Source organism: Cryobacterium sp. N22 (genome assembly GCF_002929555.1).
Taxonomy (GTDB): domain Bacteria; phylum Actinomycetota; class Actinomycetes; order Actinomycetales; family Microbacteriaceae; genus Cryobacterium.
This window is the reverse complement of the sequence record NZ_PJJP01000026.1, coordinates 1-54,775: the sequence shown is the minus strand read 5'-3', so window position 1 is coordinate 54,775 and position 54,775 is coordinate 1. Positions and strand designations below refer to the sequence as shown.

The window sequence follows — 54,775 nt, the reverse complement described above, 5'->3', positions numbered from 1 at the left end:
CCGACCCGAGCCACCGCTCGCAGGTCGTCGCCACGATCGACTTCGACGACGCAATCGACGCCGCGGCCATCGCCAAGATCCTGCGCGCCAACGGAATCGTCGACACCGAGCCGTACCGCAAGCTCGGTCGCAACCAGCTGCGCGTCGCCACCTTCACGGCCATTGACCCGGCGGATGTGCGGAAGCTCGTCTCGTCGATCGAGTACGTAGTAGCCAACCTGGGATAGTCGCCCATGCGTTTCTGGCTGAAAGACAGCGAAAGACGGCCCGACCCGCTGCCCGCCCGCGCGAATGCGCGGAAAGCGGTGGCAGCGGGTTCGGCCGGCTGGCTAGTGCTGCTGGTGCTGGCCGTCGTCTTCCGAGCTGAATTGAACGACGCCGGCCTGGGCTGGTGGCTGTGGTGCGCCGTCATCGGTCTGGGCCTGGGCCTCTGCGGACTCGGCTTCGTGCTGTTCAGACGCCATTAGCGCCTCGTCCACGTCGATTCCATCGAGGACGTCGACGCCGTTGTCGACGGCGTCGTCGGACTCGGCGCTCTGGTCGGCGTCGTCGTCGTCATCATCGCTGTCGTCGTCGTCATCGCTGTCGTCGGCATCTTCGTCGTCATCATCGTCGTCGCTGTCGTCGTCGCTGTCGTCGTCGGACCCGCCGAACCCGGCGGCAGCCAGCTCCTCGGCAACCTTGGAGTCAGCGAGCCGGTCGCTCCACGGCACCCATTCCGGGGCGAGCAGGGAATCGTCGCCGGGCATGAGCTCGGTTTCCAGCACCTGCGGCGCGGAGTCGCCGTCGACGCGGGACAGGCTGACCGTCCAGCGCCAACCCGGGTAACCGGTCATCAGGCAGTCGAAGAGCAGCGACAACACGTGCTCACCCTCGACGATGTAGCCGAGCGGTTCACCGATCGTGTCGGCCGGGGTGATCAGTTCCAGAGCGGTCCTGGCCTGGTCGACAGCGGCCACGAGCACCTCATCGGCCTCGAAGACCTCTTCGTCGGCCTCGTCGTCGGCCACGTCGTCGGCATCCTCAGCGGGCGCGGCCCCAGCCGCATCCGCCCGGCCGTCGGCGTCGGCCGTGGTCGAGTCGACAGCGGACTCGGTGGCCGCGGACTCGTCGACCGGCTCGGTCACCGGGGCGTCGGTCTCGGCGACAGGCGGGGCCTTGGGCGGGGTCGGATCGAAGGGATTAAGCATCCAGTTCCTCGGCGACCTTGCGCAGCACTGCCGCGATCTTCTTGCTGTGCGCGGAGTCGGGGTACCGCCCGCGGCGGAGGCTCGACCCGATGCCGTCGAGCAACTTCACCAGGTCCTCGACGATGATGGCCATGTCGTCGGCAGGCTTGCGGCTCAGCTTGGCCAGGCTCGGCGGAGCCTCGATCACGCGCACGGACAGCGCCTGGGCGCCCCGCTTGCCGTCGGCGATGCCGAACTCGAGCTTCATCCCGGCCTTCACCGTCACTCCGGCGGGCACTGCAGACGCGTGCAGGAAGACTTCGTGGCCTTCATCGGACGTGATGAAGCCAAAACCCTTCTCCTCGTCGTAGAACTTGACTTTGCCGGTGGGCATCTGAACCTCGCTGTGATTTTGAGGCGCGCAGAATGCGCGCCGCTTCCCTCAGCATATTCCGTTGTAGCTGACTATGCCCCGTATCCTTAGGTCTGTGACCACTCAAACTCCACACGACCCCGGCCGGCTCGAGAAGATCCTGGCCTACATGGTTGCGGGCGTCGTCGGGCTGTCCATCCTGGCCTTCCTCGCCGTGATCCTCGGCACCGCGGCCGGGGCCGGCGACAACGACGGGTTCAGTCACGGCGTCTGGCCCGCCGTGCTCACCCTGCCCCTGTTCGGTCTTCCCCTCGGCTTCCTGTTGATCATCGCGTTGATGATCGTCAGCGGAGTCCGCCGTGCTCGCGAGGCTCGACAGAAGCAGGAGTAACCCACATGCTGACGCTCGCCTCACGCCTCCGTGCACTGAACGACGCAGCACTGCGCCGCACGATCACGCTCCGGTCGATCTCCCCGCACGGCATCCACGACTTCTTCGACCTCGCCGAAGCGCTCCTCGAGCCCGCAGCCATCCAGTCGACGCTCGCGCACCTGGACCGCAGCACCCTCGCCGTTCTGGCCGTGGCCAGCGAACTGGGCGTTGCCCCGGTGGGTGACCTGGTCGAACGGCTGGCCGACCTCGGGCACGACACCCTGAACGCCGACGACATCTCCGCTCGCGTCGATCGCCTCGACGAGCTGATGCTCCTGGTGCGCACCGACGACACCGTGCGGCCGTATGCCGCCGTCGTCGAACGGCTGCGAGCCTGGCCGGAGGAGGGCCTGCCCAGCGCCGCCGACCTGTCCGGTGTGCCCGCCCCCACCCCGCTGGCCCCGCTCTCGGCCACCGACAGCCGCTTCACCGAGCGGCTGGCCGCCGAACGGGCCGTCACCGCCGTCTCCTCGATCGCCGAACTCCTCACCGAACTCGGCCAGGAGCCGGCCCGCGAACTCAGCCGAGGCGGCCTCGGCCTGCCGGACACCAAACGCCTCTCCGTCGCCATGCGGGTCGACCTGGACGCCGTCGCCCCACTCGTGGGCATCGCCGCCCGTGCCGACCTGGTCACCCTGGGCTCCGGTTACTGGTCGGAGTCCGCCGAGGGAGCGGCCTGGCTGCTCGAGAGCGCACCGGCGCGCTGGGGCGCACTGGCCGCATCCTGGCTCGGTGCCCTGCCCGCCGACGTGAGGCAGATCGTCGCCGAACGGCCCGGCGTGGCCTGGGGTGATGCCCTGCACAGGTTCGTGGCCTGGCTGTACCCGGCCGGCGGCACCTGGATGGACGACCGCATCGCCGCCTTCGCCCATGAGGGCGAGCTGATCGGCATCACCGCTCGCCAGTCCACCAGCCCGGCCGGCGCCGCCGTGCTCCGCGGCGACATCGACGCCGCCATCGCCATCATCGCCGCGTCGCTGCCCGCCGAGGTGGGTACCGTCCACCTGCAGCACGACCTCTCCATCGTGGCGCCCGGCCCGTTGTCGGCCTCGATCGACGCCCGGCTGCGCACCTTCGCGGATGTCGAGAGCCGCGAGCTGGCGTCCAGCTACCGGTTGAGCGGTGCGTCGGTCAACCGCGCCCTCGCCGCCGGCGACGACGCGGAGTCCATCCTGCACTTCCTGGCCACGATTTCGCTCACCGGCGTCCCCCAGCCGGTGGACTACCTCATCCGTGACGCCGCCAACCGGTACGGGACGGTGCGGGTGGGCCGCATCGACCCCGAGAACCCGGCCGGGCACAGTTATGTCGCGTCCACGGACGCCGCGGTTCTCGGAGCCATCGCCGTGGACCAGACGCTCACGGCGCTCGCGCTGACACCGGTCTCCCCCACCCGCCTCAGCAGCCCCCAGCCCGCCGACACCGTGTTCTGGGCGCTCACCGACGCCCGGTACCCCGTCGCCGCCGAGAACGCGGCCGGCGAGGTGGTGCATCCGCGGCGGCATCCCGTCGTCCGCCCGACTCGCGTGGTCGTACCGGACCCCACGGTCGCGCTTGTCGAGGAGCTGCGCGCCACCGACGGCGGCGAGGCGAAGGCCGCGCACGCCTGGCTGGCCCGGCAACTGGATTCCGCCATCAAGCACCGGCAGACGGTGCTGGTGAGCGTGCAGATGCCCGGCGGCGCCGTGGTGGACTACCTCCTCGAACCGGCCAGCGTCGGCGGCGGCCGGTTCCGCGCCCGGGACCGTCGGGCCGATATCGAACGCACGCTGCCGCTCTCCAGCGTCGTCAGCATCGTCCCCGCTCCCTGACCCGGCGGCCGGGGCCGGTCGGGTGCACCCCCGGACGCGGGTGGGCACGGCCGCAGCCCACGGGCGTAGCATTGTTGCTTATGTCCGATGGCCCGCTGATCGTCCAAAGTGACCGCACGGTTCTGCTCGAAGTCGCGCACCCTCTGGCCGAGGATGCCCGGCACGACCTGGCCGTCTTCGCCGAACTGGAACGCGCGCCGGAACACATCCACACCTACCGCATCACCCGGCTCGGCCTTTGGAACGCCCGTGCCGCCGGGCACGACGCGGCTAACATGCTGGCCACGCTGGAGAAATACTCCAAGTTCGCGATTCCGCAGACCGTCACCGTCGACCTCGAAGAAACCGTAGGCCGCTACGGCCGCCTGGTCATCGACCGTGACGCCGAGGGCCAGCTGGTGCTGCGCAGTCTTGACGCCCCGGTGCTGACCGAGGTGGCCGGCGCCCGGCGCATCGCCCCGCTGCTGATCGGCCAGCCCACCCCGGACTCGTTCCTGGTGGCGCCGTGGGCCCGTGGGCAGCTCAAGCAGGAACTGGTCAAGCTCGGCTGGCCCGCTGAGGATCTCGCCGGCTACACGCCGGGCACCCCGCACGACATCGCGCTGCTCGAAGACGGCTGGGCGCTGCGTGACTACCAGCACAAGGCCGTGTCGAACTTCTTCGAGGCCGGCTCCGGTGTCGTGGTGCTGCCCTGCGGCGCCGGCAAGACCCTCGTGGGCGCCGGCGCGATGGCCACCGCCAAGACCAACACCCTGATCCTGGTCACCAACACCGTCTCCGCGCGGCAGTGGCGCGACGAGTTGCAGAAGCGCACCACCCTCACGGCGGAGGAGATCGGCGAGTACTCCGGCCAGGTCAAGGAGGTCAAACCCGTCACCATCGCGACGTACCAGATCCTCACGGCCAAGCGGAAGGGCGAGTACGCGCACCTCGAGCTGCTCGACGCGATGGACTGGGGCCTGGTGATCTACGACGAGGTGCACCTGCTGCCCGCCCCGGTGTTCAAGCTCACCGCCGAGTTGCAGGCCCGCCGTCGGCTCGGCCTGACCGCCACCCTGGTGCGCGAAGACGGCCGCGAGGGCGACGTGTTCAGCCTGATCGGCCCCAAGCGGTTCGACGCCCCGTGGAAGGAGATCGAGGCCCAGGGCTTCATCTCCCCCGCCGCCTGCTTCGAGGTGCGCATCGACCTGCCCCACGACGAGCGGCTCAGGTACGCCGCCGCGCCCGACGACGAGCGTTACCGGATGGCCGCCACCGCGCCCGCGAAGCTGGACATCGTGAAGGAGCTGGTGGGGATGCATCCCGGCGAACGCATCCTCGTGATCGGCCAGTACCTCGACCAGATCGACGAGCTCGCCGAGGCCCTGCAGGCGCCCAAGCTCACCGGGGCCACCCCGGTGGACGAACGCGAACGGCTGTACCAGGCGTTCAGGGTGGGCGAGGAGAACCTGCTCGTGGTGTCGAAGGTGGCCAACTTCTCCATCGACCTGCCCGAAGCCTCCGTCGCCATCCAGGTGTCGGGGTCGTACGGGTCCCGGCAGGAGGAGGCCCAGCGCCTCGGCCGGCTGCTGCGCCCGAAGGAGTCCGGCCTCACCGCGAGTTTTTACACCCTCGTGGCCCGCGACACCGTCGACCAGGACTTCGCCCAGAACCGCCAGCGCTTCCTGGCCGAGCAGGGCTACGCCTACACGATCCTCGACGCACACTCCCTCACCCGCCCCGCCGTGGCCGCGAACTGAGAGAAAAGCCCCAGAACGCACGAGTTTTCGGGGCTTAGCTCACAGTTCGCGGGCTCGGAGGTAGCGCAGGAGGAGGGTGTCGCCGGCGGGGAGGGCGTGGGCGAGGTGCATCCGGCGCGGCGCCGCCTCCGGCGCGCCGGCGATGCGCGGTGCCCGGCCGGACTCGAGCAGCGGGGCCAGGGTGAGGCAGAGTTCGTCCACGGCGTCCGCGGTCAGCAGCGAGCCGAACAGGCTGGGGCCGCCCTCGCAGAGCATCTGCGGATAGCCCCGCGCGGTGAGGGTGCGCACCAGCAGCGCGTGGTCGACGGATGCCTCCCCGCAGACCAGCACGTCGGCCACTTCGGCGAGCTCCGCGCGCCGTTCCGCGGGGGCCTGGGCGTGGGTGATCACGATCGGCCGGGTGGCCGCCTCGGTGAACACCGGGTGTGCCGGGTCCAGGTCGAGCCGGCCGGACACGATCGCCACCGGCGGGTGTTCGGGCAGCGAGTGGGCGACCCGCCAGGACACCGCCTCGTCGGTGAACCGGATCCCGCCGTAGCCCTCGGCGCGCACGGTGCCCGCACCAACGAGGATCACGTCGGTGAGCATCCGAAGGGTGTCGAACACCAGTCTGTCGGCGTCGTCGCCGAGCCCGCCGCTCAGGCCGTCGTGGGTGGCCGCACCGTCCAGGCTGCTGATGAAGTTCACTCGCAGGTGCGGGGTCGTGCGGTCCGGCACCGTGTAGCGGGCCAGCACGTCATCGGGATCGAGGGTGGCGGCGTTCATCAGGAGAGGTTGTGGCGCAGATAGGCCGGTTCGCGCCAGCCGAGAATCGCCTCGGTCATTCGCACGGCGTCCACCGCTGCCGAGACGTTGTGCACCCGCACGATGCGGGCGCCCTGCAGGATGCAGTAGACGGCGGCGGCGAGGGTGCCCTCCACCCGGCTGTCGCGGTCACGGTTGAGGGTCTCGCCGATGAAGTCCTTGTTCGAGACCGCCACCAGCGTGGGCAGGCCGAGCGAGGTGATCTCCGCCAGCCGGCGGGTCAGCTCGAGGGAGTGCCTGGTGTTCTTGTTCAGGTCGTGCCCGGGATCGATCACCAGCCGGTCGGCCGGCATCCCGTGGTCGAGGGCGCGTTGCACCCTGGCCTGCAGGAAGTCGGCCACCTCGGCGACGACGTCGTCGTACTGCGGCGCCGGGTACGGCGTGCGGGGCCGGGCCAGGCTGTGCGTGATCACCAGGGTGGCGTCGCTGTCCGCGACGACCTCGGCCATCCGGGGGTCGTGCACGCCAGTGGTGTCGTTGATCACGTGCGCGCCGGCGTTGATGCTGGCCCTGGCCACGTCGGGGTCGAAGGTGTCGACGGAGATCACGACGCCGGAGCCCTGCAGAGCGGCGACGACGGGCACCACCCTGTCGATCTCCTCCGCGACCGGAACGGCCGGTCCCGGGGCGAACTTGGCCCCGCCGATGTCGACCCAGTCGGCACCGTCGTCGATGGCCTGGCGCGCGGCGGCCACGGCCGAATCGAGCGCGAAGGTGGCCCCGCGATCGTAGAACGAGTCCGGCGTGCGGTTGATCACCGCCATCACCGCCACCTCGCGGGCGAAGTCGAAGTCGCGTCCGTTGATGCGGCGCAGGGGCACGTCCAGTCGGGGCAGGATGACCCCGGTTGCGCCGGTCGAGCTGACCATCTGACTCCTCGTGCTGCTGGGCCGCGGTGCGACGCGACGGATGTGTGTTCAGGCGGTGCCCGGTGACGGGTCGAGCAGGTCTTCCAAGGCTATGCGCTTATCCGCGAGACGGGGCAGGTCCACCCTGACATCCCGCCCGTCAGAACCGCACCGAAGCGCTGTCACCGGGTCGCCTGCGCACATACCGCCGACTCACAGGAAAGCACCAGCTAACGCGCAGATACTGGGTGCATGACTGACGGCCCCCGCATCCTTATCGTTGACGACGAACCCAACATCCGGGATCTCCTCACCACCAGCCTCCGCTTCGCCGGCTTCGCCGTGCGCGCCGTGGGAAACGGTGCCCAGGCGATTTCCGCCGTGCTCGAGGAAGAGCCCGACCTCATCATCCTCGACGTGATGCTGCCCGACATGAACGGCTTCGGCGTCACCAAGCGCCTGCGTTCGGCCGGGTACACCGCACCGATTCTCTTCCTCACGGCCAAGGACGACACCGAAGACAAGATCACCGGTCTCACCGTCGGCGGCGACGACTACGTCACCAAGCCGTTCAGCCTCGACGAGATCGTGGCCCGCATCAAGGCCATCCTGCGCCGAACCATGCACGCCGACGAAGACGCGGTCATCCGCGCCGGTGAGCTCACCATGGACCAGGACACCCACGAGGTCCTCGTCGGCGACCAGCCCATTGAGCTCAGCCCCACCGAGTTCAAGCTGCTGCGCTACCTGATGCTCAACCCGAACCGGGTGCTCTCCAAGGCGCAGATCCTCGACCACGTCTGGGAGTATGACTTCAACGGCGATGCGGGCATCGTGGAGTCCTATATCTCCTACCTGCGCCGCAAGGTGGACATGCACTCCAGCGAGCCGCTGATCCAGACCAAGCGCGGCTTCGGCTACATGCTCAAGGCCGCCAAGGCGTAGACCCAGTTTCCCTTCCTTAGACTGGAACCATGCATGTGGCCCTGATGGACCGTTGGAGCCGGATTTCGCTCCGCTCCAAGATCACCGGTGTGACCGTGCTGATGCTCACCCTCGGCCTGCTCGTTTCCGGGGTGGGCACCATGGTCATCCTGCGCAACTACGTCGTGCAACAGGTGGATTCCAGCCTGCAGACCGAGGCGCAGACCACCCTGATGGACTACCGGAACTCGATGGCGAACGGCAACGCCGCCGGGGTGGACTCCGACTACTTCGTGGCGCTCTACGACCAGAACGGTGTTCTGAAGGACCGCACCTGGCGGGACCGGCCGCACTCCAGCCTGCCCGCGGTGACCATGGCGCTGGACCTGCCCAGCGTGATCGCCATGAACGGCGCCGTGCAGAAGCTCTCCGACGCGGATGGCAATACCGAATTCCACGCGGTCGCTGTGCCGTTCGTGATCAACTCCACCGGCACCTACGGCACCCTGCTGATGGCCGTGTCGCTGCAGTCGGCGCAGAACACCGTCAACACCTACCTCAGCATCTTCCTCGGCTTCGGGGTGGGTGTGGTGCTGGTCGGTGCCATGCTCACCCGTCTGCTCGTCACCACGACCTTCGCACCGCTGCGTGAGGCCGAGCGCACGGCCGCGGCCATCGCCGACGGTGACTTCAGCCAACGGCTGGGCGGCGCCACGCCCAACACAGAGGTCGGCCGGCTCAACCGGTCCCTCAACACCATGCTCAGCCGCATCGACCGGGCCTTCAAGGACCGGGCCCGCACGATCGACCAGATGCGCCGCTTCGTCGGCGACGCCAGCCACGAGCTGCGCACCCCGCTGGTCTCGGTGCGCGGCTACGCCGAGCTCTACCGGATGGGCGCATTGCAGACCCCCGAAGACGTGGCCCAGGCCATGGAGCGCATCGAGAAGGAAGCGATCCGGATGGGTGGGCTCGTCGAGGACCTGCTCGAGCTCGCCAGGTTGGATGAGACCAAACCGCTCGCGCTCACCCGGGTGGACCTGCTGCCCCTGGCCCAGGACGCCGCGCTCGACGCCATGGCCTCCTCCCCCGGCCGGCACGTCACGGTGCTGACGAGTCACCCCGCCGAGTTCGACGCCGAGACCCCGGCGTCGTCCATCGACCTGGCGCATTCCACCGGCGAGGTCGCCCCGGCCCCGCTGACGCCGCCGCCGAGCGCGGCCGCCGAGCCGACACCGGCCAAGCCCACGGCCGCCAAAACCGCCGCGGCCAAGGGCGAACAATCCGGCACGGGCACCATCTCGTTCGCCGGCGCCACCCTCGCCCGCCTCCGCACCCGCCGGCCCAAGCGCACGGATGCGGCCGCTCCCGCCGCCGAGACGCCCGCGATCGACGAGGCTCCGCCGGAGCTGGACGCGGTGATCATGGCCGAAGAGAACAAGGTGCGCCAGGTCATCACCAACCTGATGGGCAACGCCCTGCGGTTCAGCCCGGCTGACAGCCCGGTGGAACTCGAGGTCTCCGTCGACCGCCGCAACCAGCGGGCCTCGATCTCGATCATCGACCACGGCGAAGGCATCCCCCCGCAGATCCGCGACAAAATCTTCCAGCGTTTCTGGCGGGCCGACACCTCCCGCGCCAGGGAAACCGGCGGCAGCGGCCTCGGCCTGGCGATCGTGGCCTCCATCGTGGCCAGCCACAACGGCTCGATCGAGGTCGTCGAGACTCCCGGCGGCGGAGCCACCTTCCGCGTCTGGTTCCCGCTGGCCGAGTCACCGGCCGCCCCACAGTCGCTCACGTCGCCCACCCTGGCCTGACCGGCGCCACCCGGCCGTCCCGCTCCTCCCCAGCCCGGTGGGCGCCGGGTTGTCCCCCCGTGCGCTGAGCGGGCCGCCTGCGGAATCCCGCACGTCGTAGCGTCGCCCGTGGGCGTCACCCCGACGTCGCACACGAGCGGACGGAGCCTTTTTGATGACCCAGTTCCAGGTCGACAGCGATGCACTGATCACCACCACCGGCGCGGCACGCGCCACCATGGCCCGCATCCAGGCCGAGGTGGCGGCGTTGCTCGAGCAGCTCACCGGGCTGGAGGGCTCCTGGACCGGGCAGGCGTCGGCCCAGTTCCAGGGGGCCGTCGCGGCGTGGCGCAGCACCCAGCTGCACGTCGAGCAGAGCGCCGATGCGCTCAACCAGGCGCTCGGACAGGCCGGCCAGCAGTACGCCGAGGTGGAGCAGGCCAACGCCCGGCTGTTCAACAGGTAGCCGACGCAAAAGGCTGGGCGCCTCCCGAAGGAGACGCCCAGCCTGAGGTGGTGCGGTGGTGCTGGAGTGGCGGGACTTAGAAGTCCATGCCGCCCGAGGGGTCGCCGGCCGGAGCCGAGTTCTTCTCGGGCTTGTCGGCGACAACGGCCTCGGTGGTGAGGAACAGGCCCGCGATCGACGATGCGTTCAGCAGCGCGGAGCGGGTGACCTTCACCGGGTCATTGATGCCGGCAGCGATCATGTCGACGTACTCGCCGGTTGCGGCGTTGAGGCCGAATCCGACGGGCAGGTTGCGCACCTTGTCGGCGACAACGCCAGGCTCCATGCCGGCGTTGAGCGCGATCTGCTTGAGCGGAGCGTCGATGGCAACACGCACGATGTTCGCGCCGGTTGCCTCGTCGCCGACGAGGTCAAGGATTGCCTTGCTCTCGAATGCGGTCTTGCCAGCCTGGATGAGCGCAACGCCACCACCGGCGACGATGCCCTCTTCGACGGCTGCCTTCGCGTTGCGAACGGCGTCCTCGATACGGTGCTTGCGCTCCTTGAGCTCAACCTCCGTCGCGGCGCCGGCCTTGATGACGGCAACGCCACCGGCGAGCTTCGCCAGGCGTTCCTGCAGCTTCTCGCGGTCGTAGTCCGAGTCGGTGTTCTCGATCTCGTTGCGGATCTGCTGAACGCGACCGGCGATGGCCTCGGCGTCGCCGGCACCCTCGACGATGGTGGTCTCGTCCTTGGTGATGACGACCTTGCGGGCGTTACCGAGCAGGTCGAGGGTGACGTTCTCGAGCTTGAGGCCGACCTCCTCGGAGATGACCTGGCCACCGGTGAGGATGGCGATGTCCTGCAGCTGCGCCTTGCGGCGGTCGCCGAAGCCGGGAGCCTTGACGGCAACCGACTTGAAGATGCCGCGGATCTTGTTCACGACGAGCGTGGCCAGGGCCTCACCGTCGACGTCCTCGGCAATGATGAGCAGCTGCTTGCCACTCTGGATGACCTTGTCGACGATCGGCAGCAGGTCCTTGATGTTGGAGACCTTGGAGTTGACGATCAGGATGTACGGGTCTTCGAAGACCGCTTCCTGACGGTCGGGGTCGGTGACGAAGTACGCCGACAGGAAGCCCTTGTCGAAGCGCATGCCCTCGGTGAGCTCCAGCTCGGTGCCGAAGGTGTTCGACTCCTCAACGGTGACAACACCTTCCTTGCCGACCTTGTCGATGGCCTCGGCGATGATCGCGCCGATTTCGGCGTCGCCGGCAGAGATGGAGGCCGTGGCCGCGATCTCTTCCTTGGTCTCGATCTCCTTGGCGCTGGCGATGAGCTCGGCGATGACCGCAGCGGTCGCCTTCTCGATGCCACGCTTGAGGCTGATCGGGTCGGCGCCGGCTGCGACGTTGCGCAGGCCTTCGCGGACCAGGGCCTGAGCGAGGACGGTGGCGGTGGTGGTACCGTCGCCGGCGACGTCATCGGTCTTCTTGGCGACCTCCTTGACGAGCTCCGCACCGATCTTCTCGTACGGGTCGTCGAGCTCGATCTCCTTGGCGATGGACACGCCGTCGTTGGTGATCGTGGGGGCGCCCCACTTCTTCTCCAGCACGACGTTGCGTCCGCGCGGGCCGAGGGTCACCTTGACCGTGTCAGCGAGGATGTTGAGGCCGCGCTCAAGGCCGCGACGGGCCTCTTCATTGAAAGCAATGATCTTTGCCATATGTGTTTCTCGTCCCTCCCGGACGTTACCAAAACGATGATGGGTTAGCACTCCGAACAGCAGAGTGCTAAACCGATTCTGGCACTCTGGGGTCGAGAGTGCAACTGAACGGCGGGGGCCGGCCCCGGGTTCCGGGTGACCTACGGCACCAGTTCCACGCTGCCGTCGTCGGTGGGAACCAGTTCGATCCAGGTGTTGCCCGGTGCCAGCTCGATCGTGGCCCCGGCCGCGTCGGCCAGCCGGATCGGTGCCACCGCGGCGTCCTTGAACCAGGTGGCCGGCATCGTCGACCCGCCGGTCGACACCCAGGCCGGGCCGGATCCGGTCAGGATCGTGCGGGGCACCTCGCTGCCGCGATCGACCTCCACCCGCAGCACCACGACGTTGGTGGCCCGCAGCTGGGCGCCGGTGCTGTCGAGGTCCGCGCCGCCGTCCTGGCTGCGCAGGTACGCCGGGTCCGCCGGGTCCCAGGCCCACGCCCGCCCGCCGGACTCGGAGAACCGGGTGACGAGGGTGTTCGTCGGATCGCCGGCGAGCACCGCCGTGGCCTCCGCTGCGCTGTCGGCGTAGTCGAACTGGCCCCGCGGCGGCGCGAGCTCGGAGTGCAGCGTGACGGTTTCGGCCGCGGCGAGCACCAGGTCGTGGGGGGACTCCCGGTCGCCGGCCCGCACGAACAGTCCCCCGGCGTCGTCGTCGAAGACCACGTTCAGCAGCGGGGCGGCCTTCATCAGGTCGACGAACTGCGGCTGGCCGCCGGAATACGCCACGATGCCACCGAAGGAGCTCAGGATCTCGGGGTCCATCGGACGGATGGACCGCACCGGGCCGACAGCGTCGGGTACGTCGGAGTGCCAGAGCGCGGCGTAGCGGGTGAGGCCGCCTTCCACCAGCTCTTCGAAGACCAGGTCGGCGCGCTCGAGACCGATCTGGGGCCTGGCGGCGGGGTGGTTGTCGATCTTCACGGCCAGCGACGGATACTCGGCGCCGGCCGGGTCCACCGGTGTGCCGCGCAGCGGCGCGACGCCCGGTTGCGGCGGCGTCGGGTCGGCCGAGGCTGTCGCCTCGGGCAGCGGTTCCGCGCAGCCGACCAGCCCCACACCCAGGCACAGGCCCGCGCCGAGCAGAATGAGGACGCCAGGCGCCCGCAGTCCGGATCGGAATCGCCGGGCAGAAGGAGGGGGCATCCGAAACGCAGTCACGCCACACACCCTAGCTGCGCCTGGTATGTCTGCCTGGCGGTCAGGGTGGTGGCGTGACTGGCACTCGGTGGCCGATCGATGATCCGGTGATCAGCGATCGAGCACGTCGATAGTGTTCTCAGCTGGTTGAGGCTGGGTGGTGTTCGACGCCTGGCGGTTAGGCCGGGCGGACCGACTCGGCCTGCGGACCCTTGGCTCCGGTACCGAGTTCGAAGATGACGTGCTGACCTTCTTCGAGAACCTTGTAGCCGTGCATGTCGATGGCGGAGTAGTGAACGAAAACGTCCTGCCCACCTCCATCGACAGTGATGAAGCCGAAACCCTTTTCAGCGTTGAACCATTTGACGGTTCCGTTCGCCATGTGAAACTCCCCTGTTGCAGTGTTGTATTTCGGCACTCACCCGTTGGTGCTACCGGGCCTGGCGCAGAAGCTGCGTCCACCGTCTCGAGAAGGGCGCCCTCGGGAAGAGAGCGCTCCGCAAGAAAATGAGCGACCACTGCAGACACTAGTGACGGGAGCGGAACTCAATAGGGGGTTGACTGAGGAAGGCAACCCCAGTAGTGCGGGGACTCGTCAGGCCGGGTCAGCCGACGGGCATCGCGTAGTCGCTGCCCACGACGACGGTCAGAGTTGCATCTGAGCCGGCGAAGTCGTCTGAGAGCAACACCCCGGAACCGGGCAGCAGGGCCGCCACACCGCGGGCAGCGCCCTCCAGGGACGCATCCGCGTAGTAGACGGTCGTCGTGACGACGTCTTCGGTGTCGGCGTCGCTGGTACTGCCGACGGTCCAGCCGCCGGTCGCGAGCAGGTCGCCGACCGACCGGGCCACGCCGGTCGTCGGGGTCCCGTTGAGCACCGTGACACTCGCACTGGGGTCAGTGGTCGGCTCCGCGGTGGGCACCGGCTCTGGTGTCGGCTCCGCGGGGGTGGTTTCGGCCTCGATGCCGGGGATGGTGATGTTCAGCCGGTTGTTCAGGACCGTCAGTCCGATGGCGCCGACCGCGACGAGAACAGCGGTCGCGGCGAGCGCCCACCAGACGGCCACCCAGCGCCGCCCCTTCTTGGCTGGTGCACGGTGCGCCCCCACGCGGTCAATCTTGTGCGGGAGGTCATCGAAGCGGTCTTTCGGGTACGAAGTGGGCATCGTCTGTCTGGTTCGATCCTCGTTTGGCTGAACACACGGTAGGAGGTTCCCTACTCGATGGGGCGGATGGCTCGGGCCGACCGGGCCTGCGACCGCGCGTCACGCATCCGTTGCAGTCGGTTGACCAGCATGGGATCGTGGGCGAGGGCAAGCGGGGAGTCGAGCAGGGCACCCAACAATTGATAGTACCGGGCGGCCGACAGGCCGAATTCGGCGCGAATGGCCTGTTCCTTGGCGCCGGGGTGTGACCACCCACGCCGCTCGAACGCGAGCAGGTTTTCGTCCCGAGGACTGAGTCCGACGGAGCCTTCGGCGCCCCGGTTACTCTCGTCCTGCCCGCTGGTCGCCATACGCGTCATCCTATTTGGCACGGACTGGGTTTTCGCTGACCGGTCCCGCCTGTCGCGCAAGACGGGTCCGCCGCCATCGAGGATGGGAATCGGCTGGGGAATCACCGGGTGCGCCACTCGGGGGAATGCCGGGGACCCCGGCCGAGTTTACGCTTGAGGCAGCTCTCTGCCGAGACAGCATCGAAAGGACGCACCATGGACTACGAGGTCACCAAGTCTGACGCCGAATGGAAGGCGGAGCTCACCGCCGAGCAGTACGCCGTGTTGCGCGGTGCGGCCACGGAACGCGCCTGGACCGGCGAACTCCTCGACGAGGGCCGCTCGGGTGTCTATACCTGCGGAGCCTGTAACGCCGAACTGTTCAAGAGCGGCACGAAGTTCGACTCCGGCTGCGGCTGGCCGAGCTTCTACGAGTCGGTGCGCCCCGAGGCCGTGGAGCTCATCGAAGACCGGTCGCTCGGCGTCGTGCGCACCGAGGTGCGCTGTGCAGCGTGCGGGTCGCACCTGGGCCACGTGTTCGACGACGGTTTCGGCACCCCCACCGGTGACCGGTACTGCATGAACTCGATCTCGCTCAACTTCACCCCCGTCGACTAACCCGGGCCGGCCGCCACGGCCCGCCCCGCACCGGCAACTGTTGCCCGTGCGGACAATTGCACCCGGCACACCGGGCGCAATTGTCCGTAGCGGGCACAGTTGGGCGGTCCCTGACGGCCGCGCCCACGTCCGGCTCAGGCGAAGGCGTTCACTCCGGTGAGCTCGGCCGAGAACGCCCAGAGCCGGGCCGCCGCATCCGGATCGATGGCGTGGGGGTCGACCCCGCTGATCCGGGCCGTTGGGCTGCCGGCCACCGTGCGTTCGGCGATGTCGCAGTCCTCGCAGTAGACGCCGCCCATCCCGTCGAGCATCGGCGAAGTCGCCGCCCAGGTAGAGGTCGCCGCACCCTGCTCCGGTGACTTGAACAGCGAGTTGACGGTACCGTCCTCGGCCATCCAGCCCGCGGCGACCATCTCCTCCCGGGGCAGGTGACGCTGCAGCTCGGTCATGATGCCGCCGGGGTGCACCGCGAGCGCCCGCACACCACTGTTGGCGCCGAGGGCATCCAGGTGCACCGCGAAGAGGCTGTTGGCGGTCTTCGCCTGCCCGTACGCCTGCCACTTGTCGTAGCCGGTGCTGAAGTTGGGGTCGTCGAAGCGGATGCCGCTCAGCTTGTGGCCCGTGGAGGAGAGGGCAACGACCCGAGCGCCACCTTCGGCCGTGAGCGCGGGCCAGAGCAGGTTGGTGAGCACGTAGTGGCCGAGGTGGTTGGTAGCGAACTGGGACTCCCAGTCGTCACCGACCCTGGCCTCGGCGGACGCCATGATGGCGGCATTGTTGATCAGGATGTCCAGGCTTCGTCCGGTGGCCACGAAGCGTTCGGCGAAGGCGCGCACGCTGACCAGATCGGCCAGGTCGAGGGGCTCGACCGCCACGGCGTTCAGGCCGCGCGCATCCAGGGCGGCCCAGGCCGCCTCCGGACGCCGGGCCGGCACGATCACCTCGGCGCCGGCCGCGGCGAGCGCGGCGACGGTTTCGATGCCGAGGCCGGAGTAGCCGCCGGTGACGATCGCCGTCTTGCCGCTCAGGTCGATGCCCGCGAGCACCTCCGTCGCGGTGGACTGGGCAGTGAATCCGGTGGACAGGGCGTGCTGGGGCGTGAGGGTCATCGCTCCAGCGTACGCTCGCCCCCTGCGGGATCCCGCGAGGTCAGCAGACCGGGCCGCCGGCACGGATAGACTTCCTCCGACCGGCCCGGAAGGCCGGCATTTGGGGGAAACTGATGCTCAGCAATCTGACTGGCTGGCACGCGCTCATCATCCTGGGCGTGCTCAGCGCGATGGTCCTGGTCGCTCTCGCGATCGTATTCTTGGCCGTTCACGTCGCACGCCGTCGACGGGCGGGCGATGAGGCTGACCGTTTGGTGCAGCTGGAGCAGTTGCACGCCAAGGGACTGGTGTCCGACGCCGAATACGAAGCCAAGCGCCAGGAGATCCTCGGGCTGCTCTGACGCGCCGAGCACTGCGGTCCCGCATGAACTCCCGGTCGACGCCGGTCAGGCCGCGGCCAGACCGATCCGGTCGCCCGGCCCGATCTCGCGCACCACGCGAGCCGGATTGCCGGCCGCGATGACCCCGGCCGGAACGTCCTTGGTCACGACGGAGCCGGCGCCGATGATGCTGCCCGCGCCGATGGTCACGCCGGGGCAGACCACGACGTTGCCGCCCAGCCAGACGTCGTCTTCGATGGTGATGGGCGAGACGCGCTCGAAGCCGGCGCGGCGCTCCTCCACGTCGAGGGCGTGGGTCGGGGTGTACAGGCGGGCGCTGGGTCCCACCAGCACGTTGGCGCCGATGGTGATCTCTCCGCCGCCCAGCGTGAGGAAGTCCGCGTTGATGAACGTGTTGGCGCCCACGTGCAGCCGGGATCCGTAGTCCAGGTACAGCGGCGGCCGGAAGTCGGCGCCGACGCCCACGCTGCCGAGCATCTCGGCGAACAGCGCATGCGCCGCGGGCTGGTCATCGTCGTAGAGCGCGGTGATCTTCCGGCACGTGCGTTGCGTGCTCGTCGTCATCTCGGCCAGCTCGGGCCCGGAGCGGTAGCGGTACCACTCCCCCGCCACCATCTTGTCGAATTCGGAGCGAACGGGTTCCTGGGGTGTTTTGTTGTCTATGACCACAAAACTCAGCGTAGACCGTTGGCGGGCTTGCCGGCGACGCGCGGCACCGGCGCGCGTCGATCGTCAGACCGACCGCTCAGGATTCGTCCACCGGCCGGCGCCGTTCGGCCAGCTCCGCCTCGAGACGACGGATGCGGGCCTGTTCGGTGTGGAAGTCGATCTCGCGGTCGAGGTCGGCCAGTTCCTCCTCGGTGGTCCTCAGCCGACGCGTCGGCTGCATCGCGGGCGCCCCGGACCACGCGGCGTTGCGATGCGGCACACCGACGCTCGGCCGCTCGGCCCTGACGGGATACTCCCGGCCGATGGCGAACCAGAGCAGGCTGCCGATCACCGGGAGAAAGATCACCAGCAGCACCCAGAGCACCTTGGGCAGGTGCTTCACCTGGCCGTCCTGCCGGGTGATGATATCCACGAGGGCGGCGACGACGAGCACCAGGAGCACGACGGAGAACAGCGCATACATGCCGGTCAGCCTAGTGAACAGGGCCCCCGGTCGACCAGCCCCCCATTGGTGCCCGGATGGGTCGGCGAGTCAGCGATGACTCTTGGCCGGCGCCGGGGGGCTTGCGCGGTTGATCCGCCAGGGCCAGCGTGGGCTGGGACTCCGCACGCCCACCGCCCGACGAGGAGGACCGCGACATGGACGCGCACCCCGATCCGTCGGCGCCGGTGAAGCCGTCACCCGATCCGCTGGCGGTGATCCGCTCCCGCGGCTACCTGCGCATCCTGCTGCTGGCCGGCCTCATCGGGGTGCCGGTGTCGATCGCCGCCTACGGCTTCCTGGCGCTGGTCGACTGGCTGCAGAAGTACCTCTTCACCGAGCTGCCCGGCGTCCTGGGCTTCGCCGACGTGCCGGTCTGGTGGCCGTTCCCGCTGCTGGCGCTGTCGGGGCTGCTGGTAGCGCTGTGCATCCAGCGCCTGCCGGGCACCAGCGGGCATCCGCCGTCTGAGGGGTTCAAGGCCGGCGGCTTCCCGCAACCGCGGGAGCTGCCCGGTGTCGTGCTCGCTGCTCTGGCCACCCTGGCGCTCGGCGCCGTGCTCGGTCCGGAGGCACCGCTGATCGCGCTCGGCGGCGGTCTGGGTGCCCTGGCGATTCGGCTGATCAAGAAGGACTCGCCGCCGACGGCCGTCTCGGTGATCGCCGCCGCCGGAAGTTTCGCCGCGGTGAGCACCCTCCTCGGCTCTCCCCTGCTCGGCGCGTTCCTGTTGATGGAGGCCTCCGGGCTGGCCGGCGCGATGCTGGGTGTGGGCCTGCTGCCCGGCCTGCTCGCCGCGGGCATCGGCTCGCTGGTCTTCGTGGGCCTGGACTCCTGGACCGGACTGGGCACGTTCTCCCTCGCGCTTCCCGACCTGCCGGCGTTTTCCACCCCCACCGTGGCCATGTTCCTCTGGGCGCTCGGGATCGGGGTCGCCTGCCCGCTGTTGGCCTGGGGCATCCGGGCCCTGGCCCGCATCGTGCGCCCGTTCGTGCACCGCCGCCGGCTTATCGTGACCCCCGTCCTCGGCCTGGCGATCGCGGGCCTGGCCGTGCTGTTCGCGCAGGTTACCGGGGAGGACACCGCCGAGGTGCTCTTCTCCGGCCAGTCGGCCCTGCCGTCGCTGATCTCCGACGGCGCCGCCTGGCCGCTCGGCGCCGTCGCGCTGCTGATCCTGTGCAAGGCCCTCGCCTATGGCCTGTCGCTGAGCGCGTTCCGGGGCGGTCCGGTCTTCCCGGCGATGTTCGTCGGTGCCGCCCTGGGGATCGCGGCCTCGCACCTGCCCGGCATGGCGCTGGTACCGGCGGTGGGGGTGGGCATCGGCGCCATGTGCGTGTCGATGCTGCGCCTGCCGCTCACCAGCGTGCTGCTGGCCACGGTGCTGCTCACCAGCGACGCGTATGCCGTGATGCCGCTGGTGATCGTGGCGGTGGTCGTCGCGCACGTGATCACCGGCCGGTTGCCCGAGCCGCCGGGCCGGCGGTTGAGCGGCGCGCTCCCCTCCGCCGGCCCGTCGACGGACTGACCCGGCCGGGCCGAAAGTCAGGGTGCGGCGTCCCAGAATCCCGCGTGCACGTCGGCCGCTTCATCGATCAGGGCGGGGCCGGCGACGACCACGGCGTTGCCGCCGCGGGCGAAGACTTCCCGGCAGGGCAGGTCGAGCGTCGGCTCCCCGTCTTGCTCGGGCACCATCTCGCCGAGCATCCGTTCGGGCAGCGCGTAGGCGACCCGGCCGATCCCGGCCCAGTAGATGGCGCCGGAACACATGACGCAGGGTTCGGTGCTGGTGTACAGGGTGCTCGCGCGCAGTTCGTCCTTGGACAGCCGGGCGCTGGCGAGGCGAACGAGGTTGGTCTCGGCGTGGCCGGTCGGGTCGCCCGCCGTCACCACGCTGTTCTGGCCCTCGATGATCGTGCCGTCACCGGTCACCAAGATCGCGCCGAACGGATGATTCCCGTTCGCGCGGGACAGACGGGCCACGTCGATGGCCCGGGTGAGGTGCGTCTCGTCGGACGCCGAAATCAGCGTCAGGTCCGCCACGGGGTCCGGGCGAGGTGCGTTCACAGGGCGACGTCCTCCACGGTTTCGGTGAGGAGAGCACGGGGATTACGCATCAGGGCAGCACCCGGGCCCTTCCAGAGCTCCTCGAGAGCCACCTTCATCTTCTCGGCATCCGTGCGGGAGTCGAAGTCGAGATCGATCCGCACCGCGTTGCCGTCGTCGACCGGGCGCATGACTCGAAAAGCGGTGACGCCGGCGGTCTTGCGGCCGAGCGGATCCGAGTCAAACATCTGCTTCCACGCCTCGTAGTCCCCAACGGCGTGTTCGATGTGCAGGGTGAACATGGAAACCCTCGATTCCGCCGGCGCTGCGACTGGCCGGCACGCGGACATCGTAGCCCTGGTGGCGCCGCCCGGAGGGGCTGAAGAGATGGGGCCGGCCACGGGACTTGAACCCGTAACCCCCACTTTACAAGAGTGGTGCGCTACCAATTGCGCCAGGCCGGCATGAGGCCGTCGAACTGCCTCGAGCATTCATCCTAAATCACCCGGCGAGCGGATGCCGACCCAATCGTGGGTCGGCCGGCATCCGGCCCGGGAAACGACGGGCTATCCGGCCGTCGTCGGGGTGGGCGTCGGCGTCGCGGTGGAGTACGCCTCGCTCGCGGCCTGCAGCACGAAGGCCGCGAATTCCTTGGGGTCGTCCAGAGCGCCCACGTACTGCTTGCCGTTCACGAGCACCGTCGGGGTTCCCGTGATCGCTTCAAGGGAGGACGAGTTCGGGATCGGTCCGCTCAGGGCCCGATCCGTGGAGGCGAGGACCCAGGACTTGAAGGTGGTCTCGTCGATGCACTCGTTGATCGCGGTGAGGTTCTCCGACACCCCGGAGCTCTTCACGATCTTCTTGATCTCCTCGTCGCTGAGGCCGGCGGTGCCTTCGACGGGCTGCGCCGCGAAGAGCGCCGAGTTGAACGCCAGGAAGTCGTCCGGGGCGGAATCCGCCACACACGCGGCCGCGTTCGCGGCGCGCAGCGAATACTGGGTTCCCGCGGACTTGCTGGTCAGGATTGAGATCGGGTGGATCTCCACGGTCGCGGCGCCCGAGTCGACCCACTGGGAGATCTGCTCGGCGTTGGTGTTCTCGAAGGTGCCGCAGAACGGGCAGAGGTAGTCGACGTAAACGCGAATGTCGGCGATGGTTCCGGTCTTGTCGGGGGTGGACGGCACCGGGTCGGCATCCGGCTGCAGCGCCGGAGTGGTCACGGCGGTCAGGCCCTCGCCGACGAGGAGCCCGTCACTGGCCATGTTGCGCGGGCCGGGGCCGGCGGGCTGCACGGAGTTGACGATGATCAGGACGATGGCGGTCACGACGGCGATGGCGGCAATGGCGATTCCGCCCTGCAGGAACACCCGGTTCCGGCGATCCCGCTTCTTCTGCTCCACTCGAATCTGTGCTGCCTTCGTGCGCGCTGCGTCGCGACGCTGATTCTTCGAGGGACGAGGGTCGCCTGGGCCGCCAGTTGTCATGGATGATCGCTCCGAGTTGAGGGGGTGCGCTCGCGGATGTGCGCGGTAGCACTCCAAATAGTAGGACCCCAGTCTGGGAAATAACCAACCGGTGCCTCACAGCGGGCTCACTGCGGGCTCACCGGGTACCACCGGCACGCGGTGAGCTGCCAATTCAGCGGACACGCATCCGGGGCATGCCATACTAGGAAGGTCTTGCGCTGGCGCTACGTCGGCCGGACAGATAAATCCCATCACAACGGATCGTCCGGCACGTACCTGCCGGTGAAGGAGAATAACGAAATAATGGCTTCAGTAACCTTTGACAAGGCCACCCGTCTGTACCCCGGTTCCACCCGCCCCGCGGTCGATCACCTCGACCTGTCGGTCGCCGATGGTGAGTTCCTCGTCCTGGTCGGCCCGTCCGGCTGTGGAAAGTCCACCTCGCTGCGCATGCTCGCCGGCCTCGAAGAGGTCAACGACGGCGACATCTTCATCGGTGAGCGCAACGTCACCGACGTTCCCCCGAAGGACCGCGACATCGCGATGGTGTTCCAGAACTACGCGCTGTACCCGCACATGACCGTCGCCGAGAACATGGGCTTCGCGCTCAAGATCGCCGGAGTCAACAAGGACGAGCGCGCCACCCGCGTTCTCGAAGCCGCCAAGCTGCTCGACCTCGAGCCCTACCTCAGCCGCAAGCCGAAGGCCCTCTCCGGTGGTCAGCGTCAGCGTGTTGCCATGGGTCGCGCCATCGTGCGTCAGCCCCAGGTGTTCCTCATGGACGAGCCGCTGTCGAACCTCGACGCCAAGCTGCGCGTCCAGACCCGCACCCAGATCGCGTCGCTGCAGCGTCGCCTGGGCGTCACCACCGTCTACGTCACCCACGACCAGACCGAGGCGCTCACCATGGGTGACCGCATCGCCGTTCTCAAGGATGGCGTCCTGCAGCAGGTCGGCACCCCGCGCGACCTGTACGCAAAGCCGAACAACGTCTTCGTTGCCGGCTTCATCGGCAGCCCGGCCATGAACCTGTTCCTGGCCGACGCCGTCGACGGTGGCGTCAAGTTCGGTACGGCCACGGTTCCCGTGTCCCGCGAGACCCTGTCCGGCGCCAACGGCCCCAAGGTCACCATCGGAGTTCGCCCCGAGGACATCCAGCTGTCGACCACGATCGGCGAAGGCCTCGCCGTTGACGTCGACCTGGTCGAGGAGCTCGGCGCCGACGGTTACCTGTACGGCCACTCCACCGTCGAGGGCAAGCGCACCGACATCGTCGCCCGCGTCGATGGCCGTTCGCACCCGTCGGCCGGCGACACCGTCTACCTGACGACGACGCCGAACCACCTGCACGTGTTCAACGCCGAGTCCGGCCTCCGTCTCGGCGGCGCCGTCACCGACTAAGCACTGTTCGACAAACTCGACCGCCGGCAGTTTCGGCGGTCGAGTTTGTCATTTCGGCGTGCGATTTCCCCGCCGCCGGTCCCGCGTCTCCGAGCCGATTCCGGCCGGGGCGGCTTGCGGCCCTGACGGGCCCTTTCGATAGTTAGGCTCCTCATGAGCGGTTCTCTGAACATCACCTCCGCAACGGCCGACCCGGCCCTGCTCGACCTTCCCTGGAACGTGCCGCTGGACGCCTGGCCGAACGAGAACATCGCCTCGCTGCCCAAGGGCCTCTCCCGGCACCTCGTGCGCTTCGCCCACCTCAGTGGCCGTGTCGTGGCCATCAAGGAGACCACCAGCGAGATGGCCAAGCGCGAGTACGAGATGCTCCGCACCCTGCAGAGCCTGGAGATTCCCTGCGTCGAACCGCTCGCGGTGATCACGAACCGCACCGACGAAGACGGTGACCCGCTCAACTCGGTGCTGGTGACCCGGCACCTGAAGTTCTCGCTGCCCTACCGGGCGCTGTACTCCCAGGCCCTGCGCCCGGATACGGCCACCCGCCTGGTCGACGCCCTCGCCCTGCTGCTGGTGCGTGTGCACATGGTGGGCCTGTTCTGGGGCGACGTGTCACTCTCGAACACGCTGTTCCGCCGCGATGCCGGCGCGTTCGCCGCGTACCTCGTCGACGCCGAGACCGGCCAGCTCTACCCCGGCGGCCTGTCGAACGGGCAGCGCGAGAACGACCTGGAAATCGCCCGGGTGAACATCGCCGGCGAGCTGATGGACCTCGAGGCCGGCGGCCGTGTCGCCGACGAACTCGACCCGGTCAACGTGAGCAACGGCATCGTCGCGGCCTACCGGCTGCTGTGGAAGGAACTCACCGGCTCCGAGTCCTTCGCGAGCAGCGAGCGCTGGCGCATCACCGAGCGCGTCGAACGCCTCAACCACCTCGGCTTCGACATCGAGGAACTCGCGATCAAGACCGACGAGAACGGCACGACGGTGCGCATCCAGCCCAAGGTCGTCGACGCCGGCCACCACCAGCGCCGGCTGCTGCGCCTCACCGGCCTCGACGCCGAGGAGAACCAGGCCCGCCGCCTGCTCAACGACCTCGACTCCTACGGGGTCGCGTACGGCAACCCCGACGCCGACGAGGAGATGATGGCGCACGAGTGGCTGGTGCGGGTCTTCGAGCCCGTCGTGCGCGCCATTCCGCGTGAGCTCAAGGGCAAGCTCGAGCCCGCCGAGGTGTTCCACCAGCTGCTCGACCACCGCTGGTACATGGCGCAGAACGCGAGCCGGGACATCCCCCTGGCCGAGGCGGTCACCTCGTACGTTCAGGATGTGCTTCGTCACCGCCGCGACGAGGCCACCGTCATCGACCCGCCCACCACGCCGATCGAAGTGCAGGAAAGCGACGACGAAGACCTCGAGTCTGACGAGGTCGGCGCCGACGACTGGCGCCTGAACGTCTAACCCCTCCCCGAGTTGCGCCAAAATGCCCCTTCGGCAGGTTCGAAGGGGCATTTTGCGCGTTCTCAAGAGAATCGGATGCACCGAGTTGACACTTGAGGCCCCCTCAGGCGCCCTCACTGGGCCCCAACTGTCACCTCACCATCGGCGCCACCAGCGAGTTGCCAGTTGAGGCCCTCTCTCCGCGTGGCAACGGGCCTCAACTGCCATCTCACGCAACCGGGCCCCGGGTCCGCAGGGGCGCCCGGGGGGGGGTCTCGGGGACGGGACGTGCGGCACCACCCGAGGCACCCGCATCCCATCACCAGCACGCCCTGAACCAGACCACAGCACCCCGCCACACACAAGAAACGGCGCAGACCGACCCCGAAGGGACGATCTGCGCCGCATCACAAGCGCGGGCGCGGTTTAGGCCTGCGCGGCCTGCGCAGCGGCCTTGGCGACCTTGGCCGCGAGGGCCTCGGCGCGCAGCTTGGAGATCTCGTACAGGGTGACACCGGCGGCGATTCCGGCGTTCAGCGACTCGGTGTTCGCGTTGATCGGGATCGACACGATGGCGTCGCAGGTTTCGGTGACGAGGCGGGACAGGCCCTTGCCCTCGCTGCCGACGACCACGACGATGGGACGCTCGGCGTAACCGAGGCCGAGCTCGGGCAGCACGGTGTCGCCGCCGCCGTCGAGGCCGATCACGAGCATGCCGCGCTCCTTGAGCGCCTTGAGCGTCTGGGTGAGGTTGGGAGCCATGGCCACGGGCAGACGCGCGGCCGCACCGGCCGAGGTCTTCCAGGCCGAGGCGGTGACGCCAACGGAGCGGCGCTGCGGCACGATGACGCCGTGGCCGCCGAACGCCGCGGTGGAGCGGATGATCGCACCCAGGTTGCGCGGGTCGGTGATGCCGTCCAGCGCCACGAACAGCGGCTTGTGGCCGCGGCTGATGGTGAGGTCGAGCAGCTCGATCGGGTGCGCGTACTCGTACGCGGGCACCTTGAGCGCGAGGCCCTGGTGCACGGCGTCCTTACCGGAGAGCCGGTCGATCTCGGGGCGCATGACCTCAAGAACCGGGATGTTGCGGGTCGTGGCGAGCTTGAGGACTTCCTTGACCCGGTCATCCATTTCAATGCGGGTGGCCACGTACAGCGCCGACGCGGGGATCTTGGCGCGCAGCGCCTCGAGCACCGAGTTGCGGCCGGTGACGACCTCGAACTCGGCATCCGACTTGGCCTTGCGGGTGGACGAACCGCCGCCGCCGGTGTTGCCGGTGCCGGTGCTGCGGCCGGTGCGCGGGGCACCGGAACCGCCCGGGGCACGGCTGCGGCCGCCGCCGGCCGCGGCGAAGCGGTCCTTGGCTGCCTTGGCCTTGCCAGCGGGGTGGTACGGACGGTCTTCGGCCTTGGGGGTGGGCTTCTTGCCCTCGAGAGCCTGACGGCCCTGGCCGCCGGAACCGACCTGCGGTCCCCTGCTGCCCTTGCGCACCGCGCCGGTGCGCGACTTGCGATCTGTGTTCTTCATCAGTCAAAACTCCAATGTGCACCCGACGGGGTGTCTTCGATGGTAATGCCGGCGGCGACGAGCTCGTCCCGGATACGGTCTGCGGCCGCGTAATCGCGGCTCTGCCTGGCGGTCTCCCGGTCGTCGAGCAGGCGCTCGACGAGGGCGGTGAGGGCCACCATGGCGGGTTCATCGGTCGCGACGGCCCAGCCGGGCGACAGGGGGTTGATGCCGAGGACCTCGCTCATCGCGAGAACCTGGCCGCGCGCGGCCGCGGCCGCGTGCAGGTCTTCGGCGTCGAGGGCCGCGTTGCCGGCGCGCACGGTGTCGTGCAGCACGCCGAGCGCCTGCGGCACCGCAAGGTCGTCGTCCATGGCCGTGGCGAAGTCATCCGGCACGATCTCGACGCCGGAGCCGGCGAAGCGGGTGTCGGCCAGGCGCCGGTCGGCGCGGTCGAGGAAACTCTCGATGCGTTCCAGGGCGGCCTCGGCCTCGGCCAGCGACCCCTCGTGGAAGTCGAGGGTGGATCTATAGTGCGCGGCGCCGAGGTAGTAGCGCACCACGATGGCGCGGGCCTGGTCGAGCAGTTCCGCCGCGTAGACGGAGTTGCCCAGCGACTTGGACATCTTCTGGCCGTTGGTGTTGACCAGGCCGTTGTGCACCCAGAAGTTCGCGAAGGCGTCACCGGCCGCATTGGACTGGGCCAGCTCGTTCTCGTGGTGCGGGAAGCGCAGGTCGAGGCCGCCGCCGTGGATGTCGAATTGCGGGCCGAGGTAGCGGGCGGCCATGGCGGAGCATTCGATGTGCCAGCCGGGCCGGCCGGCCCCCCAGGGGGAGACCCAGGCCGACGTGGCCGGTTCGTCGGCCTTGTGGCCCTTCCAGAGGGCGAAGTCGCGCGCGTCGCGCTTGCCGCGCGGGTCGGCGTCGGTGGCCGCCTCCATGTTGTCGGGATTCTGGCGGGTCAGCTCGCCGTACGCGGGCCAGCTGCGGGTGTCGAAGTACACGTCACCCGAGTCATCCGCGGCCGGGTAGGCGTGCCCGTTGGCGATGAGACGGCCGATGATGTCCTGCATCTCCTGCACGCTCGCGGTGGCGCGGGGTTCGTAGGTGGGCGCGAGGATGCCCAACCGCTGGTAGCCGGCGGTGAACTCGAGTTCGAAGCGGTACGCGAGCGCCCACCACTGTTCGGTGGTGCCCGCAGCGTTCAGGAGGATCTTGTCGTCGATGTCGGTGACGTTGCGAATGAAGGTGACGTCATTGCCGCGGTAGCTGAGCCAGCGGCGCAGCTGGTCGTAGACCAGGGCGCTGCGCAAGTGGCCGATGTGCGGCGACGACTGCACGGTGGGTCCGCAGACGTAGATTCCCACCTTGCCCGGAACGATCGGCAGGAAATCGCGAAGGGTCTGGGCCTTCGAGTCGTATAGTCGCATGCTCACTGGTTCAGTTTAGGCGAGGGTCGGTCGGATGCTCGGGTGGAGCTGCTTGCGGCATGAGCAGTGCGGTGGCCAGGGCGGCGATGCCCTCGCCGCGTCCGGTGAAGCCCAGGGCGTCGGTGGTGGTCGCCGACACCGACACCGGGGCGTGCAGGATGCCGGCGAGCAGTTCCTGCGCTTCGACCCGGCGCGGGGCGAGCTTGGGACGGTTGCCGATGATCTGCACGGTGACGTTGCCGACCCTGTAGCCGGCCTCGGTGACCAGGCGCAGGGTCTCGGTGAGGAACACCTCTCCGTGCGCGTCGGTGAGGCGGGGGTCTGCGGTGCCGAAGACCTGGCCGATGTCGCCCAGACCCGCGGCGGCGAGCAGGGCATCGCAGATGGCGTGCACGGCGGCGTCACCGTCACTGTGCCCGGACAGGCCCCGCTCCCCCGGCCAGTGCAGGCCGGCCAGCCACAGGTCGCTGGTGTCGTCGAAGGCGTGCACGTCCAGGCCCGTGCCCACCCGCGGGTCGGCGGATGCCGGTGCGCCGGCGGCGTCGCCGAGCAGGAGTTCCGCGCGGCGCAGGTCCCACGCCGTGGTGACCTTGAACGCCAGCGGGTCGCCGGGGATGACGCTGACGGTGTTGCCGGCCGCGGCGACCAGCGCCGCGTCGTCGGTGAGATCCTGCGCATCCGCGGCCGGCAGCGTGGCCGCCCAGGCGAAGGCGCCGTCGAGCATGCTGCGGGGAAAACCCTGCGGGGTCTGCACGGCGGAGAGCTGCGACCTGTCGACGGTGCCCAGGATGGTGGCGGCCGCGTCGACGCTCTTGATGGTGTCGACCACGGGCAGGCCGGGCACGATGCCGTGCCCGGTGGCGCGCACGGCGGCCACGACGGCGTCGAGCTGGGCGGCGGGGGCGAGCGCCCTGGCGGCGTCGTGCACGAGCACCACGGTGACGCCGGCGCGCACCCGGGCGAGCCCGCGGGCCACGGACGCCTGGCGGGTGTCGCCGCCGGCGACGACGTCGAGGTAGCCGGCGGCGGGGCCGGCGACTCGACCGGCGATGTCCCTGGCGTCGGCCAGTTGGGCTTCGGGGGCCATCACGATGACCTGGGCCGGTTCGTTCAGGCCGAACACCCCGGTGAGGGCGTGTTCGAGGATGCTGCGGTCGTGCAGCGGCACGAACGCCTTGGGCTGGTCTCGGCCGAGCCTGCTGCCGCTTCCGGCGGCGACGACGATGACCGCGACGGCGGCAACCGGGAATTCAGTCATGTCTGGAGGCTATCTGGTGGGGCGCGGTGACGCAGGGTGGGAAGGGGTGACGCGAGGTTGGGCTGGACGTGCGAAAGGCGGCACCGCGGGGCGCCGCCTGTCGTACGAACAGGTAATACTACGAGGCGAGCACCTCATCGAGCACAGTTGACGCCTGGTCCTCGTCGGTCTTCTCGGCCAGGGCCAGTTCGGAGATGAGGATCTGCCGCGCCTTCGCGAGCATCCGCTTCTCCCCGGCCGACAGGCCGCGGTCCTGGTCCCGGCGCCACAAGTCGCGCACGACCTCGGACACCTTGATGACGTCGCCGCTGGCGAGTTTCTCCAGGTTGGCCTTGTACCGGCGTGACCAGTTGGTGGGTTCCTCGGTGAACGGTGCCCGCAGGACTTCGAACACCCGGTCGAGGCCGTCCTGGCCGATCACGTCGCGCACACCGACAAGATCGACGTTCTCGGCGGGCACCTCGATGGTGAGGTCCCCCTGGGTGACGTTGAGCTTCAAATACAGTTTTTCTTCACCCTTGATGATGCGAGTTTTCACCTCGGTGATCGTCGCAGCGCCGTGGTGGGGATAAACGACTGTTTCGCCGACTTCAAATAACATGTATTGATATCCCTTCAGCAACGTCTATGATACCACCCCTCCCCGACACCCTTTTGAGGGGATATTCGCGGCTCATCAGGGTGCGCCCTGCCCGGCCCGGTTCCGTAAGGTAAACTCGATCCAAATCTGCAGCGTTCACGCCACTTGGGCTGAACGCTGAACTCTTGTGGAGGTCTTGTGAGAGCGCGAACCATGGCAACCGTCGTAGTGGCGGCCGGCATCCTGTTGGGCACCAGCGGATGCAATCTGTTCGCCCCCCAGGCGACGACCATCCATTACGACGCCAGCGACGGCGTCAGCGGGGACCTGGGCGACCTGGCGATCCGCAATGCGATGCTGATCACCGACGACGGTGAGAACGCCAACCTCGTCGTGCACGTGGTGAACAGCGCCGACGAAGACATCGAGCTGCTCGTGCAGTACGAGGGGGTCGACGAGAAGGTCGACAAGACCCTGACGATCGACGCGAACGCGACCACCGAGATCGGGATCCCCGGTGGCGAGAGTGTCCCCGTCCAGAACCTCAACGCGTCGGCCGGTTCGCTGTTCCCGGTGTACTTCCAGTACGGCGACCTGACCGGCATCGAGCTGCTCGTTCCCGTGCTCGACGGCACCCTCGCGGAGTACTCCACCCTGGTTCCCACCGAACCTCCGGTTCCCACGGTGACGCCCACGGTACCTGCCGCCGAGGTCCCGGCGCCGGAAGCCACCCCGGAAGCCACCCCGGCCCCGTAACCGGTCCGCGACTACGCGCAAAATGCCCCTTGAGCGAAAGCCAAGGGGCATTTTGACGTATCTGGGGCGAATCACCGCCCCCCGGGCGGGTCAGGCCTCGAAGCGGTAGCCCAGTCCGCGCACGGTGACGAGCATCGTCGGCTCCGACGGGGTCGCCTCGATGCGCGAGCGGATCCGTTTGATGTGCACGTCGAGGGTCTTGGTGTCGCCGAAGTAGTCGGTGCCCCAGACCCGGTCGATCAGCTGACCGCGGGTGAGTACCCGGCCGGCGTTGCGCAGCAGGAACTCGAGCAGTTCGAATTCCTTCAGCGGCATGTTCACCACGCTGCCGGACACCGACACCGTGTGCCGTTCGATGTCCATCCGCACGGTGCCGGCGGCGAGGACCCCGTCATCCTCTTCAGCCGGGTCGGTGTGCCGGCGCGACACGGCCCGGATGCGCGCGAGCAGTTCCCGGGTCGAGTACGGCTTGGTGACGTAGTCGTCGGCGCCCAGCTCGAGCCCCACGACGATGTCGACCTCGGAATCCTTGGCGGTGAGCATGATGATCGGCACCGCGGACCGGGTGCGGATCTCCCGGCACACCTCGGTGCCGGGGAGGCCGGGCAGCATGAGGTCCAGCAGCACCAGGTCGGCGCCGGCCTTGTCGAATTCGGCCAGGGCGCTCGGGCCGTCCTCCGCCACGGTCACCTCGTAGCCCTCCCGTTCGAGCAGGAAGCTCAGCGGCTCGCTCAGTGCCTGCTCGTCTTCAACAAGAAGGATTCGGGTCATGGGGTGTCTCCTGTCGCCGCTGGTGCGGGGTGGGTCGCCTCTGGCAGGCGGATGGTGAAGGTCGAACCGTGGCCGGGCTGTGACCAGACCCGGATGTCGCCGCCATGGATCTGCACGACGTGTTTGACGATGGCCAGGCCCAGGCCGGTGCCGCCGGTGTTGCGGGACCGGGCCTGGTCGACGCGGAAGAACCTCTCGAAGATCCGGTCCAGGTCGCCCTCCGGGATGCCGACGCCCTGGTCGGTGACGGTGATCTGGATCACCCCGTCCGACACCCGCGCTCCCACACCGACCCTGGAGCCCGGCGCGGAGTAGTGCACGGCGTTGGCGACCAGGTTGTGCACGGCCATCACGAGCAGTCTCTCGTCGCCGTAGACCCTGGCGCGGGACTTCTTGCCCACCGCGATGGTGATGCGGTCGGCATCCGCCACGACCCGGTTCTGGTCGATGCCGGCGGCCACGATGTCGTCGATGTCGAGCAGCTCCGGTTCCCGGAGCGCGTCCTGGGCCTGCAGCCTGGAGAGTTCGATGATCTCCTGGGTGAGCCGGGCCAGCCGGCCGGCCTCGGTGGTGAGCCGGTCGGCGAAACGGCGCACCTGCACGGGCTCGTCGGCCGCGTGGCCGAGGGCCTCGGCGAGCAGCCCGACGGCGGCGATCGGGGTCTTCAGTTCGTGGCTGATGTTGGCGACGAAGTCCCGGCGCACCTCGTCGAGCCTGAACGCCTCGGTGCGGTCCTCGGCGAGCAGCAGCACGTAGCGGGAGCCCAGCCGGGCCAGCCGCACCCGCACGTGCATGCTCGCGTCACCGAACGGGCCCCGGGAGAGCACCAAATCCTCCGACACGGCCTCGCCGGTGCGGCGCACACCGCGGGCCAGGTCCAGCAGCTCCGGATGCGCCAGCTGCTGGTTCACGACCAGTCCCATGCTCAGCGCTCCCGGCGAGGACTTGATGACGTTGTTCGACGGGTCCAGCACGGCTCCGGCACTCTCCAGGGCGTCGAGCACCTGGTCGATGCCGTCCGGAACCGCCGGGTTGACCACCTCGGCGGCCCGTTTGCCGTGTCGCTCCGCGACATACAGCAGGGTCACGAACCCGCCGCCGACGGTGAGGCCCAGTGCCAGGGACAGCAACACAAGCCAGGTCGATTCCATTTCACCAGATTAGTGACTCTGGCACGGGTCGATCACGACGGCAAGGGTGGTCACACGCTACTTTGGTTACTGTTCAGTCGCACGGCACCTGCCGTTAACCCGCGTTCGGCAGTATTGATCGGGGGCCAGGCGGGTCTCATGCGTTCGCGCGCTTTGGCGCGACCAGGAAGGACCACAGACACAATGCGTGAAGTATTTCAGCAAGAGCTCGCCGAGGTGCAGGACCGCCTCGCCGAGATCGCGCGCCTCGTGGCCATCTCCATCGAGAAGGCCACCAAGGCTTTCAACAAGTCCGATGTGGCGCTGGCCGAAGAGGTCATCGCCGACGACGACAAGATCGACGCTCTCACCGTTGAGCTCGATGAGCTGGCCATCACCATCCTGGCCCGGCAGCAGCCGGTGGCCAGGGACCTGCGCATCGTCGTGAGCGCGCTGCGGATCAGCGCGTCGCTCGAGCGAATGGGCGACATGTCAACGCACATCTCGCAGCTGGCCAGGTACCGGTTCCCCGACAAGGTGATCCCCAAGAGCCTGCGCCCGACGTTCGCCGAGATGGGCGCTCTCGACGTGAAGATCGCGAAGATGCTCGCCGAGCTGCTCACCACCGAGGACATGGCGCTGGCCGAGGCCATCCGCAATGAGGACGACAAGGTGGACGCGTTGCACCTGAGCGTGTTCGACGCCGTGCTCGGCGAGACCTGGAAGGGCCAGGCCGCCGACACCGTCGACGCCACCCTCGCCAGCCGCTACCACGAGCGGTTCGCCGACCACGCGGTGTCGATCGCCAAGAAGGTGCAGTACCTGGGCACCGGCGACTGGCAACAGCCGACGCCGACCGACGCGTAGATCTCGACACCCCACTGGTCGAGCCTGTCGAGACCTCGCACGGGATCTCGACAAGCTCGATCTACGGCTGTGAAGCTCGAACAACGGCAGTGAAGCTCGACCAACGAAAAAGCCCCCGTCAGTGACGGGGGCTTTTTCGTAGGGCTGGTGGGTTACTTCTTGCCCTGGGCCGCGACGGCGGCGGCGCCGGCAGCGGCAGCGGCGGGGTCGAGGTACTCGCCGGCTCCGATCGGCTTGAGGTCTTCGTCGAGGCGGTAGACCAACGGGATGCCGGTGGGGATGTTCAGGTCGGCGATGTCGGCGTCGGAGACACCGTCGAGGTGCTTGACCAGGGCGCGCAGCGAGTTGCCGTGCGCGGTGACGAGCACGGTCTTGCCGGTGCGGAGGTCAGCGGCGATGTCGGACTCCCAGTACGGCAGCATTCGCGCGATGACGTCCTTGAGGCTTTCGGTGCGGGGCAGGTCGTCACCGAGGTCCGCGTAACGGGCGTCGTTGGCCTGGGACCACTCGGAGGAGTCGTCGAGCACGGGCGGCGGCACGTCGAACGAACGACGCCAGGTCTGGAACTGCTCCGGACCGTAGGTGGCGAGGGTCTCGGCCTTGTCCAGGCCCTGCAGGGCGCCGTAGTGGCGCTCGTTGAGGCGCCAGGAGCGCTTGACGTCGATCCAGAGGCGGTCGGCCTCTTCGAGGGCGATGTTCGCGGTCTGGATGGCGCGGGTGAGCACCGAGGTGTGCAGGATGTCCGGCAGCAGGCCGGACTCGGCCAGCAGCTCGCCGGCGCGCAGCGCCTCGGCCCGGCCCTGGTCGCTCAGACGCACATCCACCCAACCGGTGAAGAGGTTTTGCTGGTTCCAGGTGCTGTTGCCGTGGCGGAGAAGGATGAGGGTATAGGGAGCAGACATGCTCCAACTCTAGCGAGGCGCACGCGGGCACACCGCACCCGTGTGCGTGACGAAAGTCCCGCCGGATGCGCCGCTTTCAGCCGCGCGGAACCCGTACGCCCAACCGCGGCAACCGCGGGATCTCCGCCACCGACCCGGCCGACTCCGGCACGATGACCTCCTGGCTGGCGGTGATCGAGAGGCCCTGGGAGAGCACGTGCAGGGTCACCGTGCCCGGCACCGTGCGCTTGACCACGGCGAGGGCGATCGGTCCGAGCTCGTAGTGAATGGCGCTGGAGGTGATGCTGCCCACGGTGCGGCGCTCGGGTTCGGCGTTGGCGACGAACCTGTCGCCCTGCACCTCGTCACCGTGCGCGGGCAGCACCGAGTCGGAGCCGTCCAGGTGCAGCAGCACCAGCCGGCGCGGCGGGTGGCCGAGGTTGTGCACCTTCGCGACGGTTTCCTGGCCGCGGTAGCACCCCTTGTTCAGGTGCACCGCGGTGCGCAGCCAGTCCAGTTCGTGCGGAATGGTGCGTTCGTCGGCGTCCAGGGCGCCGCGGGGACGCCAGGCGGCGATGCGCAGCGCCTCGAGGGCCAGGAGCCCGGCGGCCTGCACGGTGCCGGCCGCGACGGCGTCTCGCAGGTCGGGCAACGCCGCCCGCGGGATCAGGACCTCACTCCAGTGCCAGGCGGCGCCGGGGTGGGCGGTGTCAGCGGCGTACTGCCAGCCGCCCGGCGCGACCTCCGACCACGGGTCGTGCCAGACCAACGGCACCCCGTTCGGGCTCGCCGGGCTGAGCGGGAGTGCCGCGGGGTCCGCGGCCATGGTGCCGACGGTGGCGTAGGCGAGGGTGTGGTCCACGACCTGCACACGCAGGGTGAACCGCATCCGGTCGAGCCAGGTCTGCAGGCCGGGCAGTTCGGCGGCCTCGACCAGCAGCCAGCTTTCGACGCCGTCGTCGATCAGGGCGATGGCGTATTCGAGGTGGCCGGCCGGGTCGAGCAACAGGGTTTCGGTGGACTGGCCGGGGGTCAGGCCACGCAGTTCCTGGCTGGACATTGAGTTCAGCCAGGTGAGCCGGTCGGGCCCGACGATGGAGAGCACCCCCCGGTGCGACAGGTCCACGACGGCCGCTCCGGCCAGCAGCCGGCGCTGTTCGGTGTTCGGGCTGCCGTAGTGAGCGGCCACGCCGGCATCGATGCCGTCGGCCTGCACGGCGCCGTCGAGTTCGAGCAGCGGTGACACTGCGGCGGCACCGAACGAGTCAGCGGGGTTGGTCATCGGGCTCTCCTTTGTGAAATCCCCTGGCTGCTGCCGGTTCGGGGCCGACGGGGGCGCTGTCGACAACGGGGAACTCCGGCCCATATGCTAGCCCAACGGCCTGACCGGCACCCCGTATTCCCGTCGGCGGCCACCCCGTCGAGGCAAGGAGTTCCCGATGACCGTCCCCGCCCCCTCCGTTGCGGTGCTTCGCCTTTTCGCGGCGGGGCTGACCGGTGTCGCCGTCACCGCCACGTTCCTGTCCACGGCCGCACGCACCACCATCAACCCGGTCAACTTCTTCGGCTTCTTCACGATCCAGAGCAACCTGCTCGCGGCCGCGGCGCTCGTCCTGACCGCCGCACTGTGCCTGCTCGGCCGCCCGGCGCCGGCCTGGCTAGAGCTCGCGCGGGCGGCAACCACCGGCTACATGATCGTGGTGGGCCTGGTCTACAACACCCTGCTCACCGGCCTGGCCGGCGGCGTCGAGCTGCCCTGGGCCAACACCGTGCTGCACGTATTGTTCCCCCTTTATTGCCTGCTCGACTGGGTGTTGTTCGCCGACCGGGCCCCGCAGCCGTGGCGGCGCCTGTGGGTGGTGCTGATCTACCCGGTGCTCTGGTGCGCCGTGGTGCTCGTTCGCGGCGCGACGGACGGCTGGGTGCCGTATCCCTTCCTCGACCCGGCCACCGGGTACGGCTCGGTGTTCGGGTACGTGCTGCTGATCGCCGTGACCGTCATCGTCGCCGGGGCCGCGGTTTTCGGCCTCAGCCGGCTACGGCCCGTAACGGTGGGTCCCGTCACGGCGCGGCCCGCGGAACAGGCTACGACGCGCGGCTGAGCCGGCCGGACGCGTGCGTTTGCAGGTCCTGGCCGAGCGCGGCGATGTCCCACGCCCAGAGCAGGTGAGAATCGACGAGGCCGTAGAGCCGGGTCGCGGCCGCGTACGGCTTGGCACCGCTGGACTGCACGATGGCGTCGGTGGCGAGATCGATGCGCGGGCCCTTCACCTGGCCGAGGTAGAGCTCGATGATGCCGCCCGGATGCACCAGGCTGACCTCGATGTCGAAGCCCCCGTCGGTGTTCCGCAGCGTCTCCACGGCTTCCGCGGTCTGGAACGGTACCGGACCGACACCGGGCAGCAGGCCGGGGCCCGGGTCGCCGGGCTCCTGCGGGCGGCTGAGCCGCCAGTAGCCAGTCTCGGTCATCAACGGGACCGGCGCGCCGGCCGGGGCGACGGTGCCGTCGGCATCCGGGGCGGCTGCCTCGGGCTCGAGCCAGGTGTACGAGCTGTAGTTCAGGTGCGGCAGACCGTCGTGGCTGAAGCTGATCCGGTGCCCGAACTCACGGGTGACCTTCTCGCCGTCGACGGTGTAGTCGAGGATCCCCGACCCTTCCCAGACGCCGATCAGCCACGACAGCGGAACAAGTTCGGACGGCAGGCCGACCGGAAGTTCGTACACGTTCGGTTACCGCTGGCCCCGGAACAGCTTGAACAGCACGATGCCGGATACCCAGGCGATCGACAGGCTGGCCAGCGCGAGGAGGCCCAGGAACAGGATTTCGAGTGCGAGCGTTGACATGCCCCAACTCTAGCCGCTGACCGGCCGGAAGCCGCCAGGTGCGACGAAGTGTTATCCGAGGCCGATCAGGGCGAACAATCCCGTCGCGGCACCGAGAACGAGCACGGCGCCCACCAGGCTGAGCGTGACCCTGTGCACGTAGCCTTCCTTCTGCCCGGTGGACAACTGGGCGGCGAGGGTGAGGATGGTGCAGCCGGCCAGGGACAGGCTGACCCACACCAGACGGTCCGCGGGGGCGACGAGGACGCCGGTCAGTACCGCACAGACGACGGCGACCAGCCAAATCATCACTACACTCAAACGCTTCCAGCTCACTGTCCCATTGTGCACGCCCGAGTCCCTTTCCGTGGCACGCTAGTATGGGCCGCACGATACTTGGAGGACCTGCGTGGCGCAGCTGTTGATCCTGACCTCGGCCCTGAATGATGACGTTCTTCCAGCCTTGGCGTTGCTGTCCCACAGCACACGACTCATTCCGGCACAGGCGGACCAGCTCATCGCAGCGCCCGATTCCGACCTGATCCTGGTCGATGCCCGGTCCAATCTGATGGCCGCCAAGTCGCTGTGCCAGATTCTGCGCACCACGGGAAGCAGTGTTCCGCTGCTGCTGGTGATCACCGAGGGTGGTCTGACCGCGGTCAGCCCGGACTGGGGCGTCGACGACGTGGTGCTGGACACCGCCGGCCCCGCCGAGGTGGACGCGCGCATCCGGCTTGCAGCCGGCCGCACCCCGCACAACTCGCCCTCCCCCACCATCCGTGCCGCCGGTGTCGTCATCGACGAGGCCAGCTATTCCGCCAAGGTGCACGGCAAACCGCTCGACCTCACTTATAAGGAGTTCGAGCTGCTCCGGTTCCTGGCCGCGCACCCGTCGCGGGTTTTCACCCGCGAGCAGCTGCTCAGCGAGGTGTGGGGCTACGACTACTTCGGCGGCACCCGCACCGTCGACGTGCACGTGCGGCGCCTGCGCGCCAAGCTCGGCGACCAGGAGTCGCTGATCGGAACCGTGCGCAACGTCGGCTATCGGTTCAACGTGTACGAGGAAGAAGGCGACCGTGTCCCTCACTCTGTCGGCACCTGACCTGTCCGACGCCGCCTTCGCGGCGCGTTTCCACGATGTGGCCGACGCGGCGGCGCACACGGATGGCTACCGCCCGTTCAACGAACAGGCCCTGCTCGATGCGCGGTCGGGTCGGCGCAGGCCGCAGCTGCTGCTCGAGGGCGAAGACGCCGTCGGTGCCGCGATCGTCGGGCTCGGTCAGATCGCCCTCGTCGTGCATCCGCGCTACCGCCGGCGCGGCCACGCCACCGCCGCGCTCCGCCGTCTGTTCGAGGACGAGGGCGGCATGTCCGGCGACCTCACCGCCTGGGCACACGGCGACCTGCCCGGTGCGCGCGCCCTGGCCGACAGGTTCGGTTTCAGCGCCGTGCGCACCCTGCTGCAGCTGGAGCGGCCGCTTTCCGACGCCGACGCCGAGGCCTCCCCGGTGCTGCCAGACGGGGTCATCATCACCGCCTTCCGTCCGGCCACCGCCGACGAGCCCGGCGACAACAGCGACTGGGTGAGCCTGAACGCGCTGGTTTTCGCCACCCATCCGGAGCAGGGCGCCGTCACCGAAGCCGACCTGGCCGCCCGCCAGGCCGAACCCTGGTTCGACGCCGGCGACCTGCTGCTGGCGCGGGAGAGCACGGAGGGCGCCGAGCCCGGCCGCATCCTGGGTTACAACTGGGTCAAGATCGAACCGGGCTCCGCGCAGGGCGAAATCTACGTGCTCGGCGTGCACCCGGATGCCGCCGGCGCCGGCCTCGGTCGCGCCCTCATGGTGGCGGGTCTCGCGCGCCTCCGCTCGCGCGGCTGCTCGAGCGTGGAACTGTATGTGGAGGCCGAGAGCACCGGGCCGGTTCGCCTGTACCGCAGCCTCGGATTCACCGACCGCACGGTGGATGTGCAGTACCACCGTTCGCCTCGTTAACGTTTCGTTCACCGTGAACGTCGCGCCCGCTCGGCGGCGGGTGTCAAGATGGACAGATGGACGGCGACAACATCCCAGGCACCTCAGGGCTCGAGAGCGAACTCGACGACGATTTTGACCCCCAGATCGGCAAAAACGATCCGGCACTACCGATCGAGCGGTACCTCGACCGGGAGCTGAGTTGGCTGGCCTTCAACCAGCGGGTGCTCGAACTCGCCGAGGACCCGGCCCTGCCGGTGCTGGAACGGGCGAACTTCCTGGCCATCTTCGCGAGCAACCTCGACGAGTTCTTCATGGTGCGCGTCGCCGGCCTCAAGCGCCGCATCCTCACCGGACTGGCCGTGCCGACCAACGTCGGCCGTGCCCCGCAGGACGTGCTCACCGACATCTCCCAGGCCGCGCACGTGCTGCAGGACCGGCACGCGCACGCGTTCCAGGAGCTGGTGCGCCCGGCGCTGTCCGAACACGGCGTCAACATCGTCACCTGGGACAGCCTGAGCGACGTCGACCGCCGGTCGCTGCGCGGCTACTTCGGCAACCAGATCTTCCCGGTGCTGATGCCGCTGGCCGTCGACCCGGCCCACCCGTTCCCCTACATCTCCGGCCTCTCGCTGAACCTGGCCGTGCGGCTGCACAGCTCCAAGACCGGCAAGCAGGAATTCGCCCGGCTCAAGGTGCCCTCCATGCTGCCGCGTTTCGTGCGGGTGGACCGCACCGAGTCGGTCGACAAGGTGCGCTTCATCACCCTCGAGGACCTCATCGCCAACCACCTCGAAGACCTGTTCCCCGGCATGGACATCCTCGAACACCACGTGTTCAGGGTCACCCGCAACGAGGACGTCGTCATCGAGGAAGACGACACCGAGAACCTGATCAAGGCCCTCGAGAAGGAGCTGCTGCGCCGCCGGTTCGGCCCGCCCATCCGCCTCGAGGTCACCGAGGACATGGACGAGGTGACCCTGGGCCTGCTCGTGCGTGAGCTCGACGTGACCGAGCAGGAGGTGTACAGACTGCCGGCTCCCCTGGACCTCGGCGGCCTGTTCGACCTGCGCATCGACCGTCCCGACCTGCACTACACGAAGCACGTGCCCACCACGGCCGCGCAGCTGCTCACCGGCGAACCCAACGACGAACCCGACATCTTCCGCGCCATCAGCCGCGGAGACGTGCTGCTGCACCACCCGTACGAATCCTTCGCGACCAGCGTGCAGGCCTTCCTCGAGCAGGCCGCCGCCGACCCGAACGTGCTGGCCATCAAGCAGACCCTGTACCGCACCTCCGGTGACAGCCCGATCGTGGAGGCGCTGATCGCCGCCGCGGAATCGGGCAAGCAGGTTCTCGCCCTGGTGGAGATCAAGGCCCGCTTCGACGAGCAGGCCAACATCTCCTGGGCCCGCAAGCTGGAAAAGGCCGGCGTGCACGTGGTCTACGGCCTCGTGGGCCTGAAGACCCACTGCAAGCTGGCCCTGGTGGTGCGCTACGAGAAGGGCGTGCTGCGGCACTACAGCCACATCGGCACCGGCAATTACAACCCCAAGACCAGCCGCATCTACGAAGACATGGGGCTGCTGACCGCGGATGACCAGGTCGGCAAGGACCTGACCCGGCTGTTCAACGAGCTCTCCGGCTACGCGATCGAGAAGAAGTTCAAGCGTCTGCTGGTGGCTCCCCTGCACCTGCGCAAGGCCCTGCTCAAGCGCATCGCCGACGAAACCGCGAACGCGCTGGCCGGCAAGCCCGCCGGCATCCGCATCAAGGTGAACTCGATGGTGGACGAGGACATCATCGACGCGCTGTACCGGGCCAGTCAGGCCGGTGTGCCCGTTGACGTGTGGGTGCGCGGTATCTGCAGCCTCAAGCCCGGCGTGCCCGGCATGAGCGAGAACATCCGGGTGCGCTCGATCCTGGGGCGCTACCTCGAGCACTCGCGGATCTTCTGCTTCCACACCCTGGGCGAGACCCAGGTCTTCATCGGCAGCGCCGACATGATGCACCGCAACCTCGACCGCCGGGTGGAGGCGCTGGTGCGCCTGGTCGACCCGCGGCACCTGGCCGAGGTCGACGCCCTGTTCACCCGGGCCATGGACGAGCGCACCTCGTCGTGGTGGCTCGACGAGAACGGTGAGTGGACCCGGCACCACCTGGACGCCGACGGTAAGCCGCTGGATGACATGCAGAACCGGTTGATGCAGCAGATCGGCCAGCGCAAGCGACCGGTGAGCCGCCGATGAGTGACCCCGGACCCGTTTACGCGGCCGGAGCCGTCTGCTGGCGCCTGATCGACGGCCGGATGCATGTGCTGCTGATCCACCGCACCGTGCACGGCGACATCACCATCCCCAAGGGCAAGGTCGACCCCGGCGAGACGCTGCCGGTCACGGCCGTGCGGGAGATCGAGGAGGAGACCGGCCTGGCCATCGCGCTGGGCGTGCCGCTGGGCGTGTCGGAGTACCCGATGCCCAACGGCAAGGTCAAGATCGTGCACTACTGGGCCGCCGAGGTGTTGCCTGAGCACATTCTGCGCTCCACGTTCGTGCCCAACGGTGAGGTCGCCGCCCTGGAATGGGTGACCATCAAGAAGGCCAGGACCTACCTCAGCTACGCCCCGGACGTGGAGATCATCGACGCGTTCGCCCGCCTGGTGACCCAGGGCATCACGAGTACCTTCGCGATCATCGCGCTGCGCCACGCCAAGGCCACCCCGCCGCACGACTGGTCGGGCCCGGATGCCACCCGCCCGCTCAGCGAACGCGGCGTGACCCAGGCCGCCGCCCTGGTCCCCGCGGTGAGCGCCTGGAAGCCGCAGCGCATCTTCACCAGCACCGCCACCCGCTGCGTGACCACCGTGGCCCCGCTGTCGGCCGCGACCGGGGTGCCGTTCAAGCGCACCGACCTGATCAGCCAGGACGCCTGGGAGCAGGGCACCTCCGATGTTCGCCACAACGTGGGCAAACGCATCCGCGCCCGCAAGACCGCGGTGCTCTGCAGCCACGGCCCGGTGCTGCCCGACATCCTGCGGGAGATCGCCCTGGCGACAGGCTCGCCGATGACCCAGCGGCTGGGCAATGCCGCGGCGTTGTCGCCCAGCGGGTTCTCCGTCGTGCACCTCTCCAGCGACAACCCGAGCGCGGGCATCCTCGCCATCGAGACCCACCCGCCGCGCCTCTAGACACCCGACAGCGCCCGCAGACCCGACCGGGACTGCGGGCGCTGTTGTGCGCCCGGCAGAGCAGGTGGAGCGAGGTCGACTGGACGGATGTCGTTTACCTCCCGTTCACCAAGGAGGGGGAGTGTCGTTAACCACACGGATTAGCGTCTACCGAGGGCCAGCACCGGCCCGAAGTTCGCAGGATTCTCCTGTGATCGCATTCCCTGTATTCGACCTGAAAAGGATCCTTGTGAATCTCAAGCGTTATGGCCGCCCCGCGGTCATTGCAATTGCCGCAGCACTCGTTCTCTCCTCCTGCGCCTCGAACGAAGCCGGCAGCACGGCCACCGACGACGCCGCCGAGAGCACCCTCTCCGGCACGATCAACGCCGCGGGCGCCTCCTCGCAGGGCTCGGCCCAGGAATCGTGGATCTCCGCGTTCCAGACGGCCAACCCGAAAGTCACCATCAACTACGACCCGTCGGGCTCCGGCGCCGGCCGCGAAACCTTCATCGCCGGCGGCACCGACTTCGCCGGTTCTGACTCCTACCTGAACGACGAGGAGCTGGCCGGCGCGTTCGCCGCCTGCGCCCCCGACACCCTCGCCGTGGACCTGCCGGTCTACATCTCCCCGATCGCCGTCATCTTCAACGTCGAGGGCGTTACCGACCTCAACCTGGATGCCGACACGCTCGCCAAGATCTTCACCGGCGCCATCACCACCTGGAACGACCCGGCCATCGTCGCGCTGAACGCCGACGCCGAACTGCCCGCCACCGCGATCACCGCCGTGCACCGTTCGGACGACTCGGGCACCACCAAGAACTTCGCCGACTACCTCTTCCAGGCCGCACCCGACGTGTGGACCGAGAAGCCGGCCGACCCGTTCCCGTACCAGACCGGTGAGGGCGCCCAGGGCACCTCCGGTGTCGTCGACGCCGTCACCAGCGGCACCGGCACCATCGGCTACGCCGACGCCTCGCGCGCCGGTGACCTCGGTGTCGCCAAGATCAAGGTCGGCGACGAGTTCGTCGAGTACACGGCCGAGGCCGCCGCAGCAGTCGTCGACGGTTCGCCGCTCGTCGAAGGCCGCGCCGACAACGACCTGGCGATCAAGCTGGACCGCCTCACCACCGACGCGACGCACTACCCGCTCGTTCTGGTGAGCTACGCGCTGGTCTGCACCGAGTACGCGGACCCCGCACAGGGCGCCCTCGTCAAGGAGTACGTCAGCTTCATGGCCAGCGAGGCCGGCCAGGCCGAGGCTGCGGCATCCGCCGGCGCCGCTCCGCTGTCCGCCGACCTGCAGTCCAAGGTCGCCGCGGTCCTCGAGACCGTCAAGTAACTCAACACCCGCTGAGCTTCCAGCTTCAGTAACACTGCCCGGCAGGGCGCCCGCGTTGCACGCGGTCGGCCTGTCGGGCACACTGAGGATTGGGGTCCGGCTCAAGCTCCACCCTTACCGGTACCACCTCACCCCTTCAGGGAGACGCTCGGAATGACGACCGCAGACCGTATTGCGATCAAGGCCAAGGAACGACCGGGCGACCGCATCTTCTCCACCGCAACGGTGGTGGCCGGCAGCCTGATCCTGGCCGTGCTGGCCGCCGTGGCCCTGTTCCTGCTGGTGCAGAGCATCCCCGCCTTCGTGGCGCCCGCGGATGCGTTCAAGGGCGAGTTCAGCAACTTCTGGTCCTATGTGGCGCCGCTGGCCTTCGGCACGGCCTGGTCGGCATTCCTCGCCCTCCTGATGGCTGTTCCCGTCGCCATCGCCGTGGCCCTGTTCATCTCGCACTACGCGCCGCGCAAGCTCGCGCAGGGCCTGGGCTACCTCGTGGACCTGCTCGCCGCCGTGCCGTCAGTGGTCTTCGGCCTCTGGGGCATCGGGGTGCTCGCCCCGATGGTGCAGCCGTTCTACGCCAACCTGGTCGAGTGGTTCGGCTGGTTCCCGCTGTTCGCCGGCCCCGTCTCGGGCACCGGCCGCACCATCCTCACCGTGGCCATCGTGCTCGCCGTGATGGTGCTGCCGATCATCACGGCGATCTGCCGGGAGATCTTCCTGCAGACCCCGGTGCTCTACGAGGAAGCGTCACTGGCGCTCGGCGCCACCCGCTGGGAAATGATCACCATGGCCGTGCTGCCGTTCGGCCGCGCCGGTATCATCTCAGCCTCGATGCTGGGCCTGGGCCGCGCGCTCGGCGAGACCATGGCCGTGGCCATGGTGCTCTCCCCCAACCCCCAGGTGATCTTCCAGCTGCTCACCTCGCAGAACTCCAACACCATCGCCGCGAACATCGCGCTGAACTTCCCCGAGGCACACGGCGTCGGGGTCAACATCCTGCTCGCCACCGGCCTCGTGCTCTTCGTCATCACGCTGATCGTCAACATGATCGCGCGCGTGATCATCAACCGCCGCAAGGCCTTCTCAGGAGCGAATTGATGAGCACCATGACCATCTCCTCTCCCGTCACGAACTCCCTCACCGCCGGCAAACTGCCCAAGAACGCCCCCATGCTGGTGCTTGCCGCCAGCTGGCTGGTCGTGGGCGCGTTCTTCGCGGTGATCTTCCTTTCCGGCGCCACGGAGAGCTTCAACTGGGCCGGCACGCTGTTCTTCGGCACCGTGCTGTACTGCATCGCCCTGTTCCTGTTCTCGTACTTCGTCGAGGGCATCCGCCGGGCCAAGGACCGTCTGGTCACCGCCCTGGTCGCCATCGCGTTCGTGGTGGCGATGATCCCGCTGATCTCCCTGGTCGGCACGACGATCATCAACGGCCTCCCCGCGTTCCTCACCCCCACCTTCTTCACCGAGTCCCAGCGCAACGTCGTGGGCGCCGGCGGCGGGGCCCTGCACGCGATCGTCGGCACGCTCTTCGTCACCGGGCTGGCCACTCTCATCTCGGTGCCGATCGGGCTGCTCACGGCGATCTACCTCACCGAGTACGGCCGCGGCCGGCTCGCCCGCGGCATCACCTTCTTCGTCGACGTGATGACCGGCATCCCCTCGATCGTGGCCGGCCTGTTCGCCTACGCCCTGTTCTCGCTGCTGTTCAACGACCCGGGCATCCGGTTCGGCTTCGGCGGGTCGGTGGCCCTGTCGGTGCTGATGATCCCGGTGGTGGTGCGCTCCAGCGAGGAAATGCTCAAGCTGGTTCCCAACGAGCTGCGCGAGGCCGCCTACGCGCTCGGCGTGCCCAAATGGCTCACCATCGTCAAGGTGGTGCTGCCGACCTCGCTGGCCGGCATCGTCACGGGTGTGATGATCTCGATCTCCCGCGTGATCGGCGAGACCGCTCCGCTGCTGATCGTCGCCGGCTTCACAGCCAGCATGAACTACGACCTGTTCAACGAACGGATGATGACCCTGCCGGTGTTCGTGTACAACCAGTACGCCAGCCAGGGCGCCGACTCGCAGGCCTACATCGACCGGGCCTGGGCCGGGGCGCTGACCCTGATCGTGATCGTGATGCTGCTCAACCTCGTGGCCAGGCTCATCGCCCGCACCTTCTCCCCCAAGCTCGGCCGCTGACGCCGCCGCCGCCCCAGATTCTCCTGCACTCCAAGATTCGAAGGAACACATGTCCAAGCGCATTGAAGTCAACGACCTCGACGTCTACTACAGCAAATTCCTCGCCGTTGAGGGCGTGTCGCTGACCATTGAACCGCGCACGGTGACGGCGCTGATCGGCCCCAGCGGCTGCGGCAAGTCCACCTTCCTGCGCACCCTGAACCGCATGCACGAGGTCATCCCCGGCGCCCGCGTCGATGGCGAGGTGCTCATCGACGGCAACAACCTCTACGGACCCGGCGTCGACCCGGTGCTCGTGCGCCGCCAGGTGGGCATGGTGTTCCAGCGGCCCAACCCGTTCCCCACCATGTCGATCGGCGACAACGTGCTCGCCGGCGTCAAGCTGAACAACCGCCGGATGCCCAAGAGCGACGCGGATGCGCTGACCGAGAAGTCACTGCGCGGCGCGAACCTCTGGAACGAGGTGAAGGACCGTCTGGACAAGCCCGGCTCGAGCCTCTCCGGTGGCCAGCAGCAGCGCCTGTGCATCGCCCGCGCCATCGCCGTGCAGCCCGACGTGATCCTGATGGACGAGCCCTGCTCGGCCCTGGACCCGATCTCCACCCTCGCGATCGAGGACCTCATCGAAGAGATGAAGACCGACTACACGATCGTCATCGTCACCCACAACATGCAGCAGGCCTCCAGGGTCTCGGACCGCACCGCGTTCTTCAACATCGCGGGCACCGGCAAGCCGGGCAAGCTCATCGAGTACGACGACACCACCACGATCTTCTCCAACCCCACCGTGCAGGCCACCGAGGACTACGTCTCCGGCCGCTTCGGCTAAACCCGCACCAACTACATCCGCCGCCCGGTCGACTCCACGGTCGCCCGGGCGGTTTTGCGTCCCCACCGTGCCCGTGATCGCGCCCCTCGTCCCCCTCGTGTCCCACGTGTCCCTCGTGTCGCGAAAGCGGCCAAACGGTCACCACAGCGCCCGCGAAGCAGCCACACGGCCGCTCTCGCGGATGTGTCACGTCCTCGCTCTCGCGGACGTGTCACCTCGCGAAAGCGGCCCAACGGTCACCACAGCACCCGCGAAGCAGCCACATCCCCGCTCTCGCGGATGTGTCACGTCCTCGCTCTCGCGGATGCGTCACCTCGCGAAAGCGGCCAAACGGTCACCACAGGACCCGCGAAGCAGCCACATGGCCGCTCTCGCGGATGTGACGCCTCGCGAAAGCGGCCAAACGGTCACCACAGCACCCGCGAAGCAGCCACACGGCCGCTCTCGCGGATGGGAGAGCTGTCAGGAGCCGGTGCGGGCCAGCAGGGACGCGTTCAGGGCGCGGGTGAGCTCGGTGTCGTGCGGGAACTCCACGCCGTCCAGGGCGATCACGGCGACCGCGAGACGCACGCTGGATACCAGCCACGCCGCATCCGCCGCCCGCAGCTCGTCGACCGTGACATCGCGGTACTCAACACTCTCGCCATGCGCGGTGAGGTACTCGAACACGCTCTGCTGGGTGGTGCCGTGCAGGATGGCGCCGCTCGGCGCCGGGGTGATGTAGCGGCCGTCGATGCGCAGGATCACGCTCGAGGTGGGGCCCTCCATGACGTAGCCGTCGTGGGTGCGGAAGATGGTGTCGTCGGCGCCGCGGCGCTTGGCCTCGCGCAGGGCGGCCATGTTGATCGCGTAGCTGAGGGTCTTGGCACCCATCAGCAACCAGGGCGCCTGCTCGGCGACGCCGCGCGGGTAGCCGCGGTCGAGGGTGATCACCCTGATGCCGTTCTCGCGCACAGCGCTGAAGTCCGCCGCGCGGGTGGCGTGCAGCCAGGCGGTGGGCGCTGGTCCGTGCTCGACGCCGCGGCTGAGCACGAACTTCAGTGCCAGTTCGCCCTCGCCGGGAATGCGGGCCACCGCGTAGGCGATCGCGGCGCGCCACTGGGCGGGGTTGGGCACCGGCAGGTCGCAGATCTGGGCGGAGTTGATGAGCCGGCTGATGTGCGGCTCGACCTCCTGCGGGTGCCCGTTGACCACGCTGAGGGTCTCGAAGATGCCGTCGCCGCGCTGGGTGCTCAGCTCGGCGACCCGCAGCGCCGGGGCACCGGAGTCGATTTCGTGGAACGTGTCCACGAAGTCGGTGCGGGTGGAGTCGGCAGGCTCCGGGTCGATGAGCAGGGTGAAGGGCAGGGTCATGTCTCGAGCCTACCCACCCGCCGGATGCGCGCCCGGAGCCCGGTCCGGCCGCGGCGGACGGACGCCGGCGAGTTGCCATTTGATGCCCATTCCGGCTCCTCGAAGGGGCCCGAACTGGCAGCTCACCGTTGGGCGCGCTGCCGACAGGGCAGTTGGCGCTCTTCAGGCGGGCAGGAGGGGCCCGAACTGGCAACTCGCTGTCGCGGTGGCTCTTCGAGTTGCGGCAAAGAACCCCTTCGCCGCTCCGGAAGGGGGTCTTTGCGGCATGTCGGGATGCAGCCCGCCCGCGACTTCGGGCAAAGCACCTCTTAGGCGGCTCGGAAGGGGGTCTTTGCGGCACGTCGGGATCGTCGGCATGTCGGCCGAGCGCCACGCGGACCGGTGCGGGCGGGTGCTGCGGCGGGCTAGCTCTGGATGGCCACGATCGGGTCGGAGGTGGGCTGCTCGGAGCCGCCCGCGGGTTCCACGGTGACACCGACGGTGTCGCCGGCGGACATGGTGCCGTCGAGCACCCGCCAGGCGGTGCCGGAGCCGTCGGAGTCGAAGGTGCCGGCCGAGACGGGCCCGGCGGCGCCGATGTACCAGAGCTGGTAGTCCTGGTCGTCGCCGAGGGCGGGCAGCTCGTCGACGATGATCGCGGACAGGCCGAGCTCACCGGACCAGACGAGGGTGGCGGCCTGGCCGTCGGCGGTCTGCGTCGACGCCCGCTGGCTGTCGGGGGCCGCGTTGATCTCGGCGAGGCTGGCGGCCTGCTCCTGGGCGAAGTCCTGGCTGGGATCGCCGTAGAGCGCCTGGCCGGCGAAGGTGCCGCCGACGAAGAGCGCGACGGCGGCCGCGGCCGCGACGAGGTACCCGGCGGGACGCTGGAACCAGCGGCGTTGGGCCCGCGCGGCGGCAGCACCGCCGGCGGAACCCTTAACGGCTGCACTCGGGTCGCCGGCGGAACCCTGCTCGACACCGGCACCCGGGTCGACCGAGGACACCGGAGCCGACGCGGCTGTGACGCTGCCCCGAGCGGACGCGGAGCCGATCGGGATGGCCGCGGGCGGCGCATCCGTCGTGGCTGCGGTCTCGGCGGGTGTCACCGCGTCGGCCGCGGGCGTGAGCGGGGCCAGCTGCGGGGTGGTGGCGAGCTGGGCCATCAGGCTGGCCTTGAGCGGGCTGGAGGGCTGCACGGGCGCCACCGACAGGCCGAGGGCCACGGCGGTATCGCTGAGCTCGGCGGCTTCGATGCGGGCCTGCTCCGACCGAGCCAGGTACCGCTCGTATTCGGCGGCCTCGTCGGCGCTGAGGGCGTGCAGGGCGTACGCGCCGGCCAGGTCGGCCGGGTTGTCGGCGGAACCGTTGCCGGTCAGGTCGTTGCCGGGCTTGTCGGTGCCGGTCATGAGACCACCCCCAGTTCATCGCGCAGACGAATCAACCCGTCGCGGAGCCGGGTTTTCACGGTGCCGAGCGGAATGTGCAGGTGGTCGGCGACCTCACGGTGACTGTAACCGCTGAAGTACGACAGGCTCACGGCCTGCCGTTGCAGTTCGGTCAGTCTGGACATCGCCTTTTCCACCCTTTCATGCTCGATTTTCACCTCGACGGTTTCGGCGACGTGGTCATAGGGCACCGCGAAGTCGCGGATGCCGATCTTGGTGTCCCGGTCGCGGCCGGCCTGCGACGACCGAATCCGGTCGATCGCACGTCGGTGCGCCATGGTCATGATCCAGGTCGAAGCCCCGCCACGCTGTGACTCGTACCGCGAGGCCGTCTGCCAGATCTCCAGGAAAATCTCCTGGGTCACTTCTTCCGACTGTGCGTGATCGATCAGCACGCGCTTGACAAGGCCAAGCACCCGCGGAGCGATCTGGTCGTAAAGCTCACCGAAGGCCGATTGGTCCCCGTCGGCAACCCGAGCGAGCAGCTCTTCTTTCGAAGGCGCTGTCGACGAGGCGTCGAGGTCGAACTCAGCAGTCATGAGATCCAGCATGTCAGGTCCAGTCCCCTTCCATGCTTAGGGTTCGGTACCGAGTCCCTGCTGGATTGGTCTGGAGCGAAACGGTCCGTCCGGCGCCGCCGGGCAGAGTGAAGGCCGGACCGCAGAACGCCTCTCGGCGTGAGGCCGTTCTAGACGGCGAATATTGGAGCCCGGGGTTACTACGGTCCGGCCAGCATCAAGTGTAAACGACATCGGCTGAGAGTTCATTCCCGGATGCCTGGGAGCTCTATTCGAGGGAGTCGGTGCGCCACAGCCGGGCGCAGGAGGTGAACTCCTGCGCGGTGGTGGAGAACCGCAGGGCGCGGGTGGTCAGCTCGGAGGAGCGGCCGGGTTCGGTGCTGTCCAGGTCGTCGGCCACGCTCGCACAGCCAGCGCCGATCACCCGGCAGAAGGCCGCCGCCCGGTCCAGGGCGACGGCGAAATCGCCGGTGAACACGCCCCGGAGGATCTCGTCGGCGAGCAGGATGATCTCGGCCGGACCGGTCGGCACCGCCGCGCCCGCGACGAGGGGGTCGATGGTGACGGCCACGTCGATTCCGCGCTGGTACAGGAACGCCGTGCCATCGGCATCCTGCCGGATCAGCAACCGCACGAGGTAGATGCGCCACAGCGCGCCGGGCAGGCTACGCGGCGTGGCCCGCGACCACAGCTCCGCCACGGCGTCGATGCCGTGCTCGTCGGTGTACGCCACCAGGCGCTCCACAACCTCGGGGTCGGGGCTGTCGCGCACCCGGGCGATCAACGCCTGCGCGGTCTCGTGGGCGATCCGGCTGATCTGGGCGGGGTCTTCGCCGCCCATCATCGATTCGAACTTGGCGCCCGAGAACTGGGTGGGCTTGTGAAAATCGTCGGCCATCGCTCTCCTCCTGGCTTTCAGGGCAGCGTAGTCGGGTACGTCGCCGGTTGGTATTGGGTGTTGCCGGCCGGCGTCTCTGGCGGATGCATCCACGCTAGTCACAAAAACCGTCCGCCAATCCACGCTAAGTTATTAACCGCGGGCCTCTAGCTCAGTTGGTAGAGCAAAGGACTTTTAATCCTTGGGTCGTCGGTTCGAGCCCGACGGGGCCCACTTTCTTAACGCCGGCAGAGTTTCCGTGAGACGGGAAACTGCCGGTCGACCTTGCCGTAGTGGTCGATGGTCAGGATCAGCGATTCGACCTTGCGATTGAGGATGCTCAGCAGCACGACGAACAGCCACAGGCCCCAGGTGAAGAACGTCAGGAACACGTTCAGCCAGAACCGGATCCGTTTCTTCCTCTGCAGCACGGCCTGGTTGCCGACCACGCTGCTGACCGTCCATCCCTCCGCCGCGAACCGGGCGACCTCGTGGTTGAGCAGCTCGGTGCGCTGTTCGGTTGTCAGTGCACCCGATTCGATGGTCATCCGCTCCCCAATCCGTAGATAGGGGCAGCATAGAGCCGTCTGCCGCCCAGCGCAGCGGCACGACGGTAGCTGCCATTTCACTGGGGCTGAGCGGGCACCCGGAATGTCCTGCGAGTATGCGGTGTTTCCAACGCAGTAGACGCGCAATCTGGTGTGCTGGACTCCGGCCGCGAGCGCTCAATCGGCGCTTCGCCGCAGGGCGACGCACATACCGCGCGTCACGAGAGGAGCCCCAGTGCGCAAGAACATCGACGTCGAGGTTGAGACCGGCGTGATCGAGAAATACCGCCGGCACCCCAACGGCAACGGGTGGGTGTCTGGCAAGTCGACCGTGCAACCGAGCGCGTTCATCTCCGAGTCCGCCTACATCGAGTCCGGCGCGCAGGTGGGCCGGGAGTCGTGGGTCGGGCCGGGCAGTTGGATCGACCACGACGTCGCCATCGGCGACAAGGTGTTCATCGGCCAGAACGTGCACATCGGCGAGGGCAGCCTTGTCTCGGGCGGCGCCCACCTGGGCAGCCACGTGCGCATCGGCCGCAACGTGCGCATCGCCGCCGGCGTGCGCCTGGACCGGGACACCCGGGTGCCCGACGGCACCGACGTGGCCACCGGCAATGTGGGCGCGGACGGCCGGCGCTCGCACGGGTTGGCAGCGTGAGCATCCGTTTGGGCCGGTAATACCGTAAAACGCGCGCTCGCAGCGGTCAGGATCCGACTCCGACAGGAGCAGGATGGACTCATGACACGTCGCGCACCGGTCAAGGACATCAACGAAGACGACCTCGTCGTCGGCACCCCGAAGAAGGCCGCCGCCGGCCTCGAGGCGGTGGTGGTGGCGCTGGACCGCGGCATCGCGCAGGCCGGGGTGGGCCGCACCGCGCGGGCGCTGCTGCGGCTCAACCAGCGGAACGGCACCGACTGCCCGGGCTGCGCCTGGCCTGAGTCGACCGGGCACCGCAAGACAGCCGAGTTCTGTGAGAACGGCGCCAAGGCCGTGGCCGAAGAGAACACCCTCCGCACCGTCGGCCCGGAATTCTGGGCCGAACACTCGCTGGCTGACCTGGCCGGCAAGACCGAGTACTGGCTGGGCAACCAGGGCCGAATCTCGCAGCCCGTGGTGGTGCGCCCCGGCGACACGCACTACTCCCCCATCGCTTGGGAAGACGCGTTCGCGCTGATCGGCGAGAAGATCCGCGCCAGCACGGCGGACCGCACGGTGTTCTACACCTCCGGCCGCACCGCCAACGAGACCGCGTTCCTGTACCAGCTGTTCGCCCGGTCGATCGGCACCAACAACCTGCCGGACTGCTCGAACATGTGTCACGAATCCTCCGGATCGGCCCTGAACCCCACGATCGGCATCGGCAAGGGCACCGTCTCGCTGGACGACATCCACGTGGCCGAGCTGATTCTGGTGGTGGGCCAGAATCCGGGCACCAACCACCCGCGGATGCTGTCGGCGCTGGCGGACTGCAAGGCCAACGGCGGCAAGGTCGTCGCCGTGAACCCGCTGCCAGAGGCCGGGTTGTTCAACTTCAAGGACCCGCAGACCCCCACCGGGCTGGTGGGCCACGGGGTGCCGCTGGCCGACGAGTACCTGCAGATCAAGGTCGGCGGTGACCTCGCCCTGTTCCAGGCGCTCGGCCACCTGCTGCTCGAGGAGGAGGCCCGGGTGCCCGGCTCGGTCGTGGACCAGGAGTTCATCGACGCGAACACCGACGGGATCGAGGCATACAAGGCCGCGCGCACCGAGATCGACTGGGTCGAAACCGAGAAGGCCACCGGGCTGTCGCGCCTGGACATCAGCGTGGTGGCAAAGATGCTGGCCGCCTCGAAGGCCACCATCATCTGCTGGGCGCTGGGCCTGACCCAGCAGCCGCACTCGGTGAACACTCTCAAGGAGATCATCAACCTGCTCCTGCTGCAGGGCAACTTCGGCAAGCCCGGTGCCGGCGCCTGCCCGGTGCGCGGGCACTCCAACGTGCAGGGCGACCGCACCATGGGCGTGTGGGAGAAGCCCAAGGAGGCCATGCTCGCCGCCCTCGACGCCGAGTTCGGCATCGTCTCACCCCGCGAGCACGGCCTGGACTCGGTGAACACCGTCGAGGCGTTCGAGAACGACGACGTTGACGTGTTCGTGTCGATGGGCGGCAACTTCGCGCTCGCCTGCAGCGACACCGACCTGCTCGAGGCCGCCATGCAGCGGGTCGGCCTGACCGTGCACATCTCCACCAAGCCCAACCGGTCGCACGTGATGCACGGGGTCACCTCGCTGATTCTGCCGACGCTGGGCCGCACCGACACCGATGACAAGCATCCGGCCGGCCGGCAGGTTCTGTCGGTGGAGGACTCGATGTCGATGGTGCACTCCACCCAGGGCCGGCTCACGCCGGTGTCCGAGCACCTGCTGGCCGAGCCGGTGATCGTGGCGCGGATGGCTCGGGCCACGCTCGGCGACAACCACCCGGTCAACTGGAAGGCGATGGCGGAGGACTACGACGTCATCCGCGACCACATCGCCCGGGTACTGCCCGGCTTTGAGGACTTCAACCGTCGGCTGCGCGACAAGAACGGCTTTGTGCTGCCCAACCCGCCGCGCGACACCCGCAGCTTCGCCACCGACATCGGCCGGGCCCGGTTCACGGTGAGCCCGCTGGAGTACCTCACCCCGCCGCCCGGGCACCTGATTCTGCAGACCATGCGCAGCCACGACCAGTACAACACCACCTTCTACGGGCTGGATGACCGCTACCGCGGCATCAAAGACGGCCGCCGGGTGATCCTCATCCACGCCGACGACGTCACCGAACTGGGCTTTGCGGACCGCGACCTCGTCGACGTGATCAGCACGTTCGGCGGTCAGGAGCGCCGGGCCGACAAGTTCCGGCTCGTGGTGTACCCCACCCCGCGCGGCTGCGCGGCGGCGTACTTCCCCGAAGCCAACCAGCTCATGCACCGGGAGCTGGTGGCCCGGGAGTCGAACACGCCCGGCTACAAGGCCATGAGCGTGCGGTTCATCCCGCACGAGGCTCGGGTGCCGGTCCCGAACTGACGCCAACTGGTCCCGGTGCGGACAATTGCACCAGGCACACCGGGTGCAATTGTCCGCTTCGGGAACAGTTACTGCTTCGACAGACCCGGCTACACCGCGGCGAGCGCGCCCTGCACGATGCGCTCCTCGCCGGCGTAGATCACCATCGAGTCACCGCGGAGGAAGCCGACCAGGGTCAGGCCCACCTCGTGCGCGAACTCGGCGGAGAGCGACGACGGCGCCGACACCGCGGCGAGCATGGGGATGCCGGCCATCAGTGCCTTCTGGGCGAGCTCGAAGCTGGCCCGGCTGGAGACCATCAGCACGGTGCCCTGGAGCGGCAGCAGGTTCTCCTTGACCGCCCAGCCGATCACCTTGTCGACGGCGTTGTGCCGGCCCACGTCCTCGCGGAGTACGAGCATCTCGCCCGTGCCGCCGTCGAACAGGGCGGCGGCGTGCAGGCCCCCGGTCTTCTCGAACACCGCCTGTGCCTGACGCAGCGCCTCGGGAAACGTCGTGAGCAGTTCGGCGTCGACCCGCACGGCATCCGTGCGCACGTCCCAGGTGGACTTGGTGCGCACGGCGTCGATGCTCTCCTTGCCGCACAGGCCGCAGGAGCTGGTGGTGAGGAAGTTGCGCTCCATGCCGGGAGTGGGGGCGGCGACGCCGGGGGCCAGACGCAGGTCGAGCACGTTGTAGGTGTTCACGCCCTCGGCGGTGGCGCCGGCGCAGTAGCGGGCGGTGGCGAGGTGCTCGCCTTGGGTGATGATGCCCTCGGAGACCAGGAACCCGGCGGCGAGATCGACGTCGTGGCCGGGGGTGCGCATGGTGACGGCCAGGGACCGGCCGTTCACCCGCATCTCGAGCGGCTCCTCGACCGCGAGCACGTCTTCGCGGCGGATGGGTGGCCGGCCCACCGTGAGCCGGGTGATCTTGCGCCGTGCCGTGACTCTGCTCATGGGTGCCCTCCTCGAGAGTGCGTCAGGTGTGCCCGCGCGGGGGCACCTGAGCCTCCTTCGAGCCTAATCCTCCGATTCGGATGTTGGGAGGGGACGGGGCCGCTCACGAGAGCGGGCACATGGCTGCTTCGAGTGACTCGAGGCAACCACACGGCCGCTCTCGCGTGCTGGGCCGCTTGGGGCGAGGGACGCGGGTGCGGGATTCGGGAGCGGGATGCGGGGTGCGGGATGCGGGGTGCCGGATGCGGGATGCGGGTGCGGGA

Annotated in this window: 56 protein-coding genes, 2 tRNA genes and 1 pseudogene (1 of these 59 cut by a window edge); 27 read left to right on the top strand and 32 right to left on the bottom strand. The window is 68.7% G+C overall.

Features of this window, described 5'->3' with window-relative positions:
• Both serC and CXY76_RS04540 read left to right on the top strand, forming a co-directional pair.
• A protein-coding gene (gene serC / locus CXY76_RS04545) for a phosphoserine transaminase (RefSeq protein WP_104163067.1) crosses the window boundary here: on the top strand, positions 1 to 227 show its 3' end. It extends 889 nt beyond the left edge of the window; the window shows 227 of its 1,116 coding nt (coding positions 890-1,116); its start codon lies beyond the left edge, outside the window; the stop codon is at positions 225 to 227.
• Between the two features lie 6 nt (positions 228 to 233).
• A pseudogene (locus tag CXY76_RS04540) lies at positions 234 to 401 on the top strand (DUF2530 domain-containing protein); the annotation flags it as partial.
• Here the strand turns inward: CXY76_RS04540 and CXY76_RS04535 are convergent.
• The gene (locus tag CXY76_RS04535; RefSeq protein WP_233199567.1) at positions 330 to 1,190 is read right to left on the bottom strand and encodes a DUF3027 domain-containing protein; all 861 of its coding nucleotides are present in this window, start codon (positions 1,188 to 1,190) and stop codon (positions 330 to 332) included. The pseudogene CXY76_RS04540 and the gene CXY76_RS04535 sit on opposite strands and share 72 nt — an antisense overlap.
• Positions 1,183 to 1,563, bottom strand: coding sequence for a cold-shock protein (locus tag CXY76_RS04530; RefSeq protein ID WP_088457027.1), 381 nt, complete (start codon positions 1,561 to 1,563; stop codon positions 1,183 to 1,185). Before CXY76_RS04530 ends, CXY76_RS04535 begins: the two co-directional genes overlap by 8 nt.
• 94 nt (positions 1,564 to 1,657) lie before the next feature.
• Between CXY76_RS04530 and CXY76_RS04525 the strand changes: the two genes are divergently transcribed.
• The 3 genes from CXY76_RS04525 to CXY76_RS04515 all read left to right on the top strand — a co-directional run bounded on the left by CXY76_RS04525 (position 1,658) and on the right by CXY76_RS04515 (position 5,525).
• On the top strand, positions 1,658 to 1,933 hold the full coding sequence (locus CXY76_RS04525; RefSeq protein WP_146073364.1) for a hypothetical protein: 276 nt from the start codon (positions 1,658 to 1,660) through the stop codon (positions 1,931 to 1,933).
• Positions 1,934 to 1,938: 5 nt separating this feature from the next.
• Positions 1,939 to 3,786, top strand: a complete 1,848-nt coding sequence (locus tag CXY76_RS04520; RefSeq protein WP_104163064.1) for a helicase-associated domain-containing protein — start codon at positions 1,939 to 1,941, stop codon at positions 3,784 to 3,786.
• An 80-nt stretch (positions 3,787 to 3,866) separates the two neighbouring features.
• Positions 3,867 to 5,525, top strand: coding sequence for a DNA repair helicase XPB (locus CXY76_RS04515; RefSeq protein WP_104163063.1), 1,659 nt, complete (start codon positions 3,867 to 3,869; stop codon positions 5,523 to 5,525).
• A gap of 39 nt (positions 5,526 to 5,564) precedes the next feature.
• Here the strand turns inward: CXY76_RS04515 and CXY76_RS04510 are convergent, their stop codons facing one another.
• Both CXY76_RS04510 and folP read right to left on the bottom strand, forming a co-directional pair.
• Entirely contained in the window at positions 5,565 to 6,290 is a 726-nt protein-coding gene (locus CXY76_RS04510) for a pyrimidine reductase family protein (RefSeq protein WP_104163062.1), read from the bottom strand.
• Positions 6,290 to 7,198, bottom strand: coding sequence for a dihydropteroate synthase (folP, locus tag CXY76_RS04505; RefSeq protein WP_104163061.1), 909 nt, complete (start codon positions 7,196 to 7,198; stop codon positions 6,290 to 6,292). The genes CXY76_RS04510 and folP overlap by 1 nt, the downstream gene beginning before the upstream one ends.
• Before the next feature lie 231 nt (positions 7,199 to 7,429).
• Here folP and CXY76_RS04500 point away from each other — a divergent pair, with 231 nt between their 5' ends.
• From CXY76_RS04500 to CXY76_RS04490, 3 genes are all read left to right on the top strand, one after another.
• Positions 7,430 to 8,122: a response regulator transcription factor gene (locus CXY76_RS04500; RefSeq protein ID WP_066597326.1), complete on the top strand. Its 693-nt coding sequence runs from the start codon at positions 7,430 to 7,432 to the stop codon at positions 8,120 to 8,122.
• Between the two features lie 29 nt (positions 8,123 to 8,151).
• Complete coding sequence (locus tag CXY76_RS04495; RefSeq protein ID WP_104163060.1) at positions 8,152 to 9,918, top strand: cell wall metabolism sensor histidine kinase WalK; 1,767 nt, start codon at positions 8,152 to 8,154, stop codon at positions 9,916 to 9,918.
• Positions 9,919 to 10,072: 154 nt separating this feature from the next.
• Entirely contained in the window at positions 10,073 to 10,363 is a 291-nt protein-coding gene (locus tag CXY76_RS04490) for a WXG100 family type VII secretion target (protein ID WP_104163059.1), read from the top strand.
• A 76-nt stretch (positions 10,364 to 10,439) separates the two neighbouring features.
• On the opposite strand, the gene groL is transcribed toward CXY76_RS04490, so the two are convergent.
• From groL to CXY76_RS04465, 5 genes are all read right to left on the bottom strand, one after another.
• Positions 10,440 to 12,068, bottom strand: coding sequence for a chaperonin GroEL (groL, locus tag CXY76_RS04485; RefSeq protein ID WP_104163058.1), 1,629 nt, complete (start codon positions 12,066 to 12,068; stop codon positions 10,440 to 10,442).
• 140 nt (positions 12,069 to 12,208) lie between these two features.
• The gene (locus tag CXY76_RS04480; RefSeq protein ID WP_104163057.1) at positions 12,209 to 13,252 is read right to left on the bottom strand and encodes a DUF3048 domain-containing protein; all 1,044 of its coding nucleotides are present in this window, start codon (positions 13,250 to 13,252) and stop codon (positions 12,209 to 12,211) included.
• Between the two features lie 172 nt (positions 13,253 to 13,424).
• Positions 13,425 to 13,628 carry a cold-shock protein gene (locus tag CXY76_RS04475; RefSeq protein ID WP_088457037.1) on the bottom strand — a complete coding sequence of 68 codons (204 nt, stop codon included), beginning with the start codon at positions 13,626 to 13,628 and terminating at the stop codon, positions 13,425 to 13,427.
• A 223-nt stretch (positions 13,629 to 13,851) separates the two neighbouring features.
• Entirely contained in the window at positions 13,852 to 14,355 is a 504-nt protein-coding gene (locus CXY76_RS04470) for a LytR C-terminal domain-containing protein (protein ID WP_158253836.1), read from the bottom strand.
• A gap of 107 nt (positions 14,356 to 14,462) precedes the next feature.
• Positions 14,463 to 14,762, bottom strand: coding sequence for a DUF3263 domain-containing protein (locus tag CXY76_RS04465; protein WP_233199566.1), 300 nt, complete (start codon positions 14,760 to 14,762; stop codon positions 14,463 to 14,465).
• Positions 14,763 to 14,957: 195 nt separating this feature from the next.
• Here CXY76_RS04465 and msrB point away from each other — a divergent pair, with 195 nt between their 5' ends.
• The gene (msrB, locus tag CXY76_RS04460) at positions 14,958 to 15,359 is read left to right on the top strand and encodes a peptide-methionine (R)-S-oxide reductase MsrB (protein ID WP_088457040.1); all 402 of its coding nucleotides are present in this window, start codon (positions 14,958 to 14,960) and stop codon (positions 15,357 to 15,359) included.
• Between the two features lie 134 nt (positions 15,360 to 15,493).
• Here msrB and CXY76_RS04455 read toward each other — a convergent pair whose 3' ends face one another.
• A complete protein-coding gene (locus CXY76_RS04455) occupies positions 15,494 to 16,468 on the bottom strand; it encodes an SDR family NAD(P)-dependent oxidoreductase (RefSeq protein ID WP_104163054.1) in 975 nt (324 codons plus the stop codon).
• A gap of 113 nt (positions 16,469 to 16,581) precedes the next feature.
• Here CXY76_RS04455 and CXY76_RS04450 point away from each other — a divergent pair, with 113 nt between their 5' ends.
• Positions 16,582 to 16,809: an SHOCT domain-containing protein gene (locus CXY76_RS04450; RefSeq protein ID WP_104163053.1), complete on the top strand. Its 228-nt coding sequence runs from the start codon at positions 16,582 to 16,584 to the stop codon at positions 16,807 to 16,809.
• Positions 16,810 to 16,854: 45 nt separating this feature from the next.
• Here CXY76_RS04450 and CXY76_RS04445 read toward each other — a convergent pair whose 3' ends face one another.
• On the bottom strand, positions 16,855 to 17,478 hold the full coding sequence (locus CXY76_RS04445; RefSeq protein ID WP_233199565.1) for a sugar O-acetyltransferase: 624 nt from the start codon (positions 17,476 to 17,478) through the stop codon (positions 16,855 to 16,857).
• A gap of 76 nt (positions 17,479 to 17,554) precedes the next feature.
• Positions 17,555 to 17,941 (bottom strand): PLD nuclease N-terminal domain-containing protein, encoded by a 387-nt coding sequence (locus CXY76_RS04440; protein WP_104163051.1) that lies wholly within the window; start codon positions 17,939 to 17,941, stop codon positions 17,555 to 17,557.
• 176 nt (positions 17,942 to 18,117) lie between these two features.
• On the opposite strand from CXY76_RS04440, the gene CXY76_RS04435 reads away from it, so the two are divergent.
• Positions 18,118 to 19,479: a chloride channel protein gene (locus tag CXY76_RS04435; RefSeq protein WP_104163050.1), complete on the top strand. Its 1,362-nt coding sequence runs from the start codon at positions 18,118 to 18,120 to the stop codon at positions 19,477 to 19,479.
• 17 nt (positions 19,480 to 19,496) lie between these two features.
• Here the strand turns inward: CXY76_RS04435 and CXY76_RS04430 are convergent, their stop codons facing one another.
• The 4 genes from CXY76_RS04430 to CXY76_RS04415 all read right to left on the bottom strand — a co-directional run bounded on the left by CXY76_RS04430 (position 19,497) and on the right by CXY76_RS04415 (position 21,397).
• Positions 19,497 to 20,018, bottom strand: coding sequence for a nucleoside deaminase (locus CXY76_RS04430; protein ID WP_233199564.1), 522 nt, complete (start codon positions 20,016 to 20,018; stop codon positions 19,497 to 19,499).
• Positions 20,015 to 20,299, bottom strand: coding sequence for a hypothetical protein (locus CXY76_RS04425; protein WP_104163049.1), 285 nt, complete (start codon positions 20,297 to 20,299; stop codon positions 20,015 to 20,017). The genes CXY76_RS04430 and CXY76_RS04425 overlap by 4 nt, the downstream gene beginning before the upstream one ends.
• An 86-nt stretch (positions 20,300 to 20,385) precedes the next feature.
• A tRNA-Thr gene (locus CXY76_RS04420) sits at positions 20,386 to 20,461 on the bottom strand.
• Between the two features lie 102 nt (positions 20,462 to 20,563).
• Complete coding sequence (locus tag CXY76_RS04415) at positions 20,564 to 21,397, bottom strand: thioredoxin domain-containing protein (RefSeq protein ID WP_233199563.1); 834 nt, start codon at positions 21,395 to 21,397, stop codon at positions 20,564 to 20,566.
• 369 nt (positions 21,398 to 21,766) lie between these two features.
• Here CXY76_RS04415 and CXY76_RS04410 point away from each other — a divergent pair, with 369 nt between their 5' ends.
• A complete protein-coding gene (locus CXY76_RS04410) occupies positions 21,767 to 22,864 on the top strand; it encodes an ABC transporter ATP-binding protein (RefSeq protein WP_104163047.1) in 1,098 nt (365 codons plus the stop codon).
• Between the two features lie 153 nt (positions 22,865 to 23,017).
• Complete coding sequence (locus CXY76_RS04405) at positions 23,018 to 24,322, top strand: DUF4032 domain-containing protein (RefSeq protein WP_104163046.1); 1,305 nt, start codon at positions 23,018 to 23,020, stop codon at positions 24,320 to 24,322.
• 405 nt (positions 24,323 to 24,727) lie between these two features.
• On the opposite strand, the gene rlmB is transcribed toward CXY76_RS04405, so the two are convergent.
• The 4 genes from rlmB to CXY76_RS04385 form a co-directional block, all read right to left on the bottom strand.
• Positions 24,728 to 25,828: a 23S rRNA (guanosine(2251)-2'-O)-methyltransferase RlmB gene (rlmB, locus tag CXY76_RS04400; RefSeq protein ID WP_104163045.1), complete on the bottom strand. Its 1,101-nt coding sequence runs from the start codon at positions 25,826 to 25,828 to the stop codon at positions 24,728 to 24,730.
• Positions 25,828 to 27,243, bottom strand: a complete 1,416-nt coding sequence (gene cysS, locus CXY76_RS04395; protein WP_104163044.1) for a cysteine--tRNA ligase — start codon at positions 27,241 to 27,243, stop codon at positions 25,828 to 25,830. The genes rlmB and cysS overlap by 1 nt, the downstream gene beginning before the upstream one ends.
• A 4-nt stretch (positions 27,244 to 27,247) precedes the next feature.
• A complete protein-coding gene (ispD, locus tag CXY76_RS04390; protein WP_104163043.1) occupies positions 27,248 to 28,495 on the bottom strand; it encodes a 2-C-methyl-D-erythritol 4-phosphate cytidylyltransferase in 1,248 nt (415 codons plus the stop codon).
• A 118-nt stretch (positions 28,496 to 28,613) separates the two neighbouring features.
• The gene (locus CXY76_RS04385) at positions 28,614 to 29,096 is read right to left on the bottom strand and encodes a CarD family transcriptional regulator (protein ID WP_088457054.1); all 483 of its coding nucleotides are present in this window, start codon (positions 29,094 to 29,096) and stop codon (positions 28,614 to 28,616) included.
• 192 nt (positions 29,097 to 29,288) lie between these two features.
• Here CXY76_RS04385 and CXY76_RS04380 point away from each other — a divergent pair, with 192 nt between their 5' ends.
• Entirely contained in the window at positions 29,289 to 29,831 is a 543-nt protein-coding gene (locus CXY76_RS04380) for a hypothetical protein (RefSeq protein ID WP_104163042.1), read from the top strand.
• Positions 29,832 to 29,921: 90 nt separating this feature from the next.
• Here CXY76_RS04380 and CXY76_RS04375 read toward each other — a convergent pair whose 3' ends face one another.
• Together CXY76_RS04375 and CXY76_RS04370 are read right to left on the bottom strand one after the other, a co-directional pair.
• Positions 29,922 to 30,602: a response regulator transcription factor gene (locus CXY76_RS04375; protein ID WP_104163041.1), complete on the bottom strand. Its 681-nt coding sequence runs from the start codon at positions 30,600 to 30,602 to the stop codon at positions 29,922 to 29,924.
• Positions 30,599 to 31,753, bottom strand: coding sequence for a cell wall metabolism sensor histidine kinase WalK (locus tag CXY76_RS04370; protein WP_104163040.1), 1,155 nt, complete (start codon positions 31,751 to 31,753; stop codon positions 30,599 to 30,601). Before CXY76_RS04370 ends, CXY76_RS04375 begins: the two co-directional genes overlap by 4 nt.
• 183 nt (positions 31,754 to 31,936) lie before the next feature.
• On the opposite strand from CXY76_RS04370, the gene phoU reads away from it, so the two are divergent.
• Positions 31,937 to 32,599 (top strand): phosphate signaling complex protein PhoU, encoded by a 663-nt coding sequence (gene phoU / locus CXY76_RS04365; RefSeq protein WP_104163039.1) that lies wholly within the window; start codon positions 31,937 to 31,939, stop codon positions 32,597 to 32,599.
• 152 nt (positions 32,600 to 32,751) lie between these two features.
• Here phoU and CXY76_RS04360 read toward each other — a convergent pair whose 3' ends face one another.
• Positions 32,752 to 33,501: a phosphoglyceromutase gene (locus CXY76_RS04360; protein WP_104163038.1), complete on the bottom strand. Its 750-nt coding sequence runs from the start codon at positions 33,499 to 33,501 to the stop codon at positions 32,752 to 32,754.
• 76 nt (positions 33,502 to 33,577) lie between these two features.
• A complete protein-coding gene (locus CXY76_RS04355; RefSeq protein ID WP_104163037.1) occupies positions 33,578 to 34,762 on the bottom strand; it encodes a folate-binding protein YgfZ in 1,185 nt (394 codons plus the stop codon).
• 157 nt (positions 34,763 to 34,919) lie between these two features.
• Here CXY76_RS04355 and CXY76_RS04350 point away from each other — a divergent pair, with 157 nt between their 5' ends.
• A complete protein-coding gene (locus CXY76_RS04350) occupies positions 34,920 to 35,582 on the top strand; it encodes a Pr6Pr family membrane protein (protein WP_104163036.1) in 663 nt (220 codons plus the stop codon).
• Here the strand turns inward: CXY76_RS04350 and CXY76_RS04345 are convergent.
• Both CXY76_RS04345 and CXY76_RS04340 read right to left on the bottom strand, forming a co-directional pair.
• Positions 35,566 to 36,204, bottom strand: coding sequence for an FABP family protein (locus CXY76_RS04345; protein WP_104163035.1), 639 nt, complete (start codon positions 36,202 to 36,204; stop codon positions 35,566 to 35,568). The genes CXY76_RS04350 and CXY76_RS04345 overlap by 17 nt on opposite strands.
• A 171-nt stretch (positions 36,205 to 36,375) precedes the next feature.
• Positions 36,376 to 36,612 carry a hypothetical protein gene (locus tag CXY76_RS04340; protein ID WP_104163034.1) on the bottom strand — a complete coding sequence of 79 codons (237 nt, stop codon included), beginning with the start codon at positions 36,610 to 36,612 and terminating at the stop codon, positions 36,376 to 36,378.
• A 100-nt stretch (positions 36,613 to 36,712) separates the two neighbouring features.
• Between CXY76_RS04340 and CXY76_RS04335 the strand changes: the two genes are divergently transcribed.
• From CXY76_RS04335 to pstB, 8 genes are all read left to right on the top strand, one after another.
• The gene (locus tag CXY76_RS04335) at positions 36,713 to 37,405 is read left to right on the top strand and encodes a response regulator transcription factor (RefSeq protein ID WP_104163033.1); all 693 of its coding nucleotides are present in this window, start codon (positions 36,713 to 36,715) and stop codon (positions 37,403 to 37,405) included.
• On the top strand, positions 37,380 to 38,297 hold the full coding sequence (mshD, locus tag CXY76_RS04330) for a mycothiol synthase (protein ID WP_233199562.1): 918 nt from the start codon (positions 37,380 to 37,382) through the stop codon (positions 38,295 to 38,297). The genes CXY76_RS04335 and mshD overlap by 26 nt, the downstream gene beginning before the upstream one ends.
• A 56-nt stretch (positions 38,298 to 38,353) precedes the next feature.
• Complete coding sequence (locus tag CXY76_RS04325) at positions 38,354 to 40,528, top strand: RNA degradosome polyphosphate kinase (protein ID WP_104163031.1); 2,175 nt, start codon at positions 38,354 to 38,356, stop codon at positions 40,526 to 40,528.
• On the top strand, positions 40,525 to 41,466 hold the full coding sequence (locus CXY76_RS04320; RefSeq protein ID WP_104163030.1) for an NUDIX hydrolase: 942 nt from the start codon (positions 40,525 to 40,527) through the stop codon (positions 41,464 to 41,466). Before CXY76_RS04325 ends, CXY76_RS04320 begins: the two co-directional genes overlap by 4 nt.
• A gap of 229 nt (positions 41,467 to 41,695) precedes the next feature.
• Positions 41,696 to 42,790, top strand: coding sequence for a phosphate ABC transporter substrate-binding protein PstS (pstS, locus tag CXY76_RS04315; protein ID WP_233199561.1), 1,095 nt, complete (start codon positions 41,696 to 41,698; stop codon positions 42,788 to 42,790).
• A gap of 153 nt (positions 42,791 to 42,943) precedes the next feature.
• Positions 42,944 to 43,885: a phosphate ABC transporter permease subunit PstC gene (pstC, locus tag CXY76_RS04310; protein WP_104163028.1), complete on the top strand. Its 942-nt coding sequence runs from the start codon at positions 42,944 to 42,946 to the stop codon at positions 43,883 to 43,885.
• Positions 43,885 to 44,973: a phosphate ABC transporter permease PstA gene (gene pstA / locus CXY76_RS04305; RefSeq protein ID WP_104163027.1), complete on the top strand. Its 1,089-nt coding sequence runs from the start codon at positions 43,885 to 43,887 to the stop codon at positions 44,971 to 44,973. The genes pstC and pstA overlap by 1 nt, the downstream gene beginning before the upstream one ends.
• Before the next feature lie 49 nt (positions 44,974 to 45,022).
• Positions 45,023 to 45,802 (top strand): phosphate ABC transporter ATP-binding protein PstB, encoded by a 780-nt coding sequence (gene pstB, locus CXY76_RS04300; RefSeq protein WP_104163026.1) that lies wholly within the window; start codon positions 45,023 to 45,025, stop codon positions 45,800 to 45,802.
• A gap of 462 nt (positions 45,803 to 46,264) precedes the next feature.
• On the opposite strand, the gene CXY76_RS04295 is transcribed toward pstB, so the two are convergent.
• The 4 genes from CXY76_RS04295 to CXY76_RS04280 all read right to left on the bottom strand — a co-directional run bounded on the left by CXY76_RS04295 (position 46,265) and on the right by CXY76_RS04280 (position 49,995).
• Positions 46,265 to 47,155, bottom strand: coding sequence for an aminotransferase class IV (locus tag CXY76_RS04295; RefSeq protein ID WP_104163025.1), 891 nt, complete (start codon positions 47,153 to 47,155; stop codon positions 46,265 to 46,267).
• A gap of 404 nt (positions 47,156 to 47,559) precedes the next feature.
• Complete coding sequence (locus CXY76_RS04290) at positions 47,560 to 48,540, bottom strand: anti-sigma factor (protein ID WP_104163024.1); 981 nt, start codon at positions 48,538 to 48,540, stop codon at positions 47,560 to 47,562.
• On the bottom strand, positions 48,537 to 49,118 hold the full coding sequence (locus tag CXY76_RS04285) for a sigma-70 family RNA polymerase sigma factor (protein WP_233199560.1): 582 nt from the start codon (positions 49,116 to 49,118) through the stop codon (positions 48,537 to 48,539). The genes CXY76_RS04290 and CXY76_RS04285 overlap by 4 nt, the downstream gene beginning before the upstream one ends.
• Before the next feature lie 247 nt (positions 49,119 to 49,365).
• Positions 49,366 to 49,995, bottom strand: coding sequence for a DNA-directed RNA polymerase subunit beta (locus tag CXY76_RS04280; RefSeq protein WP_104163022.1), 630 nt, complete (start codon positions 49,993 to 49,995; stop codon positions 49,366 to 49,368).
• 140 nt (positions 49,996 to 50,135) lie between these two features.
• Between CXY76_RS04280 and CXY76_RS04275 the strand changes: the two genes are divergently transcribed.
• Positions 50,136 to 50,208 (top strand) — tRNA-Lys (locus CXY76_RS04275).
• Positions 50,209 to 50,213: 5 nt separating this feature from the next.
• Here the strand turns inward: CXY76_RS04275 and CXY76_RS04270 are convergent.
• Positions 50,214 to 50,522: a hypothetical protein gene (locus CXY76_RS04270; RefSeq protein ID WP_104163021.1), complete on the bottom strand. Its 309-nt coding sequence runs from the start codon at positions 50,520 to 50,522 to the stop codon at positions 50,214 to 50,216.
• Positions 50,523 to 50,757: 235 nt separating this feature from the next.
• Between CXY76_RS04270 and CXY76_RS04265 the strand changes: the two genes are divergently transcribed.
• Both CXY76_RS04265 and CXY76_RS04260 read left to right on the top strand, forming a co-directional pair.
• On the top strand, positions 50,758 to 51,180 hold the full coding sequence (locus tag CXY76_RS04265) for a hypothetical protein (RefSeq protein WP_158253835.1): 423 nt from the start codon (positions 50,758 to 50,760) through the stop codon (positions 51,178 to 51,180).
• Positions 51,181 to 51,261: 81 nt separating this feature from the next.
• Positions 51,262 to 53,574 (top strand): FdhF/YdeP family oxidoreductase, encoded by a 2,313-nt coding sequence (locus tag CXY76_RS04260; protein ID WP_104163019.1) that lies wholly within the window; start codon positions 51,262 to 51,264, stop codon positions 53,572 to 53,574.
• Between the two features lie 89 nt (positions 53,575 to 53,663).
• On the opposite strand, the gene fdhD is transcribed toward CXY76_RS04260, so the two are convergent.
• Positions 53,664 to 54,512, bottom strand: a complete 849-nt coding sequence (gene fdhD, locus CXY76_RS04255) for a formate dehydrogenase accessory sulfurtransferase FdhD (protein WP_104163018.1) — start codon at positions 54,510 to 54,512, stop codon at positions 53,664 to 53,666.
• Positions 54,513 to 54,775: the final 263 nt, after the last annotated feature.

Bases quoted from the DNA above. Each gene is read 5' to 3' on its own strand.
- CXY76_RS04270 (WP_104163021.1), bottom strand. From the start codon at position 50,522: ATGACCATCGAATCGGGTGCACTGACAACCGAACAGCGCACCGAGCTG.
- folP (WP_104163061.1), bottom strand. From the start codon at position 7,198: ATGGTCAGCTCGACCGGCGCAACCGGGGTCATCCTGCCCCGACTGGAC.
- CXY76_RS04500 (WP_066597326.1), top strand. From the start codon at position 7,430: ATGACTGACGGCCCCCGCATCCTTATCGTTGACGACGAACCCAACATC.
- rlmB (WP_104163045.1), bottom strand. From the start codon at position 25,828: ATGAAGAACACAGATCGCAAGTCGCGCACCGGCGCGGTGCGCAAGGGC.
- CXY76_RS04290 (WP_104163024.1), bottom strand. From the start codon at position 48,540: ATGACCGGCACCGACAAGCCCGGCAACGACCTGACCGGCAACGGTTCC.
- CXY76_RS04480 (WP_104163057.1), bottom strand. From the start codon at position 13,252: ATGCCCCCTCCTTCTGCCCGGCGATTCCGATCCGGACTGCGGGCGCCT.
- CXY76_RS04370 (WP_104163040.1), bottom strand. From the start codon at position 31,753: ATGGAATCGACCTGGCTTGTGTTGCTGTCCCTGGCACTGGGCCTCACC.
- CXY76_RS04455 (WP_104163054.1), bottom strand. From the start codon at position 16,468: ATGACCCTCACGCCCCAGCACGCCCTGTCCACCGGATTCACTGCCCAG.
- pstC (WP_104163028.1), top strand. From the start codon at position 42,944: ATGACGACCGCAGACCGTATTGCGATCAAGGCCAAGGAACGACCGGGC.
- CXY76_RS04340 (WP_104163034.1), bottom strand. From the start codon at position 36,612: ATGATTTGGCTGGTCGCCGTCGTCTGTGCGGTACTGACCGGCGTCCTC.
- CXY76_RS04490 (WP_104163059.1), top strand. From the start codon at position 10,073: ATGACCCAGTTCCAGGTCGACAGCGATGCACTGATCACCACCACCGGC.
- CXY76_RS04405 (WP_104163046.1), top strand. From the start codon at position 23,018: ATGAGCGGTTCTCTGAACATCACCTCCGCAACGGCCGACCCGGCCCTG.
- pstB (WP_104163026.1), top strand. From the start codon at position 45,023: ATGTCCAAGCGCATTGAAGTCAACGACCTCGACGTCTACTACAGCAAA.
- CXY76_RS04295 (WP_104163025.1), bottom strand. From the start codon at position 47,155: ATGACCCTGCCCTTCACCCTGCTCATCGACCCGGAGCCTGCCGACTCC.
- CXY76_RS04435 (WP_104163050.1), top strand. From the start codon at position 18,118: ATGGACGCGCACCCCGATCCGTCGGCGCCGGTGAAGCCGTCACCCGAT.
- CXY76_RS04350 (WP_104163036.1), top strand. From the start codon at position 34,920: ATGACCGTCCCCGCCCCCTCCGTTGCGGTGCTTCGCCTTTTCGCGGCG.
- msrB (WP_088457040.1), top strand. From the start codon at position 14,958: ATGGACTACGAGGTCACCAAGTCTGACGCCGAATGGAAGGCGGAGCTC.
- CXY76_RS04325 (WP_104163031.1), top strand. From the start codon at position 38,354: ATGGACGGCGACAACATCCCAGGCACCTCAGGGCTCGAGAGCGAACTC.
- CXY76_RS04280 (WP_104163022.1), bottom strand. From the start codon at position 49,995: ATGGCCGACGATTTTCACAAGCCCACCCAGTTCTCGGGCGCCAAGTTC.
- CXY76_RS04360 (WP_104163038.1), bottom strand. From the start codon at position 33,501: ATGTCTGCTCCCTATACCCTCATCCTTCTCCGCCACGGCAACAGCACC.
- CXY76_RS04285 (WP_233199560.1), bottom strand. From the start codon at position 49,118: ATGACTGCTGAGTTCGACCTCGACGCCTCGTCGACAGCGCCTTCGAAA.
- CXY76_RS04320 (WP_104163030.1), top strand. From the start codon at position 40,525: ATGAGTGACCCCGGACCCGTTTACGCGGCCGGAGCCGTCTGCTGGCGC.
- CXY76_RS04355 (WP_104163037.1), bottom strand. From the start codon at position 34,762: ATGACCAACCCCGCTGACTCGTTCGGTGCCGCCGCAGTGTCACCGCTG.
- CXY76_RS04495 (WP_104163060.1), top strand. From the start codon at position 8,152: ATGCATGTGGCCCTGATGGACCGTTGGAGCCGGATTTCGCTCCGCTCC.
- CXY76_RS04535 (WP_233199567.1), bottom strand. From the start codon at position 1,190: ATGCTTAATCCCTTCGATCCGACCCCGCCCAAGGCCCCGCCTGTCGCC.
- CXY76_RS04375 (WP_104163041.1), bottom strand. From the start codon at position 30,602: ATGACCCGAATCCTTCTTGTTGAAGACGAGCAGGCACTGAGCGAGCCG.
- CXY76_RS04510 (WP_104163062.1), bottom strand. From the start codon at position 6,290: ATGAACGCCGCCACCCTCGATCCCGATGACGTGCTGGCCCGCTACACG.
- CXY76_RS04520 (WP_104163064.1), top strand. From the start codon at position 1,939: ATGCTGACGCTCGCCTCACGCCTCCGTGCACTGAACGACGCAGCACTG.
- CXY76_RS04425 (WP_104163049.1), bottom strand. From the start codon at position 20,299: ATGTTCACCCTGCACATCGAACACGCCGTTGGGGACTACGAGGCGTGG.
- CXY76_RS04410 (WP_104163047.1), top strand. From the start codon at position 21,767: ATGGCTTCAGTAACCTTTGACAAGGCCACCCGTCTGTACCCCGGTTCC.
- CXY76_RS04475 (WP_088457037.1), bottom strand. From the start codon at position 13,628: ATGGCGAACGGAACCGTCAAATGGTTCAACGCTGAAAAGGGTTTCGGC.
- CXY76_RS04260 (WP_104163019.1), top strand. From the start codon at position 51,262: ATGACACGTCGCGCACCGGTCAAGGACATCAACGAAGACGACCTCGTC.
- groL (WP_104163058.1), bottom strand. From the start codon at position 12,068: ATGGCAAAGATCATTGCTTTCAATGAAGAGGCCCGTCGCGGCCTTGAG.
- CXY76_RS04530 (WP_088457027.1), bottom strand. From the start codon at position 1,563: ATGCCCACCGGCAAAGTCAAGTTCTACGACGAGGAGAAGGGTTTTGGC.
- CXY76_RS04465 (WP_233199566.1), bottom strand. From the start codon at position 14,762: ATGGCGACCAGCGGGCAGGACGAGAGTAACCGGGGCGCCGAAGGCTCC.
- fdhD (WP_104163018.1), bottom strand. From the start codon at position 54,512: ATGAGCAGAGTCACGGCACGGCGCAAGATCACCCGGCTCACGGTGGGC.
- CXY76_RS04515 (WP_104163063.1), top strand. From the start codon at position 3,867: ATGTCCGATGGCCCGCTGATCGTCCAAAGTGACCGCACGGTTCTGCTC.
- ispD (WP_104163043.1), bottom strand. From the start codon at position 28,495: ATGACTGAATTCCCGGTTGCCGCCGTCGCGGTCATCGTCGTCGCCGCC.
- pstA (WP_104163027.1), top strand. From the start codon at position 43,885: ATGAGCACCATGACCATCTCCTCTCCCGTCACGAACTCCCTCACCGCC.
- CXY76_RS04450 (WP_104163053.1), top strand. From the start codon at position 16,582: ATGCTCAGCAATCTGACTGGCTGGCACGCGCTCATCATCCTGGGCGTG.
- phoU (WP_104163039.1), top strand. From the start codon at position 31,937: ATGCGTGAAGTATTTCAGCAAGAGCTCGCCGAGGTGCAGGACCGCCTC.
- CXY76_RS04385 (WP_088457054.1), bottom strand. From the start codon at position 29,096: ATGTTATTTGAAGTCGGCGAAACAGTCGTTTATCCCCACCACGGCGCT.
- CXY76_RS04440 (WP_104163051.1), bottom strand. From the start codon at position 17,941: ATGTATGCGCTGTTCTCCGTCGTGCTCCTGGTGCTCGTCGTCGCCGCC.
- CXY76_RS04380 (WP_104163042.1), top strand. From the start codon at position 29,289: ATGGCAACCGTCGTAGTGGCGGCCGGCATCCTGTTGGGCACCAGCGGA.